Annotated in this window: 51 protein-coding genes and 1 pseudogene (1 of these 52 running past the window's edge); 17 read left to right on the top strand and 35 right to left on the bottom strand. The window is 72.9% G+C overall.

Going from position 1 to position 56482, the window contains the following annotated elements:
• Nucleotides 1-78 precede the first annotated feature (78 nt).
• Nucleotides 79-849 (top strand): 6-phosphogluconolactonase, encoded by a 771-nt coding sequence (pgl, locus tag GA0074696_RS12360; RefSeq protein WP_088961245.1) that lies wholly within the window; start codon nucleotides 79-81, stop codon nucleotides 847-849.
• Between the two features lie 53 nt (nucleotides 850-902).
• Here pgl and GA0074696_RS12355 read toward each other — a convergent pair whose 3' ends face one another.
• From GA0074696_RS12355 to rapZ, 8 genes are all read right to left on the bottom strand, one after another.
• Nucleotides 903-1247, bottom strand: coding sequence for an RNA polymerase-binding protein RbpA (locus tag GA0074696_RS12355; RefSeq protein WP_088961244.1), 345 nt, complete (start codon nucleotides 1245-1247; stop codon nucleotides 903-905).
• Nucleotides 1248-1377: 130 nt separating this feature from the next.
• The gene (gene secG / locus GA0074696_RS12350; protein WP_067304373.1) at nucleotides 1378-1638 is read right to left on the bottom strand and encodes a preprotein translocase subunit SecG; all 261 of its coding nucleotides are present in this window, start codon (nucleotides 1636-1638) and stop codon (nucleotides 1378-1380) included.
• Between the two features lie 95 nt (nucleotides 1639-1733).
• Nucleotides 1734-2525: a triose-phosphate isomerase gene (tpiA, locus tag GA0074696_RS12345; RefSeq protein WP_088961243.1), complete on the bottom strand. Its 792-nt coding sequence runs from the start codon at nucleotides 2523-2525 to the stop codon at nucleotides 1734-1736.
• A complete protein-coding gene (locus GA0074696_RS12340; RefSeq protein ID WP_088961242.1) occupies nucleotides 2525-3724 on the bottom strand; it encodes a phosphoglycerate kinase in 1200 nt (399 codons plus the stop codon). Before GA0074696_RS12340 ends, tpiA begins: the two co-directional genes overlap by 1 nt.
• Entirely contained in the window at nucleotides 3721-4725 is a 1005-nt protein-coding gene (gap, locus tag GA0074696_RS12335) for a type I glyceraldehyde-3-phosphate dehydrogenase (RefSeq protein ID WP_088961241.1), read from the bottom strand. The genes GA0074696_RS12340 and gap overlap by 4 nt, the downstream gene beginning before the upstream one ends.
• A gap of 264 nt (nucleotides 4726-4989) precedes the next feature.
• Nucleotides 4990-5970 carry a DNA-binding protein WhiA gene (gene whiA, locus GA0074696_RS12330; RefSeq protein WP_088961240.1) on the bottom strand — a complete coding sequence of 327 codons (981 nt, stop codon included), beginning with the start codon at nucleotides 5968-5970 and terminating at the stop codon, nucleotides 4990-4992.
• Nucleotides 5971-6024: 54 nt separating this feature from the next.
• Complete coding sequence (locus tag GA0074696_RS12325) at nucleotides 6025-6987, bottom strand: gluconeogenesis factor YvcK family protein (RefSeq protein ID WP_088961239.1); 963 nt, start codon at nucleotides 6985-6987, stop codon at nucleotides 6025-6027.
• Nucleotides 6984-7904 (bottom strand): RNase adapter RapZ, encoded by a 921-nt coding sequence (rapZ, locus tag GA0074696_RS12320; protein ID WP_407940578.1) that lies wholly within the window; start codon nucleotides 7902-7904, stop codon nucleotides 6984-6986. The genes GA0074696_RS12325 and rapZ overlap by 4 nt, the downstream gene beginning before the upstream one ends.
• Nucleotides 7905-8119: 215 nt before the next feature.
• On the opposite strand from rapZ, the gene recQ reads away from it, so the two are divergent.
• Entirely contained in the window at nucleotides 8120-9961 is a 1842-nt protein-coding gene (gene recQ / locus GA0074696_RS12315) for a DNA helicase RecQ (protein WP_088961238.1), read from the top strand.
• Nucleotides 9962-10020: 59 nt separating this feature from the next.
• Here the strand turns inward: recQ and GA0074696_RS12310 are convergent, their stop codons facing one another.
• From GA0074696_RS12310 to rsgA, 5 genes are all read right to left on the bottom strand, one after another.
• On the bottom strand, nucleotides 10021-10683 hold the full coding sequence (locus tag GA0074696_RS12310; RefSeq protein ID WP_088961237.1) for a C39 family peptidase: 663 nt from the start codon (nucleotides 10681-10683) through the stop codon (nucleotides 10021-10023).
• Between the two features lie 673 nt (nucleotides 10684-11356).
• Entirely contained in the window at nucleotides 11357-13291 is a 1935-nt protein-coding gene (gene uvrC, locus GA0074696_RS12305; RefSeq protein WP_088961236.1) for an excinuclease ABC subunit UvrC, read from the bottom strand.
• A 133-nt stretch (nucleotides 13292-13424) separates the two neighbouring features.
• Nucleotides 13425-13907, bottom strand: a complete 483-nt coding sequence (locus tag GA0074696_RS12300; protein WP_088961235.1) for a Rieske (2Fe-2S) protein — start codon at nucleotides 13905-13907, stop codon at nucleotides 13425-13427.
• A 160-nt stretch (nucleotides 13908-14067) separates the two neighbouring features.
• Entirely contained in the window at nucleotides 14068-17013 is a 2946-nt protein-coding gene (gene uvrA / locus GA0074696_RS12295) for an excinuclease ABC subunit UvrA (RefSeq protein ID WP_088961234.1), read from the bottom strand.
• Between the two features lie 185 nt (nucleotides 17014-17198).
• A complete protein-coding gene (gene rsgA, locus GA0074696_RS12290) occupies nucleotides 17199-18278 on the bottom strand; it encodes a ribosome small subunit-dependent GTPase A (protein ID WP_088961233.1) in 1080 nt (359 codons plus the stop codon).
• Nucleotides 18279-18457: 179 nt separating this feature from the next.
• Here rsgA and GA0074696_RS12285 point away from each other — a divergent pair, with 179 nt between their 5' ends.
• Both GA0074696_RS12285 and GA0074696_RS12280 read left to right on the top strand, forming a co-directional pair.
• On the top strand, nucleotides 18458-19174 hold the full coding sequence (locus GA0074696_RS12285; protein WP_088961232.1) for a maleylpyruvate isomerase family mycothiol-dependent enzyme: 717 nt from the start codon (nucleotides 18458-18460) through the stop codon (nucleotides 19172-19174).
• 7 nt (nucleotides 19175-19181) lie between these two features.
• Nucleotides 19182-19835 (top strand): MBL fold metallo-hydrolase, encoded by a 654-nt coding sequence (locus GA0074696_RS12280; protein WP_088961231.1) that lies wholly within the window; start codon nucleotides 19182-19184, stop codon nucleotides 19833-19835.
• A 15-nt stretch (nucleotides 19836-19850) separates the two neighbouring features.
• Here the strand turns inward: GA0074696_RS12280 and GA0074696_RS12275 are convergent, their stop codons facing one another.
• The 3 genes from GA0074696_RS12275 to GA0074696_RS31170 all read right to left on the bottom strand — a co-directional run bounded on the left by GA0074696_RS12275 (nucleotide 19851) and on the right by GA0074696_RS31170 (nucleotide 21398).
• A complete protein-coding gene (locus GA0074696_RS12275; protein WP_088964516.1) occupies nucleotides 19851-20474 on the bottom strand; it encodes a DedA family protein in 624 nt (207 codons plus the stop codon).
• 100 nt (nucleotides 20475-20574) lie between these two features.
• On the bottom strand, nucleotides 20575-21288 hold the full coding sequence (locus GA0074696_RS12270; protein ID WP_088961230.1) for a class I SAM-dependent methyltransferase: 714 nt from the start codon (nucleotides 21286-21288) through the stop codon (nucleotides 20575-20577).
• Nucleotides 21255-21398 (bottom strand): hypothetical protein, encoded by a 144-nt coding sequence (locus GA0074696_RS31170; protein WP_172894103.1) that lies wholly within the window; start codon nucleotides 21396-21398, stop codon nucleotides 21255-21257. The genes GA0074696_RS12270 and GA0074696_RS31170 overlap by 34 nt, the downstream gene beginning before the upstream one ends.
• A gap of 45 nt (nucleotides 21399-21443) precedes the next feature.
• On the opposite strand from GA0074696_RS31170, the gene GA0074696_RS12265 reads away from it, so the two are divergent.
• A complete protein-coding gene (locus GA0074696_RS12265; protein WP_088961229.1) occupies nucleotides 21444-21647 on the top strand; it encodes a cold-shock protein in 204 nt (67 codons plus the stop codon).
• A gap of 88 nt (nucleotides 21648-21735) precedes the next feature.
• Here GA0074696_RS12265 and GA0074696_RS12260 read toward each other — a convergent pair whose 3' ends face one another.
• Nucleotides 21736-22620 carry a hypothetical protein gene (locus tag GA0074696_RS12260; RefSeq protein WP_088961228.1) on the bottom strand — a complete coding sequence of 295 codons (885 nt, stop codon included), beginning with the start codon at nucleotides 22618-22620 and terminating at the stop codon, nucleotides 21736-21738.
• A gap of 319 nt (nucleotides 22621-22939) precedes the next feature.
• Nucleotides 22940-23447 (bottom strand): annotated as a pseudogene (locus GA0074696_RS12255) (MarR family winged helix-turn-helix transcriptional regulator); the annotation flags it as partial.
• Between the two features lie 172 nt (nucleotides 23448-23619).
• Here GA0074696_RS12255 and GA0074696_RS12250 point away from each other — a divergent pair.
• The gene (locus tag GA0074696_RS12250) at nucleotides 23620-25746 is read left to right on the top strand and encodes an MMPL family transporter (protein WP_088961226.1); all 2127 of its coding nucleotides are present in this window, start codon (nucleotides 23620-23622) and stop codon (nucleotides 25744-25746) included.
• A gap of 139 nt (nucleotides 25747-25885) precedes the next feature.
• On the opposite strand, the gene GA0074696_RS12245 is transcribed toward GA0074696_RS12250, so the two are convergent.
• Nucleotides 25886-27244 (bottom strand): DedA family protein, encoded by a 1359-nt coding sequence (locus GA0074696_RS12245; protein WP_088961225.1) that lies wholly within the window; start codon nucleotides 27242-27244, stop codon nucleotides 25886-25888.
• Nucleotides 27245-27378: 134 nt separating this feature from the next.
• On the opposite strand from GA0074696_RS12245, the gene typA reads away from it, so the two are divergent.
• Complete coding sequence (typA, locus tag GA0074696_RS12240) at nucleotides 27379-29247, top strand: translational GTPase TypA (RefSeq protein WP_088961224.1); 1869 nt, start codon at nucleotides 27379-27381, stop codon at nucleotides 29245-29247.
• A gap of 85 nt (nucleotides 29248-29332) precedes the next feature.
• Here typA and GA0074696_RS12235 read toward each other — a convergent pair whose 3' ends face one another.
• Nucleotides 29333-30004, bottom strand: a complete 672-nt coding sequence (locus tag GA0074696_RS12235) for a class I SAM-dependent methyltransferase (protein ID WP_088961223.1) — start codon at nucleotides 30002-30004, stop codon at nucleotides 29333-29335.
• A 71-nt stretch (nucleotides 30005-30075) separates the two neighbouring features.
• On the opposite strand from GA0074696_RS12235, the gene GA0074696_RS12230 reads away from it, so the two are divergent.
• Entirely contained in the window at nucleotides 30076-30942 is an 867-nt protein-coding gene (locus tag GA0074696_RS12230; RefSeq protein ID WP_088961222.1) for a serine hydrolase, read from the top strand.
• A gap of 6 nt (nucleotides 30943-30948) precedes the next feature.
• Here GA0074696_RS12230 and GA0074696_RS12225 read toward each other — a convergent pair whose 3' ends face one another.
• A complete protein-coding gene (locus tag GA0074696_RS12225; RefSeq protein ID WP_088961221.1) occupies nucleotides 30949-31746 on the bottom strand; it encodes a tyrosine-protein phosphatase in 798 nt (265 codons plus the stop codon).
• Between the two features lie 44 nt (nucleotides 31747-31790).
• On the opposite strand from GA0074696_RS12225, the gene GA0074696_RS12220 reads away from it, so the two are divergent.
• Nucleotides 31791-32888 (top strand): mandelate racemase/muconate lactonizing enzyme family protein, encoded by a 1098-nt coding sequence (locus GA0074696_RS12220; protein ID WP_088961220.1) that lies wholly within the window; start codon nucleotides 31791-31793, stop codon nucleotides 32886-32888.
• A gap of 58 nt (nucleotides 32889-32946) precedes the next feature.
• Complete coding sequence (locus tag GA0074696_RS12215; RefSeq protein WP_088961219.1) at nucleotides 32947-33861, top strand: C40 family peptidase; 915 nt, start codon at nucleotides 32947-32949, stop codon at nucleotides 33859-33861.
• Between the two features lie 63 nt (nucleotides 33862-33924).
• Here GA0074696_RS12215 and GA0074696_RS12210 read toward each other — a convergent pair whose 3' ends face one another.
• From GA0074696_RS12210 to pnuC, 3 genes are all read right to left on the bottom strand, one after another.
• On the bottom strand, nucleotides 33925-34923 hold the full coding sequence (locus GA0074696_RS12210; protein WP_088961218.1) for a TerC family protein: 999 nt from the start codon (nucleotides 34921-34923) through the stop codon (nucleotides 33925-33927).
• A 369-nt stretch (nucleotides 34924-35292) separates the two neighbouring features.
• Nucleotides 35293-36381 carry an AAA family ATPase gene (locus GA0074696_RS12205; RefSeq protein WP_231925339.1) on the bottom strand — a complete coding sequence of 363 codons (1089 nt, stop codon included), beginning with the start codon at nucleotides 36379-36381 and terminating at the stop codon, nucleotides 35293-35295.
• Nucleotides 36378-37031 carry a nicotinamide riboside transporter PnuC gene (gene pnuC / locus GA0074696_RS12200; protein ID WP_088961217.1) on the bottom strand — a complete coding sequence of 218 codons (654 nt, stop codon included), beginning with the start codon at nucleotides 37029-37031 and terminating at the stop codon, nucleotides 36378-36380. Before pnuC ends, GA0074696_RS12205 begins: the two co-directional genes overlap by 4 nt.
• Before the next feature lie 132 nt (nucleotides 37032-37163).
• On the opposite strand from pnuC, the gene GA0074696_RS12195 reads away from it, so the two are divergent.
• The 3 genes from GA0074696_RS12195 (at nucleotide 37164) to GA0074696_RS32260 (ending at nucleotide 38371) form a co-directional block, all read left to right on the top strand.
• Nucleotides 37164-37457, top strand: coding sequence for an antibiotic biosynthesis monooxygenase family protein (locus GA0074696_RS12195; protein ID WP_088961216.1), 294 nt, complete (start codon nucleotides 37164-37166; stop codon nucleotides 37455-37457).
• Between the two features lie 310 nt (nucleotides 37458-37767).
• The gene (locus GA0074696_RS32265; protein ID WP_269458721.1) at nucleotides 37768-38151 is read left to right on the top strand and encodes an SDR family NAD(P)-dependent oxidoreductase; all 384 of its coding nucleotides are present in this window, start codon (nucleotides 37768-37770) and stop codon (nucleotides 38149-38151) included.
• Between the two features lie 22 nt (nucleotides 38152-38173).
• Nucleotides 38174-38371 carry an SDR family oxidoreductase gene (locus GA0074696_RS32260; protein WP_269458728.1) on the top strand — a complete coding sequence of 66 codons (198 nt, stop codon included), beginning with the start codon at nucleotides 38174-38176 and terminating at the stop codon, nucleotides 38369-38371.
• Between the two features lie 7 nt (nucleotides 38372-38378).
• Here GA0074696_RS32260 and GA0074696_RS12185 read toward each other — a convergent pair whose 3' ends face one another.
• The 4 genes from GA0074696_RS12185 to uvrB form a co-directional block, all read right to left on the bottom strand.
• Nucleotides 38379-39302: a helix-turn-helix domain-containing protein gene (locus tag GA0074696_RS12185; RefSeq protein ID WP_088961215.1), complete on the bottom strand. Its 924-nt coding sequence runs from the start codon at nucleotides 39300-39302 to the stop codon at nucleotides 38379-38381.
• A 126-nt stretch (nucleotides 39303-39428) separates the two neighbouring features.
• A complete protein-coding gene (locus GA0074696_RS12180) occupies nucleotides 39429-39797 on the bottom strand; it encodes a VOC family protein (protein WP_088961214.1) in 369 nt (122 codons plus the stop codon).
• Between the two features lie 24 nt (nucleotides 39798-39821).
• A complete protein-coding gene (locus GA0074696_RS12175; protein WP_088961213.1) occupies nucleotides 39822-40667 on the bottom strand; it encodes a helix-turn-helix domain-containing protein in 846 nt (281 codons plus the stop codon).
• Nucleotides 40668-40679: 12 nt separating this feature from the next.
• Nucleotides 40680-42788 (bottom strand): excinuclease ABC subunit UvrB, encoded by a 2109-nt coding sequence (gene uvrB / locus GA0074696_RS12170; RefSeq protein WP_088961212.1) that lies wholly within the window; start codon nucleotides 42786-42788, stop codon nucleotides 40680-40682.
• A 317-nt stretch (nucleotides 42789-43105) separates the two neighbouring features.
• Between uvrB and GA0074696_RS12165 the strand changes: the two genes are divergently transcribed.
• On the top strand, nucleotides 43106-44779 hold the full coding sequence (locus GA0074696_RS12165) for a hypothetical protein (RefSeq protein ID WP_197700831.1): 1674 nt from the start codon (nucleotides 43106-43108) through the stop codon (nucleotides 44777-44779).
• A gap of 4 nt (nucleotides 44780-44783) precedes the next feature.
• Here GA0074696_RS12165 and coaE read toward each other — a convergent pair whose 3' ends face one another.
• Entirely contained in the window at nucleotides 44784-45965 is a 1182-nt protein-coding gene (gene coaE, locus GA0074696_RS12160) for a dephospho-CoA kinase (protein WP_088964514.1), read from the bottom strand.
• Nucleotides 45966-46330: 365 nt separating this feature from the next.
• Entirely contained in the window at nucleotides 46331-47821 is a 1491-nt protein-coding gene (gene rpsA / locus GA0074696_RS12155; protein WP_088961211.1) for a 30S ribosomal protein S1, read from the bottom strand.
• 456 nt (nucleotides 47822-48277) lie between these two features.
• Between rpsA and GA0074696_RS12150 the strand changes: the two genes are divergently transcribed.
• Genes GA0074696_RS12150 through GA0074696_RS12140 form a run of 3 tightly spaced genes read left to right on the top strand, consistent with a single transcriptional unit; the run spans nucleotide 48278 to nucleotide 49782 of the window.
• The gene (locus GA0074696_RS12150; RefSeq protein ID WP_088961210.1) at nucleotides 48278-49081 is read left to right on the top strand and encodes a class I SAM-dependent methyltransferase; all 804 of its coding nucleotides are present in this window, start codon (nucleotides 48278-48280) and stop codon (nucleotides 49079-49081) included.
• A gap of 58 nt (nucleotides 49082-49139) precedes the next feature.
• Nucleotides 49140-49361: a hypervirulence associated TUDOR domain-containing protein gene (locus GA0074696_RS12145; protein ID WP_088961209.1), complete on the top strand. Its 222-nt coding sequence runs from the start codon at nucleotides 49140-49142 to the stop codon at nucleotides 49359-49361.
• Entirely contained in the window at nucleotides 49348-49782 is a 435-nt protein-coding gene (locus GA0074696_RS12140) for a DUF3140 domain-containing protein (protein WP_088961208.1), read from the top strand. The genes GA0074696_RS12145 and GA0074696_RS12140 overlap by 14 nt, the downstream gene beginning before the upstream one ends.
• 97 nt (nucleotides 49783-49879) lie before the next feature.
• Here GA0074696_RS12140 and polA read toward each other — a convergent pair whose 3' ends face one another.
• The 5 genes from polA to GA0074696_RS12115 all read right to left on the bottom strand — a co-directional run.
• Nucleotides 49880-52579, bottom strand: a complete 2700-nt coding sequence (gene polA / locus GA0074696_RS12135; RefSeq protein ID WP_088961207.1) for a DNA polymerase I — start codon at nucleotides 52577-52579, stop codon at nucleotides 49880-49882.
• Nucleotides 52580-52717: 138 nt separating this feature from the next.
• Complete coding sequence (locus GA0074696_RS12130) at nucleotides 52718-53431, bottom strand: ABC transporter ATP-binding protein (protein WP_088961206.1); 714 nt, start codon at nucleotides 53429-53431, stop codon at nucleotides 52718-52720.
• The gene (locus GA0074696_RS12125) at nucleotides 53418-54359 is read right to left on the bottom strand and encodes an ABC transporter ATP-binding protein (RefSeq protein WP_088961205.1); all 942 of its coding nucleotides are present in this window, start codon (nucleotides 54357-54359) and stop codon (nucleotides 53418-53420) included. The genes GA0074696_RS12130 and GA0074696_RS12125 overlap by 14 nt, the downstream gene beginning before the upstream one ends.
• Entirely contained in the window at nucleotides 54352-55509 is a 1158-nt protein-coding gene (locus GA0074696_RS12120; protein WP_088961204.1) for a branched-chain amino acid ABC transporter permease, read from the bottom strand. Before GA0074696_RS12120 ends, GA0074696_RS12125 begins: the two co-directional genes overlap by 8 nt.
• Nucleotides 55506-56482: the 3' portion of a branched-chain amino acid ABC transporter permease gene (locus GA0074696_RS12115; protein ID WP_088961203.1), read on the bottom strand. The gene runs 7 nt beyond the window's last position; 977 of the gene's 984 nt are visible here — the last part of the coding sequence; its start codon lies off the right edge, out of view; its stop codon occupies nucleotides 55506-55508. The genes GA0074696_RS12120 and GA0074696_RS12115 overlap by 4 nt, the downstream gene beginning before the upstream one ends.

The raw sequence follows: 56482 nt of genomic DNA, 5'->3' as shown, positions 1-56482 counted from the left end.
GCGCGACGGACGGCCGACCGGCCCCCGGGCACGACGAACACGGACCGCGCGAGCGCGGTCGGGAGACGAAGGCACAACATGAGTGAGGCGAGTGTCGCCGTACACGCCGACGCCGACCTGCTGGCGCAGGCGGTGGCGGCCCGGCTGGTGGTGAAGCTGCTCGACGCGCAGGCGGACCGGGGTCAGGCGTCGGTGGTGCTGACCGGGGGGCGGATCGCCGCCGCGGTGTACCGGGCGGTGGGCGCGCTGCCGGCCCGGGACGCGGTCGACTGGTCGCGGGTGGACGTCTGGTGGGGCGACGAGCGGTTCCTGCCCGCCGGCGACCCGGAGCGCAACGAGACCCAGGCCCGGGCGGCGCTGCTGGACTCCGTGCCGCTGGACCCGGCCCGGGTGCACCCCATGCCGGCCTCCGACGGCCCGCTGGGCGCCGACCCGGAGGCCGGTGCCGCCGCGTACGCCGAGGAGCTGGCCCGGGCCGCGCGGCCCGGCCACGCCGCGCTCCCCCACTTCGACGTGCTGATGCTCGGCGTCGGCGAGGACGGGCACGTGGCGTCGGTCTTCCCCGAGCACCCGGTGCACTACGACAACCGGCCGGTCAGCGCGGTGCGGGGCAGCCCGAAGCCGCCGCCGCTGCGGACCACGCTCACCCTGCCGGCGATCAACACCGCCGAGGAGGTCTGGCTGGTGGCCAGCGGCGCCGACAAGGCCCGGGCGGTCGGCATGGCGCTGGCCGGGGCGGGCCCGGTGCAGCTGCCGGCGGCCGGCGTGCGGGGCGTGTCCCGTACCCTCTGGCTGCTGGACCGGTCGGCGGCGGCCGACGTGCCACCCCGGTCGCGCAGCCTGCGCTGAGCCGATTACGACGAGGAGCCCCGGCCCCGGTGGGGGTCGGGGCTCCGCCCGTGTCACTCCCGGCCGCGACGGCGGCGCAGCGCGGCGAGGGCCTCGGCCAGGATGGCCGCCCCCTCCTCCTCACTGCGCCGCTCCTTCACGTACGCCAGGTGGGTCTTGTAGGGCTCGGGACGGGCCCGCCCGGGCGGGTTCTCCGCGTCCCGGCCGGCGGGCAGCCCGCAGCGGGGGCAGTCCCACAGCGGGGGCGCCTCGGCGTCCACCGCCATCCTGATCTCGGTGCCGTGCCCGTTGCGGCACCAGTAGGTCACCGCCCGGCGGGGTGCGGGCTCGTAGCGCTCGGCGGGGCGTTCGGGGGCAGACCCGATCCGTGAGCCACGGATGACGTTGCCACTGGGCACGGCTGCTCGCTCCTGTCGTCGGAGGGACCGCCGCTGGGCAGGGGGTGGGCGGCGGCGACGCGCTGCACAACGAACTGCGCGCGGTCCGTAACGGACCGCGCGCAGATTGTACGCCGAGACTCCGACAGGCTCAGGCCCCGCTGTTGAGCTGGAGCCGGAGCCAGAGGCCGAGCCCGACGATGCAGGCGAACCAGACGATGCTCACCAGGACGGTGTAGCGGTCGAGGTTCTTCTCGGCCACCGACGAGCCGGCCAGGCTGGAGCTGACGCCGCCGCCGAACATGCTCGACAGCCCGCCGCCCTTACCCCGGTGCAGCAGGATCAGCATGGTGAGCAGAACGCTCGTGATGACCAGCAACACGATCAACGTGTATGCGAACCAGATCGGCATGGCTGGGGTCAGTCCTCTCGTTACGATCCTCGCCCGGACAGATCGGGCACGGTGGCACCGACCGGTGGACGGGCGGCCTCAAGGATAGCGAGCGATCAGCGGGCGGTGTGCTCCGGGAACCGGCAGATCTTCGCGAACTCCTCGGCGTCCAGGCTGGCACCGCCGATCAGGGCCCCGTCCACGTCCGGCTGGGCCATGATCGAGGCCACGTTCGAGGACTTGACCGACCCGCCGTAGAGGATCCGGACCTGGTCCGCCGTGCCCTGGTCGAAGGTCTCGACCAGCCGTTTGCGCACCTCGCCGCAGACCTCCTGGGCGTCCTCCGGCGTCGCCGTCTTGCCGGTGCCGATCGCCCAGACCGGCTCGTACGCCACGACGACCTTGGCCACCTGCTCGGCGGTGAGCCCGCGCAGGGCGCCGTCGAGCTGGTCGCAGCAGTGCGGCACGTGCCGCAACTGCTCCCGGATCTCCAGGCCCTCGCCGATGCAGAGGATCGGGGTGAGCCCGTTGGCCAGCGCCGCCGCCACCTTGGCGTTGACGATCGCGTCGTCCTCGTAGTGGTAGGCGCGCCGCTCGGAGTGCCCCACCACCACGTACGTGCAGCCCAGCTTGGCCAGCATCGGCCCGGCGACGTCCCCGGTGTAGGCGCCCGACTGGTACGGCGACAGGTCCTGCGCGCCGTAGCCGATCAGCAGCTTGTCGCCGTCCACCGCGGTCTGCACGGTGCGCAGGTCGGTGAAGGGCGGCAGGACCACCGTCTCGACCTCGGTCAGCTGCTTCTCGGTGAGGCTCGCGGCCAGCTTCTGCACCAGCAGGTTGGCCTCGAGGTGGTTCAGGTTCATCTTCCAGTTGCCGGCCATCAGCGGCCGGCGGGTGACGCTCGCCATCACTTCTCCAGGGCCGCGATGCCGGGGAGGGTCTTGCCCTCCAGGTACTCCAGGGAGGCGCCACCGCCGGTGGAGATGTGATCGAAACCGGACTCGTCCAGCCCAAGCGAGCGCACTGCCGCCGCCGAGTCACCGCCACCGACCACGCTGAACGCGTCGGCCTTGGTGATCGCCTCGGCCACCCCGCGGGTGCCGGCGGCGAACGGCGCCATCTCGAACACGCCCATCGGACCGTTCCAGAAGATGGTCTTCGCCTGGGACAGCGCGGCGGCGAAGCCGGCCACCGTCTCCGGGCCGATGTCCAGCCCGAGCCGGTGGCTCGGGATGCCGTCGGCGCGCACCGTGTCGTGCGCGGCGTCCGGGGCGAAGGCGTCCGCGGCCACCACGTCGACCGGGAGCAGGATCTTGCCGCCGGACCGCTCCAGGAGGTTGCGGCAGGTCTCGACCATCTCCTCCTCCAGCAGCGAGGTGCCCACCTCGTGGCCCTGGGCCTTGAGGAAGGTGAAGCACATCCCGCCGCCGATGAGCAGCCGGTCCACCGTCGGCAGCAGCGCCTCGATGACCGCCAGCTTGTCGGAGACCTTGGAGCCGCCGAGCACCACCACGTACGGGCGCTCCGGCTGACCGGTCAGCTTGGAGAGCACCTCCACCTCGCGCAGCACCAACCGGCCCGCGACGTGCGGCAGCCGGGCGGGCACGTCGTACACGCTGGCGTGCTTGCGGTGCACCGCGCCGAACGCGTCGTCGACGTACGCGTCGCCGAACGCGGCGAGCTGGTCGGCGAACGCGCCCCGCTCGGCGTCGTCCTTGCTGGTCTCCCCCTTGTTGAACCGGAGGTTCTCCAGCAGGGCGACCTGGCCGTCGGCCAGCGCGTCCACGGTGGAGCGGGCCGAGTCGCCGACGGTGTCCTCGGCGAAGTGCACCGGCGCGTCGAGCAGCTCGCCGAGGCGACCGGCGACCGGGCGGAGGCTGAACTGCGGGTCCGGCGCGCCCTTCGGGCGGCCCAGGTGCGAGCAGACGACCACCTTGGCGCCGGCGGAGACCAGCGCGCTCAGGGTCGGCAGGACCGCGCGGATGCGGCCGTCGTCGGTGATCTCACCGGTCTGCTTGTCGAGCGGGACGTTCAGGTCGGCGCGCACCAGCACGCGCCGACCCGACACCCCCTCGGCGAGCAGGTCGTCGAGGTTGCGGATGCTCACAGCGAGGAACCCACCAGCTTGACCAGGTCGACGAGGCGGTTGGAGTAGCCCCACTCGTTGTCGTACCAGCCGACGACCTTGACCTGGTTGCCGACGACCTTGGTCAGCGGCGCGTCGAAGATGCAGGACGCCGGATCGGTGACGATGTCCGAGGAGACGATCGGGTCCTCGTTGTAGACCAGGATGCCCTTGAGCGGACCGTCCGCGGCGGCCTTCAGCGCGGCGTTGACCTCGTCCACCGTGGTCTCCCGACCCACGTTGACGGTCAGGTCGGTGACCGAGCCGGTCGGGATCGGCACCCGCAGCGCGTAGCCGTCCAGCTTGCCCTTCAGCTCCGGCAGCACCAGGCCGATCGCCTTGGCGGCGCCGGTCGAGGTCGGAACGATGTTCAGCGCGGCGGCCCGGGCCCGACGCAGGTCCTTGTGCGGCGCGTCCTGCAGGTTCTGGTCCTGCGTGTACGCGTGGATGGTGGTCATCAGACCGTGCTGGATGCCGAACGTGTCGTGCAGGACCTTCGCCATCGGGGCGAGGCAGTTGGTGGTGCACGAGGCGTTGGAGATGATGGTGTGCTGGGCCGGGTCGTACTGGTCGTGGTTCACGCCCATGACGACCGTGACGTCCTCGTTCTTCGCCGGCGCGGAGATGATGACCTTCTTGGCCCCGCCGTCGATGTGCGCCTTGGCCTTGGTGCCGTCGGTGAAGAAGCCGGTGGACTCGATGACCACGTCCGCGCCGACCTCGCCCCACGGCAGCGCCGCCGGGTCCTTCTCGGCGTACGCCTTGATGGTCTTGCCGCCCACGGTGATCTCGTCGGCGGTCGCCTTCACCTCGTGCGGGAGGCGGCCCAGGATGCTGTCGTACTTGACAAGGTGGGCGAGCGTCGCGTTGTCGGTCAGGTCGTTGACCGCCACAACCTCGATGTCAGCGCCGGATGCCAGCACTGCCCGGAAGAAGTTACGGCCGATCCGGCCGAAGCCGTTGATGCCAACCCGGATGGTCACAGGTCCCATCTCCTCGCGTTCTGGTCCGCCGGCATAAGACCCGGGCCGGCGGAGGTGTGTGCGCCGACCGTTGGAGCCGGCCGTTGACGGTTCATCTCGGCCACCCCGCCGCGGTCCGTGAAGACCTGACCGCCCGAGGCGGTGAGCACGGCGAGGAGTGCCTGTGCCGGCCCCCTTGCCGTACGCAGCGACCTTATCCGAGCGTGGGGTTTCACGCTGCGGCGGGTGGTGATCCCGCTCGCATCGTGGAGCCCCACCGTCCTATCAGACCACGAGCATGTCGGGTGTGACGGCCGCTTCGGTATCCGGGATGCCCAGGTCGCGGGCCCGCTTGTCGGCCAACGCCAGCAGCCGGCGGATCCGGCCGGCGATGGCGTCCTTGGTCAGCGGCGGGTCGGCCAGCGCGCCCAGCTCCTCCAGCGAGGCCTGCCGGTGCTCCAGGCGCAGCCGCCCGGCGTCGGTGAGGTGGTTCGGGGCGTCCTCGGCCAGGATCTCCAGCGCCCGGGTCACCCGGGCGGCGGCGGCCACCGCGGCGCGGGCCGAGCGGCGCAGGTTGGCGTCGTCGAAGTTGGCCAGCCGGTTGGCGGTGGCCCGGACCTCGCGGCGGACCCGGCGCTCCTCCCAGGCCAGCACGCTGGAGTGCGCGCCGACCCGCGTGAGCAGCGCGGCGATCGCGTCACCGTCCTTGACCACCACCCGGTCCACCCCGCGCACCTCGCGGTTCTTGGCGGTGATGCCGATCCGGCGGGCCGCGCCGACCAGGGCCAGCGCGGACTCCGGCCCCGGGCAGGTGATCTCCAGCGCGCTGGAGCGGCCCGGCTCGGTCAGCGAGCCGTGCGCCATGAACGCGCCCCGCCAGGCGGAGACCGCGCAGCAGACGTTGGCCGCCACCACGTGCGGCGGCAGGCCGCGCACCGGGCGACCGCGCACGTCGAGCAGGCCGGTCTGCCGGGCCAGCGCCTCGCCGTCCTTGACCACCCGGACGATGAAGTGGCTGCCCTTGCGCAACCCGCCGGAGGCGAGCACGTGGATCTCGCTCGGATAGCCGTACACCTCGGCGATCTCCCGGCGCAGCCGCCGGGCCACCGCCCCGGTGTCCAGTTCGGCCTCCACCACCACGCGACCGGAGACGATGTGCAGCCCGCCGGCGAAGCGCAGCAGCGCGGCCATCTCCGCCCGCCGGCAGCAGGGCTTGGGCACGTCGACCCGACTCAGCTCGTCCTTGACCGCAGCCGTCATCGCCATTCTGCGCCCCTCCACGGACCGGTACCGGCGTGTCGCCGGTGATTACGTACGTGCTTAACGATCGGCGCCCAGGACAGGCACCAACGCGGCGCCCAGGGCGGCCGGATCATGACGGGGAGAGCCGTCGGTGACGGCGACCGGGGCGAGGACCAGCCGGGCACCCAGCGATTCTGCCGCACGTCCGGCCGGTTCGGGATCACCCACCGCCTTCGAATCGGCCAGCACGAAGTCCACGGTGAGCTGCGGAAGGTACGAGTGCAGGGCGGCCAGGTGGTCGGCAACGGAAAGCCCGAGGGTCTCCTTCTCGGCCGCCAGGTTGAGGGTGACCAGCCGTCGGGCCCGGCTCGCGACGATCGCGGCGGCCAGCCCCGGCACCAGCAGGTGCGGCAGCACGCTGGTGTACCAGCTGCCCGGCCCGAAGATCAGCCAGTCCGCCTCGCCCACCGCGGCGACCGCCTCGGCGCACGCGTCCGGCGCGGTCGGGGTGAGCCGCAACGACTCCACCCGGCCGGTGGTCACCGCCACCTGGTGCTGGCCGCGCACCGTGCGTACCTCGTCGGGGCGCGCCTGGTCGGCGCCGCGCACCCGGGCCTCGATGCCCACCGGTTGGCGGGACATCGGCAGCACCCGGCCCACCGCGCCGAGCATCGCCCCGGCGTGCTCCAGCGCGGCCACCGGGTCGCCGAGCTGCTCCATCAGGCCGCAGAGCACCAGGTTGCCCACCGCGTGCCCGGCCAGGCCGTCGCCGGAGTCGCCGGCGAAGCGGTGCTGGAAGAGCCCGGCGCTGCGCCGGGTGGCGGGGTGGTCGCCGGCCAGCGCGACGAGCGCCTGCCGCAGGTCGCCCGGGGGCAGCCCGCCGCGCTCGGCGCGCAGCCGACCGCTGGAGCCGCCGTCGTCGCCGACGGTGACCACGGCGGTGATGTCCAGGTCGAGGTCGCCGGCGCAGTGCCGCAGCGCGCGCAGCGAGGCGGAGAGCCCGTGCCCCCCGCCGAAGGCGACCACCTTCGCCGCCGTCATTCCCGCCCCAGGTCCCGGTGCTGAGCGTTGGCGGCCAGATCCGACTGGCGCAGCCGGCCGGCCAGTTCCTCGGCGATGGCCACGCTGCGGTGCTTGCCACCGGTGCAGCCGACGGCCACGGTCAGGTAGCGCTTGCCCTCCCGCTCGAAGCCGGCGGTGGTGGCGTTGACCAGGTCGGCGTACGCGGCGACGAAGGCGTCCGCGCCCTCCTGGCCCAGCACGTACGCGCTGACCGCCTCCTCCCGCCCGGTGTGCTCGCGCAGCTCCGGCACCCAGTAGGGGTTGGGCAGGAACCGGGCGTCGAGCACGAAGTCGGCGTCGGGCGGCAGGCCGTACTTGAAGCCGAAGGAGATCACGGTGACCCGTAGCCGGCGGGCGTCCTCGCCGCCGAAGAGCTCCTCGATGCGCCGCCGCAGCTGGTTGACGTTGAGGTGGCTGGTGTCGATGATCACGTCGGCCTGGTCGCGGGCCTCCTCCAGCAGGCCGCGCTCCACGGCGATGCCGTCGGCCAGCCGCCCCTCGCCCTGCAACGGGTGCGAGCGCCGGACGCTCTCGAACCGGCGGATCAGCACCTCGTCGTCGGCGTCGACGAAGACCACCCGGGGTGAGAAGCCCCGGTCCCGCAGCTCGCGGATCGCCCCGGCGAGATCGGTGGAGAAGGCGCGCGAGCGCACGTCGAGCACCATCGCGGTACGCCGGGCCGCGCCGCCGGCCTTGACCGCCAGCTCGGCCATGTCCAGCATCAGCGCCTGGGGCAGGTTGTCCACCACGTAGTAGCCGACGTTCTCCAGGGCCCGGGCGACCGTGCTGCGGCCGCCACCGGACAGCCCGGTGACCACCACCAGGGTGGTGTCCGCCTCCGCCGTCGCCGCGCCGCCGTCCGGGGCGTACCCGTCGGTCGTCCGCACCTCGCTCACCCACTACCCCCCAGCCGTGCCGCGTCCGGTTCGTCCCGGACACGCATGGTCGATCAGCGACTCTATCCTCCCGGGCGGCGTCGATCGGTTCCCGCCCGTCCGACCGGTGCCGGTGTCGGCACGGCGGCCTCTCCAGGAAGCGGCGACGGCGGGGCGGGTATTCCCGCCCGGGTCGGCGTCGGCGCGTTGTCGGCGTCGGCTCGTAGACTCCGCGGATGACCTCCCCCACCGACCTGCGCACCGAGGACGCGCTGCGGGTGCTCCGCCGGGTCTTCGGCTACGACGCCTTCCGCGGCTTCCAGCGCGAGGTCATCGACCACGTGGTGGCCGGCGGCGACGCGCTGGTGCTGATGCCCACCGGCGGCGGCAAGTCGCTGTGCTACCAGATCCCCGCCCTGGTCCGCGAGGGCGTCGCGGTGGTGGTCTCCCCGCTGATCGCGCTGATGCAGGACCAGGTCGACGCGCTGACCGCCGTCGGCGTGCGGGCCGGGTTCCTCAACTCGACGCAGGACCTGGAGGCTCGTCGCCGGGTGGAGAAGGCCTTCCTCGCCGGCGAGCTGGACCTGCTCTACCTCGCCCCGGAGGCGCTGGGCTCCCGGGCCACCCTCGGCCTGCTCGACCGGGGCCGGATCGCCCTGTTCGCCATCGACGAGGCGCACTGCGTCTCGCAGTGGGGGCACGACTTCCGCCCCGACTACCTGGCCCTGTCGATGCTGCACGAGCGGTGGCCGACGGTGCCCCGGATCGCGCTCACCGCCACCGCGACCAGCGCCACCCGCGCCGAGATCGCCAGCCGGCTCAAGCTGACCGACGCCCGGCACTTCGTGGCCAGCTTCGACCGGCCCAACATCCAGTACCGGATCGTGCCGAAGAAGGAGCCGCGCAAGCAGCTGCTGGCCCTGCTGCGCGACGAGCACCCCGGCGACGCCGGCATCGTCTACTGCCTGTCCCGGTCGTCGGTGGAGAAGACCGCCGAGTTCCTGGTCGCCAACGGGGTGGCCGCGCTGCCGTACCACGCCGGCCTGGACGCGGCCACCCGCGCCGCCAACCAGCAGCGTTTCCTGCGCGAGGACGGCCTGGTCATGGTGGCGACGATCGCGTTCGGGATGGGCATCGACAAGCCCGACGTCCGGTTCGTCGCCCACCTCGACCTGCCGAAGTCGGTCGAGGGCTACTACCAGGAGACCGGTCGCGCCGGGCGGGACGGCCTGCCGTCCACCGCCTGGCTGGCGTACGGCCTGCAGGACGTGGTGCAGCAGCGCAAGATGATCGAGACGTCGGAGGGCGACCTCGCGCACCGGCGCAACCTCGCCACCCACCTCGACGCGATGCTGGCCCTCTGCGAGACGGTCCGCTGCCGCCGGGTGCAGTTGCTCGAATACTTCGGTCAGAGCGGGGCGGCCGGCTGCGGCAACTGCGACACCTGCCTCACCCCGCCGGAGACCTGGGACGGCACGGTGCCGGCGCAGAAGCTGCTCTCCACCGTCTTCCGGCTGGACCGGGAGCGCAACCAGCGCTTCGGCGCCGGGCATTGCGTCGACATCCTGCTCGGCAAGCAGACCGACAAGATCACCCAGTACGGCCACGACTCGCTGAGCACCTTCGGCATCGGCACCGAACTGCGGGAGGCCGAGTGGCGCGGGGTGGTCCGGCAACTGCTCGCCGAGGGGCTGCTCGCCGTCGAGGGCGACTACGGCACCCTGGCCCTCACCGAGGCCAGCGCGGAGGTGCTCGGCCGCCGGCGCACGGTGACCATGCGCCGGGAGCCGGAACGGCCGACGTCCGGCCGATCCGCGAAGCCCCGGGGCGCGGCCACCGTCGTCGCCGACCTCGCCCCGGAGGCGGCGTCGGTCTTCGAGCGGCTGCGCGCCTGGCGAGCGGCCACCGCGAAGGAGCAGGGCGTCCCCGCGTACGTGATCTTCCACGACGCCACGCTGCGACAGATCGCCACCGAGGCGCCCAGCTCGCTGGCCGGGCTCGCCCAGATCAACGGCGTCGGCGAGAACAAGCTGGCCAAGTACGGCGAGGGCATCCTCGCCGTACTAGCGGAGGGCTGACCCCCGGGTACGACGCAAGGGCCGGCCCTGTGTGGGGCCGGCCCTTGTCGTCGGTTGGGTCAGGAGGCGGCGGAGTAGCCGCGGGTGGCGATCCAGTCGGCGAGGTTGTCGACGCTGATCCGGTAGGAGGCCTGCTCGGGGTTGGCGGAGTCGGCGATGGTGACGGTGTTGCCGCCGTCGCGGTAGCCGATGACGCTGATGTAGTGCCCGCCTTCGAAGGAGTGGGTGGTGCCGTCGGTGTCGGTGGTGGTGCCGGCGATGTTGGCGACCACGGCGCGGCCGTCGTCGATGGTGCGGACGATGTCGGTGCGCAGCTTGTCGGTCTGCTTGCGGTCGGCCTTGCTGTCGCGGATCTCCACCGAGCGGTAGGCGTTCTTCTTGCCGGTTTCCTTGTTCAGTACCGGGGTGATGTCGTTGATGCTGTTGGTGCCGTCTTCGGTGGTGCCCATCTCCTTGGCCATGGCGTCGACGTCGATGTCCTTGCCCTGTACGGAGAGGGCGTTGCGGGTGGCGGCGGGGCCGCAGTAGTAGAAGTTCGGCTGGGCCTGGTAGCGCACGTTGAGCTCCCGCTCACCGTGCTGCGACTTGCGGTCGGTCTGCACGGTGGTGGTGGCCTGGGTGGGGGCGGCGTGCGCGGCGAGGGCCGGGCCGGCGATCCCACCGGCGGTGGCGGCAACACCGGCGAAGGTCAGGGCGGTCTTGCGGATCAGATCGGTACGCATCAGGGGTGCACCTTTCGATCGGGGGACACACGCACACCGCCGGGGGACGGCAGGGCGCGTTGCAAGGAAGTCAAAGAAGAGGGATCCCGGCGGCCGCACGAAAGGGCTCTGCTCGGGTGTCCGGGGGGATGTAACCAACCGGGGTGGGCCGGCATTCCGCCGGGCCTGACTCTCCGGTTCACCGTCCGGGCCGGGGCCACCGCGGTCTGCCATGTACAACGACCCCGCCCCGCCGGCCATTCCGCCACGGGGTCGGCCCCGACCACCCGACGCCGCAGCCCAGACCGGACACCCGGGCGGCGACCGCCAGACCCGGAACCGGACATTCGGTCGTGAACCGGCTGGGCTGGTGACGACCTCGCTCGAGGTGTCGGCCGGTCGGCTACCCGCCCCCACATTCCGGTCGGTGACGCCTTCGCACCCCGCCGAGCCGGCGCAACGTCGCCGCGTGGGGCGTGTCGCGGCGCGGGGCATGACCGCGACGAGCGTGATACCTGTGAGGTATCAAAATGCCTCAGAGGTATCGCGCTCACCGGACAGCTTCCCTCCAACAGTCGCCTGTAGGAGGGGCCACCGGTGCCGCACGGCTGGACCCGACGACCACCGGGCCGCCAATCCGGGACCGCCGGTCGCGCCTCAGACGGCCATCGGCCGACAGGAAGCTGACGGAGGGTCAGCGACCCGCCTTGGTGCCCTCGTCCAGCGCGGCCAGGATCGCCTCGGCGGTCCGCTTCCCCACCCCGGGCACCTCGGTGATCTCCTCCACGCTCGCGGCGGAGAGCCGCTTGAGCGAGCCGAAGTGCCGCAGCAGCGCCTTGCGGCGTACCTCGCCGAGGCCGGGGACGTTGTCCAGCGCGGATTCGGTCATTCGCTTGGAGCGGCGCTGCCGGTGGAAGGTGATGGCGAAGCGGTGCGCCTCGTCGCGGACGCGTTGCAGCAGGTAGAGCCCCTCGGACGTGCGCGGGAGGATGACCGGGAACTCGTCGTCGGGCAGCCAGACCTCCTCCAGCCGCTTGGCCAGGCCGCAGAGCGCCACGTCGTCGATGCCCAGCTCGGCCAGCGCCTGGGCGGCCGCCGCCACCTGCGGTGCGCCGCCGTCGACCACCACCAGCTGCGGCGGGTACGCGAACCGGCGCGGCCGCCCGGTGGTCGGGTCGATGCCGGGCCGGTCCGGGTCGGCGGCGGTCTCCTCGCCGATCTCGCCGCTCTCGGCCCGGGCGTCGAGGTAGCGGGCGAAGCGGCGGCGCAGCACCTCGGACATCGCGGAGAGGTCGTCGGTGGCGCCCCGGACGATGAAGTGGCGGTACTCGCTCTTGCGGGGCAGCCCGTCCTCGAAGACGACCATGCTGGCCACCACGTCGGTGCCCTGGATCTGCGAGACGTCGAAGCACTCGATGCGCAGCGGGGACGTCCGCATGCCGAGCGCCTCGCTGATCTCGTCGAGCGCCTTGCCGCGGGTGGTCAGGTCGCCGGCCCGGCGCAGCTTGTGCCGGGCGAGCGCGTCCTTCGCGTTGCGCTCGACCGTCTCCATGAGCGACCTCTTGTCGCCGCGCTGGGGCACCCGCAGCGACACCCGGCTGCCCCGGTGGCTGGAGAGCCAGTCGGCCAGCGCATCGGCGTCGGCCGGCAGTTCCGGGACCAGCAACTCGCGGGGCACGTCCGCCTCGCCGTGCTCGCCGCCGTAGACCTGGGTGCAGAAGTGGTGCACCAGGTCGCCGGTGCTCAGCTCCTCGGTCTTCTCCACCACCCAGCCGCGCTGGCCGCGCACCCGCCCGTCGCGGACGTGGAAGACCTGCACGGCGGCTTCCAACGGGTCGTCGGCGAAGGCCACCACGTCGGCGTCGGTGCCGTCGCCGAGCACCACGGTCTGCTTCTCCATGGCCCGGCGCAGCGCGGCGACGTCGTCGCGCAGCCGCGCGGCCCGCTCGAACTCCAGCTGTTCGCTGGCCTCGGTCATCTCCCGTTCCAGCTTGCGGACCATGGTGTCGGTGCGGCCGGCCATGAAGTCGCAGAAGCCGTTGACGATGTCGCGGTGCTCGTCGGCGGAGACGCTGCCGACGCAGGGCGCGGAGCACTTGCCGATGTACCCCAGCAGGCACGGCCGGCCCACCTGGCCGGCCCGCTTGAACACCCCGGAGGAGCAGGTCCGCGCCGGGAAGACGCGCAGCAGCAGGTCGAGGGTCTCGCGGATCGCCCAGGCGTGCGAGTACGGCCCGAAGTAGCGCACCCCCTTGCGCTTGGCGCCGCGCATCACCTGCAGGCGGGGGTACTCCTCGTCGAGGGTGACCGCCAGATACGGGTACGACTTGTCGTCGCGGTAGCGGACGTTGAACCGGGGGTCGTACTGCTTGATCCAGGTGAACTCCTGCTGGAGCGCCTCGACCTCGGTGGCGACGGTGATCCAGTCCACCGACTCGGCGGTGAAGACCATCTGCCGGGTGCGCTGGTGCAGGTTGACCGGGTCGGCGAAGTACGAGTTGAGCCGGCTGCGCAGGTTCCTCGCCTTGCCGACGTAGATCACCCGGCCGGTGCCGTCCCGGAAGCGGTAGACCCCCGGCGACTCCGGGATGCTGCCGGGCGCGGGACGGTAGGTCGAGGGGTCAGCCACCCGTCAAGACTAATCCGCACCTCCGACACGCTCCCCCGACCCGCGGGGTGCTCCCCCGCCGCCCGGCCGGTGGATCATGAGGCCGACGTCGCCGGCCTCATGATCGAGCAGGCCCGGTGCCGGCGACGGCGGTTCAGGCCAGGCTGATCTGGTCGCCCTGGACCTTGAGCGTCTTCGGCGCGAGCGGCTTGGTCGCCGGGCCCTGCTTCACTGAGCCGTCGGTGATGGAGTACTTGCTGTTGTGGCAGGTGCAGTTGATGGTGCCGCCGTCGACGTTCGACACCGGGCAGCCCTGGTGGGTGCAGATCGGGTCGAAGCCCTTGAACTGCCCCGGCTCCGGCTGGGTGATCACCACGCCCTGGGCGGCGTAGACCTGGCCCCCACCGACCGGGATGTCGCCGGTCGTCGCCAGCGAGGACGAGCCCTCGCGGTCGCCGCCCTCCGCGTCGCCGGCGGTGGCGCCCGGTCCGCCGCTGGTCGGCGCGGTCGTCCCGGCCCCGGAGTCGTCGCCTCCACAGGCGGTCAGGAGGACCGACGCCCCTACCGCGCCGGCGCCCGCGAGCAGGGCTCGCCGCGTCTGCGTACCGGGTCCGGTCAACACCTGGTCGTCACTCATCTCCGGCCTTTCTCTCGACTGCCGCCGCCGGTCGTCGACCTCGCGGCCTCACCTCGGCACACGCAACACTGTGCCCGACGGTTCAATCTCCTCGGCCCGCGGCTCGCCGGGGAACGGAAGGGGCGGCCCGGTTCCCCGACCCGCCCCGCCGTACCGTCGTTCAGCGCGCCGCGGCCGGCACCTTCCGGGTACGCGACTTCGTAGCGCTGCCGTTGGCCTTGGCCGCCCGGCTGGTCGCCGCCTTGGCGCCCTTGGCCTCGCCGTCGAGCTTGAGCACCTGGCGCAGGAACTGGCCGGTGTGGCTCTCGGCCACCTCGGCGACCTCCTCCGGGGTGCCGGTGGCGAGCACCATGCCGCCCCGGTGGCCGCCCTCCGGACCCATGTCGATCAGCCAGTCCGCCGTCTTGATCACGTCGAGGTTGTGCTCGATGGTGATCACCGTGTTGCCCTTGTCGACCAGGCCCTCCAGCACCATCAGCAGCTTGCGGATGTCCTCGAAGTGCAAGCCGGTGGTCGGCTCGTCGAGCACGTAGACCGTCCGCCCGGTGGAGCGCTTCTGCAGCTCGGAGGCGAGCTTGACCCGCTGCGCCTCACCGCCGGAGAGCGTCGGCGCCGGCTGGCCGAGCCGGACGTAGCCCAGGCCGACGTCGACCAGCGTCTTGAGGTGCCGGTGGATGGCCGGAATCGCGGAGAAGAACTCCGCCGCCTCCTCGATCGGCATCTCCAGCACGTCGGAGACGGTCTTGCCCTTGTAGTGCACCTCCAGCGTCTCCCGGTTGTACCGGGCACCCTTGCAGACCTCGCAGGGGACGTAGACGTCCGGCAGGAAGTTCATCTCGATCTTGATGGTGCCGTCGCCGGAGCACGCCTCGCAGCGGCCGCCCTTGACGTTGAACGAGAACCGGCCCGGGCCGTACCCCCGGACCTTGGCCTCGGTGGTCTCGGCGAAGAGCTTGCGGACGTGGTCCCAGACGCCGGTGTAGGTGGCCGGGTTGGAGCGCGGCGTCCGGCCGATCGGGGACTGGTCGACGCCGACGACCTTGTCCACGTGCTCCAGGCCGCTGACCCGGGTGTGCCGGCCCGGCACCAGCCGGGCGCCGTTGATCTGGTTGGCCAGCACCGCGTAGAGAATGTCGTTGACCAGCGTCGACTTGCCGGAGCCGCTGACCCCGGTGACCGCGATGAGCTGGCCCAGTGGGAAGGAGACGGTGAGGTTGCGCAGGTTGTGCTCCCGCGCGCCGTGCACCACCAGCTCCCGCTCCGGGGTGTGCGGGCGGCGCTGCCGGGGCGTCGGGATCGACCTGCGCCCCGACAGGTACGCCCCGGTGACCGACTCCGGGTTCTCCAGCAGCGCCGGCACCGAGCCGCTGTGCACGATCTCGCCGCCGTGCTCGCCGGCGCCCGGACCGATGTCGACGATCCAGTCGGCGACCCGGATGGTGTCCTCGTCGTGCTCCACCACGATCAGCGTGTTGCCCAGGCCGCGCAGCCGCAGCAGCGTCTCGATCAGCCGGTGGTTGTCCCGCTGGTGCAGGCCGATGGAGGGCTCGTCGAGCACGTAGAGCACGCCGACCAGGCCGGAACCGATCTGGGTGGCGAGCCGGATGCGCTGCGCCTCGCCGCCGGAGAGCGTCCCGGCCGGGCGGTCCAGGGAGAGGTAGTCCAGACCGACGTCGAGCAGGAACTTCAGTCGGGCGTTGATCTCCTTGAGCACCCGCTCGGCGATCATCTTCTGCCGGTCGGTCAGCTCGATGCCGGCCAGCAGCTCGGCCGCCTCGCCGACGGACAGGTTGCAGACCTCGGCGATGCTCTTGCCGGCCAGGGTGACCGCGAGCACCTCGGGCTTGAGTCGGGCGCCGCCGCAGGCCGCGCAGGGCACGTCCCGCATGTAGCCCTCGTACTTGTCCCGCGACCACTCCGACTCGGTGTCGGTGTGCCGGCGCTCGATCCACTGCACCACGCCCTCGAAGCCGGTGTAGTAGGAGCGCTCGCGGCCGTACTTGTTGCGGTAGCGCACGTGCACCTGGTCGTCGGAGCCGTGCAGGATCGTCTTCTGCGCCCGCGCCGGCAGCGCCCGCCAGGGCGTGTCGATGTCGAAGTGCTGGCTCTCGCCGAGCGCCTCCAGCAGCCGGAGGAAGTATTCGAGGTTGTGCCCGGTGGCCCAGGGCTGGATCGCGCCCTCGCGCAGGGTGCGCTCCGGGTCGGGGACGACCAGCTCGGGGTCGACCTCCTTCTTGGTGCCCAGGCCGGTGCACTCCGGGCAGGCGCCGTACGGCGCGTTGAAGGAGAAGACCCGGGGCTCCAGGTCCTCGATCGCCAGCGGGTGGTCGTTCGGGCAGGCCAGGTGCTCGGAGTAGCGGCGCTCCCGGTCCGGGTCGTCCTCGGCCAGGTCGACGAAGTCGAGCAGCACCAGGCCGCCGGAGAGGCCCAGCGCGGCCTCGATCGAGTCGGTGAGCCGCTGCTTGGCGCCAGCCTTGACGCTGAGCCGGTCGATCACCACCTCGATGGTGTGCTTCTCCTGCTTCTTGAGCTTGGGCGGCTCGGTCAGCGGATGCACCACGCCGTCGACCCGGGCCCGGGCGTAGCCCTTGGCCTGGAGCTCGACGAAGAGGTCGACGTACTCGCCCTTGCGGCCGCGCACCACCGGCGCGAGCACCATGAAACGGGTGCCCTCGGCCATGCCGAGGACCCGGTCGACGATCTGCTGCGGGGTCTGCCGGGAGATCCGCTCCCCGCAGACCGGGCAGTGCGGCTCGCCGATGCGGGCGAAGAGCAGCCGGAGGTAGTCGTAGACCTCGGTGATGGTGCCGACGGTGGAGCGCGGGTTGCGCGAGGTCGACTTCTGGTCGATGGAGACCGCGGGGCTCAGGCCCTCGATGAAGTCGACGTCGGGCTTGTCCATCTGGCCGAGGAACTGCCGGGCGTACGACGACAGCGACTCGACGTACCGGCGCTGGCCCTCGGCGAAGATGGTGTCGAAGGCCAGGCTGGACTTGCCCGAGCCGGACAGCCCGGTGAAGACGATCAGGGCGTCCCGGGGCAGGTCGAGACTGACGTCACGCAGATTGTGCTCGCGCGCGCCACGGATGATCAGTCGGTCGGCCACTGTCCGTGTACTCCCGGGTGAAGAAAGTGAGGCGGATCTGTCCGCTCGGAGCGTGATCTGAGCGGTTTACGGGCGCAGAAATGACGCCTCGGCAACTCTAGCCCCGAGGTACGACAACTTTCCGCGCCCGCACATTCCCCCAGCTCACACCGGTCGAGCCGGGGTGGCCCACGCCGGTGCGGGGTTCAGAATCCGCCGGGTGACGCCGGGGGTGCCGGACGCGCCGTCCGCCGGCGGCCACCCCGCCACCCGCCGCGCCGCTCGGCCGCCAGCCGGGTCTCCCGGCGGCGGCTCTCGTACGCCACCTCCCGCTGCAACCGGCGCCAGTTCTCCCAGCGCCGCACGGGCAGCTCCCCGGTCTCCAGCGCCTCCCGCACCGCGCAGGCCGGCTCGGCCTCGTGCCCGCAGTCGGCGTACCGGCAACCGGTGGCCAGCTCGGCGATGTCGGAGAAGGCACGGTCCAGCCCGGCGGAGCCGTCCAGCAGGCCCACCGCCCGTACCCCCGGGGTGTCCAGCACCGCGCCGCCGCCCGGAACCGGCACCAGCGACCGCCAGGTGGTGGTGTGCCGGCCCTTGCCGTCCACCCGGCGGATCGCCTGGGTCGGCATGACCGCGGCCCCGGCCAGCGCGTTGACCAGGCTCGACTTGCCGGCCCCGGACGGACCGAGCAGGCCGAGCGTCAGCCCGGGGGCGACGAGCGGACGCAGCGGCTCCAGCCCGGTGCCCCGCTCGGCGCTGACCGGCAGCACCGGCACCCCCGGCGCCACCGCGGCGAGCTGCCGGGCCACGGCCGCCGGATCGGCGGCCAGGTCGACCTTGGTGAGCACGACCACGGGCCGCGCCCCGGACTCGTGGGCCAGGGAGAGCAACCGCTCGATGCGGGCGACGTCCGGTTCCGGGTGCACCGGCTCGACCACCGCGGCGGCGTCGAGGTTGGCGGCGAGCACCTGCCCGCTGGCGTCCTTGCCGGCGGTCCGGCGCACCAGCGCGGTACGGCGCGGCAGCACCGTCTCCACGGTGAGCGGGCCGTCCGGCCAGGTGGCCAGGAGCACCCAGTCGCCGGCGCAGGGCAGGGCGGTCAGGTCGCGGGCCGCGGCGGCGAGCACCGCCGGGCCGAGGCTGGCGCGGACGGGTCCGTCCGCGCAGAGCACGGTGCAGACCCCGCGGTCGACCCGGGCCACCCGGCCCGGTCGGCGGTCGGGGCGCCGTCGTGCGTACGCCGCCCGGTCGGCGTCGAAACCGAGGGCGGAAAGATCGATGGTCATGGCATCCTCATCGGAGTCGGAACTGGTCGTGGTGGTGCACGCGTGCTGCTACCGGCATGGCCACCACCTCTCCTCCGATGTCCGGGTGCCGCGTTCGATGCCGACGGTAGGTGCCGCGGCGACGCGCCGAAAGCGATTTCCCCGGCGACGGGCCCGCCCGGTACCGCTAGGGTCGGTGCGTGACCACCGATCCGCTTCTGCTGACCGGCGAGGTGGACGACGCCACGGCCCGGCTCCTGCGCGCCGCGGCCGCTCTCGACGACGCGGACATCGCGGCGCCCTCGCTGCTGCCCGGCTGGACCCGCGGGCACGTCCTGGCGCACCTCGCCCGCAACGCCGACGGCTTCGTCAACCTGCTGACCGCCGCCCGTACCGGCGAGCCCATCCCGATGTACGCCAGCCCGGAGGCCCGCGCCGCCGACATCGAGGCCGGCGCGGGCCGGCCGCCGGCGGCCCACCTGGACGACCTGCGCCACTCCGCCGAGCGGTTCGCCGAGGCGGTCGCGGCCATGCCCGTCGAGGCGTGGTCGGCCACGGTGCAGACCCGGCGCGGCCCGTGGAAGGCCGCGATGCTGGTCTGGGGGCGGCTGCGCGAGATCGAGGTGCACCACGTGGACCTCGACGTGGGTTACCGGTCGGCGGACTGGCCGGCGGCCTTCGCCCACCACCTGCTGCACGAGGTGGGCGCCGGTCTGGCCGCCCGCACCGACGTCCCGGCGATGGTGCTGCGCTTCGACGGCAGCCGACACGAGCTGGTCGTCGGTGAACGTGAGGCCGCGCCGCTGGTCAGCGGCCCGGTCGCCGAGCTGGCCGCCTGGTTGATCGGGCGCAGCCGCGGCGAGGCGCTGACCGTCGCCCCCGACGGACCCCTGCCGACTCCACCGGAATGGATATAGACACGTCATGAGCTACACCGGAGACGTCACCGCCGGCGGCCCGCCCGCCGTGCGGGAGCTGGACCGGCTCACCGTCACGAAGCTGTCGGTGGGCCCGATGGACAACAACGCGTACCTGCTGCGCTGCAAGGGCACCGGCGAGCAGGTGCTCGTCGACGCGGCGAACGAGGCCCCCCGGCTGCTCGACCTGGTCGGCGACGGCGGGTTGGCCGCGGTGGTCACCACGCACCGGCACATGGACCACTGGGTCGCCCTGGAGGAGGTCGTCGCGAAGACCGGCGCCCGCGCCCTCGTGCACGGCGACGACGCCGAGGGCCTGCCGATCGAGGCGGAGCGACTCGCCGACGGCGACACCGTGCCGGTCGGCGACTGCGCCCTGGAGGTGATCCACGTCCGGGGGCACACGCCGGGCTCCATCGCCCTGCTCTACCGCGACCCGGCCGGCACCCCGCACCTGTTCACCGGGGACAGCCTCTTCCCGGGCGGGGTCGGCAACACCGACCAGGACCCGCAGCGCTTCGGCCAGCTCGTCGACGACGTGGAGCAGAAGCTCTTCGACCGGCTGCCGGACGAGACCTGGTTCTACCCGGGGCACGGCAGGGACAGCACCCTCGGGGCGGAGCGCCCGTCGCTGCCGCAGTGGCGGGCCCGCGGCTGGTGAGGCGTCCGGCGCCGGTCAGCTCGGCTGGCCGGCGCCGGTCAGGGCGCGCAGCCGGCGCCGGGTGCCCAGCAGCACCACCCCGGCCAGCGCCAGGCCGACCGCCATGGTGACCAGCATCGGGCTGCTCTCCCCCGGCAGCAGCCCGGCCAGCGACCGGGACGCGGTGCCCAGCGCCAGGTAGAGGCCGGCCCAGAGCGCGGCGCCCGCCGTCGCGCAGGTCACGAACCTCCGGTACGACATCCGCAGCCCGCCCGCGGCCAGCGGCAGCAGCGCGTTGAACACCGGCAGGAAGGGCGCGATGAGCACCATCCGCCCGCCGCCGGAGCGCAGGATCCCCTCGGCCGCGGCCCAGCGGGCCTCGCCGATCCAGCCGCCGACCCGGCTGTGCCGCAGCCGCTCGCCGTACACCCGGCCGGCGAGGAAGCTCAGCGACCAGCCGGCGACGCAGCCCGCCACGACCGCGGCGACGGTGGCCGCGCCGGTCGCCGGGCTGCCCACCCCCACCGCCGCGAGCACCGCGACGTCGCCGGGGACCAGCACCCCGAGCAGCGGTACGGCGTCGGCGAGCATGACCAGCCCCAGCGCCCCCATCAGCAGTGTGGTGGGCAGCTCCCCGACCTGGGCCAACGTATCCAGCATGGCCATGACGCTATGGGCCGCGGGCGGCCGGCACATCGGGTCCGGTCCCCCACCCCGCCCTGAACCCCGGCTCGGGGTCACCCCTGAGCCGGCCGTCGGGTCAGCGCGGCCGGAGCACCTGCACCCGGCGTACCGGCGAGTCGACGAACGGCTCGGTGGTGGGCACCGGATAACTGGCCACGACCTCCAGGGCCTCGGCCGGCAGGTGCCCCCGGTCGGGGTCGCCGACCAGCACGACCGCCCCGGCGGCGGCGGCCCGGCGCAGGAACGGCAGCACCCGCCGGGCCAGCCCCGCGTCGTAGAGCACGTCGCCGGCGAGCAGCAGGTCCACCCCGGTGCCGTCGCCGTCCAGCAGGTCGCCCTCGGTGGCCGTGACCGCCACCTGGTTGGCCCGGGCGTTGACCGTCACCGCCGCCACCGCCCACGGGTCGACGTCGTTGGCGACGACCTCGGACGCGCCGGCCAGCGCGGCGGCGATGGCCACCAGACCGGAGCCGGCGGCCAGGTCGAGCACCCGACGTCCGGCGGCCAGTTCGGGGTGGTCCAGCAGGTACCGGGCGAGCCCCTGCCCGCCGGGCCAGGCCGATGCCCAGTACGGCGGCGGGAGGGTACGGCCGGCCGCCGCCTCCATCCGGGCCCACCAGACGATGGCGTCCTCGGCGAGGTGCAGCCACACCTCCGGCACGAACGGCGTGGGCACCAGTCGCAGCCGGTCCAGCCCGTCGCCCGGCGCGCCGATCTCGCGCGCCAGGACGCTCACCGCCGCCGTGCTGAGTCCGTTCACCGGTCGAGCATGCCGGAGCCGACCCGGCATCGCGCGGCTTTCGCGTCCGACTCGCGATTTTTCTCTTCGCCGCCTTGCGGCACTTCAGCCAGCGAACGAGCGTTCCGCCGGTTACCCTCGGGGAGATACAGGGCGATCATCCGTCGACACGCGGGTGCTCACCCGTCTTGAACAGGGAGAGATGCATGGCAACCGGCACGGTCAAGTGGTTCAACTCGGAAAAGGGCTTCGGCTTCATCGAGCAGGACGGCGGAGGCCCGGACGTCTTCGTCCACTACTCGGCCATCGCCTCCAGCGGCTACCGCGAACTGAACGAGGGCCAGAAGGTCGAGTTCGAGGTGACCCAGGGGCAGAAGGGTCCGCAGGCGGACAACGTCCGTCCGCTGTAGTCCGTGCCGGTGGCGGCGGTCGGGTCGGCCGCCGCCACTGCGCGTGCCCGGGACCGGTCCGACCACGGCCGGCCGGTGTCCGGCGTGATCAAGCGACCATGCGTCGGGCGAGTTCGTCGGCGACCTGTTTGGCGATGGTCGGCGGGATCGCCGCGGCGATCTTCTCCGGCGTGAGGCCGGCCAGCACACCCTGGACGATCGCCGCCTCGTCGGTGAAGTCCTTGTTGGCGAGCGCGGTCAGCGCCGTCTGCAGCGCGGTGAGTTGCGCGCCGAGCGACTTCAGGGTCGGGTGCTGGACGACGAACGCGGGGTCCGTGTGGTCCTCGCCCAGCGCAATCCGGGTGTAGATCTGGCCGACCGGGTTACGTCCGTCCAGGACGGTCAGGTTGCGGTGGACGGTCTGCAGCCAGGTGTGCTCTTCGGGGGTCATGTCGTCGTCCTCCAGGAGTCCGATGCTGGTGAGATAGCGCCGGAACAGCGGTCGCTGGTCCCGGTTCGCCTTCGTGGAGTCGCGGAAGTAGCTGAAGTGGGTGTGGTACAGGTGCGAGTCGTCGCCGCTGCTGCGCCTGCCCAGCCGGTCCCACCGGCGGACGACGCTCCCGTCCGGTGAGTAGATGATCTCGCGCACGTCGCGGCTGTCCGGCGTGTTCGCCACGCACTGCGCGACACACCAGGTCGAGAACGTGCGCAGGTTGTGCGTCCGACCGCCGGAGCGGACCTCGAAGATGCCGACGTCCAGCGCGGAGGCGTACAGGGTGAGCCCGGTCGAGTCCCGGGTGGACTCCACCACCGAGTAGTCGTTGGTCACCACCCGGTCGGAGCCGCAGTGGTAGCCGCCACGATGGGCGGGATCGCCGACGATGCCGACCTCGCCGGGTTCGAGGTCGTCGTCGCGAGCCGTGTCGGGGTCGATGTTGAGGTTGTCGAGCAACAGGCGGCGGGCGGCCAGCAGATTGGCCGGAGCCGTTGTCATGGGTTCCCCCTTCCGTAGGGTCAGGGGCCGGGCGCGACAGTGACACCGCGTGGCGGTGTACGGGTGCGGGAGCGAGCCCGACCACGAGCTGCACTTCGTCGGGCGTTGGCTGAACGATAACCGGACGAACGAACAAACGCCCAGCTCAAGTGGCTTCTCTTCAGATGGAACGAAGCTGTGAGCCGGCTGGGACACGCCGGCCGCAGCAGGCCGCGTCACCCCGCGCCGCCACCCAGCATCCACAACGGAAAGTCACCGATACGCCGGACGCGCGGGTGCGCGGAACCCTGGGCCGAAATACGCCTCGCCCGGGCGCCGGGTCAGCTCGTCGGGCGGCGGGCCGACTCGGCCCGGACGGCGTCGCGGTGCGCCCGCATCGAGTCGACCATCGTCGCCATGAAGCGGTGCACGACCTCCAGCTCCTCGTCGCTGAAGCGGGCCATCACCTCGTCGGTGCGTCGGCCGAGCGGGCCGAAGAAGCTCATCGCCAGCGCGGCGCCCTGGTCGGCGTAGTGCAGGAAGACCTTGCGCCGATCGGCCGTGTCCCGGTCGCGGCGGATGTGCCCGGCCCGCTCCAGCCGGTCGATCAGTGCGGTCACCGAGCCCGAGGAGAGGTTGAGCTGCTCTCCCAGCCGCCCGGGGGTGATCGGGTCACCGGTCAGTTCCGCGTCCATGACGGCGATCAGGGCGTGCAGGTCGGTGGGGTTGAGCCCGTGCAGGCCGGCGAAGGCGTGCCCGATGTGCTGCGCGTCCACCGAGTACCGCCGCAGGTCGCTGGTGATCTCGGCGACCAGCTGACTGCGTCGGTCGTCCCGCCGTCGATACATGCCGTGCGCTGCCACGTCTGGTCGTACCCCCTGTCGGACCACCCGGGGTGCAGCATAGAGCAGCCCACGGCAATCTCGCTTGTCAAGATACTCGACAACTTGCACCAATGCTCTCGCTCGGCAAGACTCTTGATAGCCGAGATTTCAAGTCGAAGGACCGTGAGGGCATCCGATGTCTGTGTTCACCCGCGTCGCCCGCGGCCGGCTGGCCGCCTGGCTCACCGTGGTAGCCGCGCTCGTCGTCGGCGCGGCGGTCTTCGGGCTGCCGAAGCCCGCCAATCCCGACCCGGTCTCCGCCACCGGCCTGTCGGTCGAGTGGCAGTCGACCCAGGTCGAGCGCCTCCAGGACGAACTGCCCTCCAGCGACACCCAGCCGGCGATCGTGGTGCTCAGCCGCGCCGACGGCGGGGCGCTCACCGAGGCCGACCGCGCCGCGCTGACCGCGCGCTCGGGCGAACTGGCCCGGTTGGCCGTCGGCGGGCGGGTCAGCCCGCCGCAGGTCGCCCCGGACGGCACGGTGGCGCTGGTCGCCGTACCGCTGTCCACCGCCGGTGGTCAGGAGCAGGTCGGGCAGACGGTCGACCAGCTCCGCGCCGCCCTGGCCGGCCTGCCCGACGGGCTCGCGGTGCAGGTGACCGGCGGGCCGGCCTTCACCGCCGACCTCACCAAGGTCTTCGAGGGCGCCGACACCACGCTGCTCCTGGTCACCGCCGCCGTGGTCGCGCTGCTGCTGCTGATCACCTACCGCAGCCCGTTCCTGTGGATCGTGCCGCTGGTCGTCGTCGCGGCGACCGAGCAGCTCACCCTGCGCGCCCTCGACACGATCGTCCCGGCGCTCGGCATCAACATGCCCGGCGGCGCCGTCACCGGCATCGCCAGCGTGCTGGTCTTCGGCGCCGCCACCGACTACGCGCTGCTGATCATCGCGCGCTACCGGGAGGAGCTGCGCCGCGAGGAGGACCGCTTCGTCGCCATGCGGGCCGCCCTGCGCCGCACCGCCGAGCCGATCCTGGCCAGCGGCATCACCGTGGTCCTGGGCGTGCTCACCCTGCTGCTGTCCGAGCGGGAGCTCAACCGGGCCCTCGCGGTGGCCTGCGCCACCGGTGTGGTCTTCGCCATGCTCTCCGCGCTCTTCGTCCTCCCCGCCGCGCTGGTGATCTTCGGCCGGGGCCTGTTCTGGCCGTTCGTCCCCCGGGCCGGCAGCGCGACGCGGGAGGGCCGGCTGTGGGGCCGCCTCGGCGCCGCCGTCGTCCGTCGGCCGGCCCCGGTCGCCGTCCTCGCCACGCTGCTGCTCGCCGGCCTGGCGCTCGGTGGGCTCGGCATCCGCACCGGACTGTCCGAGACCGAGCAGTTCCGGGTGAAGCCCGAGGCCGTCGCCGGCGCCGAGACGCTGGCGAAGGCGTTCCCGGCCGGAACCACCCAGCCGGTCGCCGTGCTCACCACCCCCGCGGCGGCACCGGCCGTCACGGCCGCCGCGGCGGCCGTCCCCGGCGTCGCGTCCGCCCGGCCCGGCGAGGCGGGCGCCGGCATCGCCCAGGTCGACGTCGTGCTGGCGGCCGAGCCGGGCACCGCCGCCTCCGACCGGGCGATCGAGGCGCTGCGGGACGCGGTCGCCGCGGTCCCCGGCTCCGCCCCGGCCGCGGTCGACGGCGCGGACGAGTTCGCCGGGGCGGTGGTCGGCGGCCCGGTGGCCGCCACGTACGACTCGACCGAGGCCGACGGGAAGGACCTGCGGATGATCCTGCCGATCATCCTGCTGCTCGTCGGCGCAGTGCTGGTGCTGCTGCTGCGGGGCCTGGTCGCCCCGGTGCTGCTGGTGCTCACCGTCATCGCGTCGTTCTTCGCCAGCCTCGGCGCGGCGTGGCTGCTCTTCGACCACGTCCTCGGGTTCCCGGCGCTGGACAGCGGCGTCCTGCTGATCGCGTTCGTGTTCCTGGTGGCGCTCGGCGTGGACTACAACATCTTCCTGGTCACCCGGGCCCGGGAGGACGCCCGCAGCGCGGGCACCCGGGACGGCCTGCTCTCCGCGCTCCGGGTCACCGGCGGGGTCATCACCAGCGCCGGCATCCTGCTCGCCGCGGTCTTCGCCGTCCTCGGCGTGCTGCCGCTGATCACGCTGACCCAGGTCGGGATCATCGTCTGCATCGGTGTGCTGCTCGACACCCTGCTGGTGCGCACGGTCCTCGTCCCGGCGCTGGCCTTCCTGCTGGGTGACCGATTCTGGGCGCCGGGCCGCATCCACCGCGTTCCCGCGCCCGACGCGCCGGTGCAGCCGGAGCCCGTCGCCGCGCGGCACTGACCGTTCCCGGGGCCGGGCCGCGCGTCGCGTCCCGGCCCGGCGCGGCACTCACGTCACGAGGCCCCGGGGCGCCCGTCGCGTCCCGGCCCGGCGCGGCACTGACGTCACGAGGCGCCGGTCCAGCGGGGCCGGGACGCGGCTACCGGGGCGGTGGGGCGCCGGTGGCGCGTACCGCCCGGTCCCGGGTGGCCCAGGCGACCACGAACACCGCCGTCCAGGCCACCCCGAGCAGCACCGAGGTGACCGTTCCGCTGGCCGTGCTCCAGCCCAGGTAGAGACGGGCCCCGCCGAGCACGGCGATGCCGGCCGCCGCCGCCGTCCAGGCGGCCACCGCCACCGGCCAGCGGGCGTCGCGGGAGACCAGCCAGGCGAGCGTGCAGAGGCTCGCGGCGACCACCGCGTTCTGCGTCGGGAACATGACCGCCGCCCGGGCCGACGGGGTGGCGTCGGCGACCACCGCCAGCACCACCAGCGGCAGGAAGGCCCCAACCGTGCCGAAGACGCTGAGCAGGTCCGCCCGCCAGGGCCGGTGCCGCCAGGCGAGCACCCCGGCCACCACCGCCACCAGCACGATCAGGAACGACCCCCGCAGCACCGAGACCGTGGTCAGGGCGGCCTGCACCGCGCCCGGGGTACGGCGGTGGGCGAACCAGTCCGCGATCGCGCCGTCGACCACGGCCAGCCCGCTGAAGCGCACCACCGCCTCCAGCAGCCAGGCGACGGCGAACCCGGCCGCCGACAGCAGCAGCAGGCCGGCGCCGAGGTTGAGCAGCAGCGCCCAGCCCGGCCCGAGGTGCATGGCGATCAGGAAGAAGAGGATGCCGTAGCGGCCGGTGACCCAGCGCACAGGCGGCAGGGCGGCGGCCCGGGTCAGCAGCGCCCGCGCCGGGTCGGGATGGCGTCCCAGCCACCGCCCGGCCAGCACGATCGCGGCCAGCACGGCCAGCAGCACCAGCACCACCCCGGTGGCCCGACCCAGCAGCCGGGAGACCGTCTCGTACGACTCGCCGGCCAGGTAGCCGAGCAGCACCGAGCCGCCCACCCAGGTCGCCACCCCGGCCAGGTTCCACGGCGCGAACCGCCGGTACGGCAGGCCGGCCGCGCCGGCCAGCCGGGGCACCAGGGTGCGGGCGAAGGCGATCCACCGGGCCGCGAACACCCCCCGCCCGCCCAGCCGGCCGAGCAGCGCGTCGGCCCGGGCCCACCGCTCGGGCCCCACCCGGTTACCCAGCCCGCTGGCGCGCAGCCGGGGGCCGTACCGGCGGCCGGAGCGGAAGGCGAGTGTGTCTCCGATCACCGCCGCACCTGTCATGACGAACAGCGCGGGAACAAGCCGGAGCGTCCCCGCGTAGGCTAAGAAGCCGACCAGCAACAGGGTCGCCTCGCCCGGCACCAGCAGACCGAAGATCACCGCGGTCTCCCCCGCGACGACTGTCGCGGCGATCACATAGATCAGCAGGGACGGTAGGCCCTGCAGCGAGGTCAGCAGGTCATGCATCCGGTCCCCATGAACACGGGGGCCAGCATGCCAGCCGCGCGAACGGTCGGAACAGGAGTTCCGACACAGATCCGGGCCATCTGGGGGTGACCCCGACACGTGCCCCGGCAACCGTAGACAGGAGTATGGAGGGTATGCAGCTTCGCACCGACCTCCGCAACGTCGCCATCATCGCCCACGTCGACCACGGCAAGACGACCTTGGTCGACGCCATGTTGCGGCAGGCCGGCGCCTACGGCGCCCGCGGCGAGGTAACCGAGCGGGTCATGGACTCGATGGACCTCGAACGGGAAAAGGGCATCACCATCCTCGCCAAGAACACCGGCGTGCGGTACATGCCGGCGGACGGCTCCGACCCGGTCACCATCAACATCATCGACACCCCCGGCCACGCCGACTTCGGCGGCGAGGTCGAGCGCGGCCTCACCATGGTCGACGGGGTCGTCCTGCTGGTCGACGCCAGCGAGGGTCCGCTGCCGCAGACCCGGTTCGTGCTCCGCAAGGCGCTCAAGGCCCGCATGCCGATCATCCTGGTGATCAACAAGGTGGACCGCCCGGACGCCCGGATCAAGGAGGTCGTGGACGACACCTACGAGCTCTTCCTGGACCTGGACGCCGACGAGGAGCAGATCGACTTCCCGATCGTCTACGCCTGCGCCCGCGACGGCATCGCCTCGCTGACCCAGCCGGCCGACGGTTCGGTGCCGGACGACAGCAGCTCCCTGGAGCCGCTGTTCCGCACCCTGCTGGACACCATCCCGGCGCCCGCGTACGAGGACGGGGCGCCGCTGCAGGCACACGTCACCAACCTCGACGCCTCCCCGTTCCTCGGCCGGCTGGCGCTGTGCCGGGTCCGGCAGGGCACCATCAGCAAGGGCCAGTCGGTCTCCTGGTGCCGCACCGACGGCAGCACCCAGCGGGTGCGCATCTCCGAGCTGCTGATGACCGAGGGCCTGGAGCGCAAGCCGGCCGACTCGGCGGGCCCGGGCGACATCATCGCGGTCGCCGGCATCCCGGAGATCATGATCGGTGAGACCCTGGCCGACGCGGAGAACCCGATCCCGCTGCCGCTGATCACCGTCGACGAGCCGGCCATCTCGATGACCATCGGCACCAACACCTCGCCGCTGGTCGGCCGGGTCAAGGGCGCCAAGGTCACCGCCCGGATGGTCAAGGACCGGCTCGACAAGGAGCTGGTCGGCAACGTCTCGCTGCGGATCCTGCCGACCGAGCGGCCGGACGCCTGGGAGGTGCAGGGCCGTGGTGAGCTGGCGCTGGCCATCCTGGTCGAGCAGATGCGCCGGGAGAACTACGAGCTGACCGTCGGCAAGCCGCAGGTGGTCACCCGGGAGATCGACGGCAAGATCTGCGAGCCGGTCGAGCGCCTGACCATCGACGCCCCGGAGGAGTACCTGGGTGCGATCACCCAGCTGCTGGCCACCCGCAAGGGTCGGATGGAGCAGCTGGTCAACCACGGCACCGGCTGGATCCGGATGGAGTGGCTGGTTCCGGCGCGCGGCCTGATCGGCTTCCGCACCGAGTTCCTCACCGACACCCGGGGCACCGGCATCCTGCACCACGTGTTCGAGTCGTACGAGCCGTGGTTCGGCGAGCTGCGGACCCGGCAGAACGGTTCGCTGGTCGCGGACCGGGCCGGCGCCGTCACCGCCTTCGCGATGATCAACCTGCAGGAGCGCGGACAGCTCTTCATCGAGCCGACCACCGAGGTGTACGAGGGCATGATCGTCGGGGAGAACTCCCGCTCCGACGACATGGACGTCAACATCACCAAGGAGAAGAAGCTCACGAACATGCGGGCCTCGACCTCCGACGAGACCGAGAAGCTGATCCCGCCGCGCAAGCTCTCCCTGGAGCAGGCGCTGGAGTTCTGCCGCGAGGACGAGTGCGTCGAGGTCACTCCGAGCGCGGTCCGGATCCGCAAGGTGGTGCTGGACCAGGCGCTGCGCGGCCGGGCCGCCGCCCGTCGCAAGCACGCCGGCTGACCCACCGCCCGGCACACCACCGGAGCCCGGACCGCCCCTGCGGTCCGGGCTCCGCCCGTTCCCGCTCCCTCACACCGCCCGTCGGTCACCCTCGGCCCGGTTTGACGGCCAGCAGGGCGAAGAGGTCCGGCACCGGGCCGGACCCGGACTCGGTGGTCCGGGTCAGCGTGAGGCCGGCGGCGGTGACCGCGTTGAGCAGGTCGGCCAGGGGTACGTGCCAGGCGCCGACCCGGGCCCGCACCCCGTGCGTCGACCAGACCCGGAAGCTGCGTTCCCGCTCGGCGTAGCCGCCGTCGACCACGATCCGCCCGGGGTCGGACCGGTCGGCGAACGGGCCGATGAAGCACGGGTGCATCCCGACGTGGACGAAGCGCCCGCCGGGCGCCAGCACCCGGGCCGCCTCGGCGATCACCGCCGGGTAGTCGGGCACGTCGGTGTGGGCGAGCACGCAGGCCACCGCCGGCAGCGCCGAGTCGGCGACCGGCAGCGCGGCGGCGTCGCCCCGGGTCACCGGCAGCCGGGCGCGGGCGTGCCGGAGCTGCCCGCCGGAAAGGTCGACGCCGACCGGCTCCCAGCCCAGTCGACGCAGCTCGGCGGCGTGCGCCCCGGTGCCGCAGCATAGGTCGAGGCAGCGGCCGTGGCCGGGGCCGAGCAGGTCGGCGAGCTGCCGGCGGACCCGGGTCATGTAGTCGGCGGCGGTGTCGGAGGCGAACTCTTCGTACCAGTCGGCGTGGGCGTCGTAGGCGGCAACCGTCATGTCGGCACGGTAGGCGCCCGGACCAGGGTCGCGCTGTCCCGCGCCGGGAATGATCGGCTACGGTCTCCGGCATGAGCTGGGATGATCTCGACGCGCGGCTGGACCGGGTGCCCGGCACCGTCTCGGCGTACGTGGGGCGGCTGGGCGCGGCACCGACCTGGACCCGCCGGCCCGACGCCACCCACTACGCGGCCAGCACGATGAAGGTCGCGGTGCTGCTCGCGCTGCACCGGGCCGCCGAGGCGGGCGAGCTGGACCTGGACGCGCCGATCCCGGTGGTCAACGAGTTCGACTCGGCGCAGCCCGGGACGCCCCGCTTCTCCTGCGCCCAGCACTACGACAACGACGACGCGGTGTGGGCGCGGGTGGGCGGGAGCGCCCCGCTGCGGTGGCTCGCCGACCGGATGATCACCCGGTCCAGCAACCTGGCCACGAACATCGTGCTGGGCCGGGTGGGCCTGCCGGCGGTGGCCCGCGCCTGGGCGCTGGCCGGGGCCCGGCACAGCGTCACCGGCCGGGGCATCGAGGACTTCGCCGCCCGGGACGCCGGCATCACCAACCTGGTCACCGCCGCCGACCTCGCGGCGGTGTTGGGCGGGCTGGTCACCGGGGCCGCCCGCCCGGGGCCGCTGGCCTCCCCGGCCGCCTGCGCGGCGATGAGGGACGTGCTGCTGGCCCAGGAACACCGCGAGGACCTGGCCGCCGGGCTGCCGGAGGGCACCCGGATCGCGCACAAGAACGGCTGGGTACGGGGGGTCCGGCACGGCGCCGGCGTGGTCCTGCCGGACGACGCCCCGCCGTACGTGATCGCCGTCTGCACCACCACCGACCTCGCCGACGGCGGCCCGACCGGCGAGGAGATCGAGGACGACGCCTGCCGGCTGATCGCCGACGTCTCGGCGCGGGTCTGGGCGGCCCGGCACGACCTGGCCGGCTGACCCGGGTCACTCCAGCAGGTTGTCCCGCAGCGCCTCGCGCACCTCGTCGGTGACGCCCAGCCCGTCGCGCAGGTACGCGTCGAACGAGCCGTGCACCCGGCGCACCTCGTCGTAGGCGGCGTCGAGGTACTCCGGGCGCACCTCCAGCACCGGGCGCACCGTCTCCGGGTCCAGCGCCGGCTGCCGCCCCACCATCGCCTCCAGCAGCACCTCGCGCAGGCTCACGGTCAGCTCGTTGTGGCACAGGTAGTCGGCGCGGATCGCCGCGGGGTCCACGTCCAACGCGGTGAGCAGCAGCACCGCCAGCCAGCCGGTGCGGTCCTTGCCGGCCGAGCAGTGGAACAGCAGCGGCAGGTTGTCCGCGTCCGCCGCCAGCCGCAGCGCCGTGCCGAACCCCGCCCGCGCCGACTCCCCGGTAACGAACCAGCGGTAGATCGCCGCCATCGCCGCCGGCGTGCCCTCCCGGGCCAGCTCGTCGTACGCCTCCAGGTCGTGGCCGAGCAGCAGCGCCGAGACGTACGTGAAGACCGGGTGCGCCGGGTCGAGGACCGGCAGGTGCACCACCCGGGGCTCCCCCACCAGCCGGTCCGCCGGGGCGACCACCATCTCGGAGGCGTCCCGCAGGTCCACCACGCAGGCCGGGGCGAGCTTGCCCAGCACCGGCAGGTCGGCGTCGGTGAGCCGGCCCAGCGCCGGGGTGCGGATCAGCCTCCCGGCACGCACCCGGCGCCCGTCGGCGGCCGGCAGCCCGCCCAGATCACGCGCGTTCGGCGCGCCCACCAGCTCCCAGTCCCGCCTGCCCATTCGGCCTCCCCCTGCGCTGCCCGTCTCCGTATAGGGTGCCGCACATGACGATCGCCGCGGTACGCACCCACCGGCTTTCCGCGCCCCTGCACACTCCGTTCGTCACCGCGCTGCGCCGCACCACCACCGTGGACACCCTGGTGGTCGAGGTGATCGACTCCGACGGGCGGTCCGGCTTCGGCGAGGCACCCCAGGTCTGGAAGGTGACCGGCGCCTCGGTCGCCGGCGCCGAGGCCTGCGTACGCGACATGCTGGCCCCTGCGGTCGCCGGCCGGGACGCCGACGACCTGGTGGCCCGCTGCGCCGAGGTGCGCACGGCGGTGACCGGGAACGAGTCGGCCAAGGCGGCGCTCGACGTCGCGCTGCACGACCTGGCGGCCCGACGGCTCGGCGTACCCCTGGCGCGGCTGCTCGGCGGCACCACGCTGCGCGTCCCGACGGACGTCACGCTGGCCGCCGGCGACGCGGTGGAGCTGGCGGCGGCGGCCAAGCAGCGCCGCGCCGAGGGTTTCGACGTGCTCAAGCTCAAGGTCGGCACGGACGCGGCGACCGACCTGGACCGGGTCCGCGCGGTGCGGGCGGCGGTCGGCCCCGGGATGCGGATCCGGCTGGACGCCAACCAGGGCTGGACCCCGCGCGAGGCGGTGCGGGTGATCCGGGGCATCGTCGACGCCGGGCTCGACGTCGAGCTGGTCGAGCAGCCCGTGTCCCGGTGGGACCTGGACGGCCTGGCCTGGGTCAGCGACCGGGTGGAGGTGCCGATCCTGGCCGACGAGTCGGTCTTCGGCGTCCGCGACCTGGTCGAGGTGATCCGCCGTCGGGCGGCCGACATGGTCAACGTCAAGCTGGCCAAGTGCGGCGGCCTGCACACCGCCCGCACCCTGCTCGACCTGGCCCGCGCCCACGACATGGGCACCATTGTCGGTTCCATGATGGAGAGCGCGGTCGGCATCGGGGCGGCCGCCAGCCTGGTCGCCGCGTACCGCACGACGGCCGTGTCTGACCTGGACGCCGCCTGGTGGCTGGCCTGGTCGCCGGTGCGGGGCGGGATCCGGTACGACGGCGCCACCGTCGTGTTGCCGGACGCGCCCGGGCTGGGCATCTCCTCCGTCACTGAAGCAAAAGTGCAGCACCGGAGTTGATGATCGTTGTTTTCTTTCATAGGGTCCGGATAGGCGCCCGCCCGAACCGGAGGTCGACGTGAAGCTGCAACCGGGCCGCGAGGCCGTCGTCCGGGTCGCCGTCGCGACGCTCTGGGCCACCCCCGAGGCGGTACGCCCCGTCGACCGCCCCGCCCTCGCCCCCCGCACCGACATCCCGGCCTGGGTCGCCGGGATGGACACCGACCAGCGGGTCGGCGAGTGCGTGCTGAGCCAGCTGCTGCTCGGCGAGCGGGTGCTGGTCACCGAGCTGCGCCCGGACGGCTGGGCCCGCGTGGTCGCCGTCGAGCAGCCCGCGGCGGACCTCGACCCGCGCGGCTACCCCGGCTGGCTGCCCACCGCCCACCTGGCCCCCGAGGAGCCGGTCACCCCCGCCGGTGAGCCGCTGGTGGTCGACGCGGGCGTCACCGCCCTGCACGGAGCGCCGGACGGCCCGGTGGTCGTGCCCGGCGTCGTCCTCGGCACCCGACTGACCCCGGCCGGCGGCCCGGTCGACGGGTGGCGTCCGGTGCACGCCCCCGGCCAACCGGAGCCGCTGTGGATCCCCGAGGCGGACGTGGTGCCGCTGCCCACCGGCCGACCGGAGCCCGGCGAGGTGCTGGCCGTCGCCGAGCGCCTGCGCGACGTGGTCTACATCTGGGGCGGCGTCTCCAGCCACGGCATCGACTGCTCCGGCCTGGTGCACCTGGCCTGGCGCCGGTTCGGGGTGACCCTGCCCCGCGACGCCGACGACCAGGCCGAGGCCACCGCGCCGGTGCCGCTGGGCGAGGAGCACCCCGGCGACCTGTACTTCTTCGCCCGCCCCGGACGCCCGATCCACCACGTCGGCATCGTCACCGCCGAGCCCGCCGGCGACCGCCGGATGCTGCACGCCTGCTACCGGCAACGCCGGGTGCTGGAGGAGCAGCTCCCCGCCGACCGGACCGCCACCCTGGTCGCCGTCCGCCGGGTCTGACCCGTACGCGAAAGGGGCACCCCGGCGAACGGGGTGCCCCTGCTCCGCGTAGGCGGGTGCGGCTCAGCGCCGGACGTCGGCCAGCTCGCGGCGCCGGTCCCGGGACGACTTGACCAGGCTGGCGGCGGTGGCCACGGCGAGGGTGCCAAGGATGATCGTCAGGGAGAGCCAGATCGGGATGTGCGGAGCCCACGCGACGTGCTCACCGCCGTTGATGAACGGCAGGGTGTTGTCGGCCAGGGCCTCCAGCACCAGCTTGACGCCGATGAAGCCGAGCACCACCGCCAGGCCGTAGCTGAGGTAGATCAGCCGGTCCAGCAGGCCGCCGAGGAGGAAGTAGAGCTGCCGCAGCCCCATCAGCGCGAAGACGTTCGCGGTGAAGACCAGGTACGGCTCCTGGGTGATGCCGAAGATCGCCGGGATCGAGTCCAGCGCGAAGATCAGGTCGGTGGTGCCGATGGCGATCATCACGATCAGCATCGGGGTGAACAGCCGCCGCCCGGCCTGGTGCGTGGTCAGCTTCGCGCCGTCGTAGTTCTTGGAGATCGGCAACGCCTTGCGGCTCCACCGGATCAGCAGGTTCTCGCTGAACTCGTCCTCGTCCGGCTCGCCCTGCCGGGCGAGGTTCACCGCGGTGTAGATCAGGAACGCGCCGAAGATGTAGAAGACCCAGGAGAACTGGGAGATCAACGCCGCGCCGGCGGCGATGAACCCGCCCCGCATGACCAGGGCCAGCACGATGCCGATGAGCAGCACCTTCTGCTGGTACTGCCGGGGCACCCCGAACCGGGCCATGATGATCACGAAGACGAAGAGGTTGTCCACCGAGAGGCTGTACTCGGTGAGCCAACCGGTGTAGAACTGGCCGGCCACGCTCGGGCCGGAGGTGAGCCAGAGCCCGGCGCCGAAGATCAGGGCCAGGGCCACGTAGAAGCCGACCCACAGGCTCGACTCGCGGACGCTGGGTTCGTGCGGCCGTCGACCGACGATGAAGAGGTCGATGAGCAGGACCGCCGTCATCACGACGAGGGTTCCGGCCCACACCAATCCGGACACGTTCAAATCCATTCCTCCGGCAGACACGCGGCGTCGGGCACACCGTACGCCGGGTGACGGCGGGGTGGGCGGTGACGCGGACTCTGGTGACTGTCGGAGGTCTCTTCCGCCAGCGACCCGCGGGCGGGGCGATGACCGACGGCGCCGGGTCGGGCCGCCGGGTTCGGCGGTCGACCGTGCTGACGACTCCGTCGCGAGGGAATACTCCCCTCCTCGTGGGCCATTGTTCACCATCCCGGCCGGCCACCGCATCTCCAGGTACCTGGATTGCCGGCAGTATCACCTTCCGACACGATCCGTGGCACGTCCCCTACGCCGTCCTAGGAGGCTAGGTGCAATCCCGGTACCGGCGCGGCCGAGTGGTGGACGCGCTGCTCAGGCGGGTGGCAGCAGCGGATCGGCGAGCGACCAACCGGCGGCCAGCAGCGCGTCGCAGGCTGCCACCGCCCGGGCCAGCCGCTCCGGGTGCGGCCCGGTGAGCTCCATCACCGGCACCCCGCAGCCGGCCAGCTCGGCCCGGAACCGCTCGGTCATCCAGGCCCGCAGGTGCGCGCCGTCGCGCAGCCCGTCGTCGGTGAACGGCACCCCGACGTGGTCGGTCAGCAGGTAGAGCGCGGGTCGGCGGGCCGCCGCCAGGACCGGCTCCGACGCCGAGCCCAGGTACCGCTCCTCCCACACCGCGGTCGCCCGGGCGTCGGTGTCGCAGACCAGCAGCGGGCCGCTGGACCGGGCGGCGGCGTCCTCCGCCGCCTGCTGGGCGCGGACCACCTCGACGAAGTCGTCCCGGTCCCAGGTGACGTCGAAGACCGTCGCCGCCGGCCGCCCGGCGCGCAGCCGGGCCAGCTTGCGGGCGGTCAACTCCCGGCCGTACTCCGGCACCCAGGCCGTGCCGTAGTGCGCGGCCAGGGCGGCGGCCATCGTGGTGGTCCCGGTGGACTCCGCCCCGACCACCACCACCCGCCGGACGAACCAGGCCCGCACCGCCGGGCTCAGCCGGTCCCAGTGCGCGGCCGGGTCCGCCCGCACCGCCGTGCCGGAGACCGGCACGACCCGCCGGTCCGGGTCCACGCAGACCGCCGTGGCGTCGAACCGCCGGGCCAGTTCCCCGCCGTACGCCTCCGAGGAGAACACCGCGTCCACCGGGCGCCCGCCGAGCGCGGCGGAGAAGACCGCGCAGTGCGCGTCCCAGGCCGCCGGGTCGGCGTAGTCCACCGGGTGGTCGTCGTAGCGGCCGACGAACCGGACCCAGGGGGTGTGCGCGTGCGCCTCGCGCAGCCAGTCCAGCCGCAGCTCGAGCCGGATGGACTCCCGGCGCGACGGCGCGACCACCACGGTCACCGCCGCGCAGCGGGCGGCGGCGGCCTCGATCAGGGCGTGGTGCCCGGCGTGCGGCGGGTAGAACTTGCCGACCACCAGGCCGTGCCGGAACTCCGGCCGGGCCGGGCCGGCCGGCGGCCCGCTCACGCGGTCGCCGGGGCCGGACCCGGCGGCACCACGGTCAGGGCGCCGGCCACGCGCAGGTCGGCCCGCCAGGCCCGCAACCCGAGTACGCAGAGCGCCAGGAAGACCAGGTAGAGCGCGCCGGTGAGCCAGAGACCCTTGTACGCGTAGAGCGGGACGTAGACCAGGTCGGCCACGATCCAGAGCCACCAGCTCTCCACCAGCTTGCGGGTCTGCCCGTAGGTGGCCAGCAGCGACAGCGCGGTGGTGAACGCGTCGGCCAGCGGCACGGTGGAGTCGGTGGCCCGGTCCAGCAGGGCCCAGAGCCCGCCGGTGAGCAGCACCCCGGCGACCGCCAGCCCGGCCCACTCCCGGCCGCTCGTCCGGCTGACCGCGAGCCGGCTGCGCCGCTCGCCGCCGAAGAGCCAGTGGTACCAGCCGTAGAGGCCGAGCAGCACGTAGACGACCTGGAGGCCGGCGTCGGCGTACAGGCCGGCGGTCCAGAACAGCACCATCAGCAGCAGCACGTTGGCGATGCCCACCGGCCAGTTCACGATGTGCTGCCGAGCGACCAGCCAGACGTTGAGCACGCCGGTGGCGAAGCCGAGCAGCTCCGCCCAGGTCGTCCCGACGCCCCCGACGGTGAACGCCACCGTGGTCAACCAGTCCAACATGATCCGCCCCTCCCCTGGCCCGAGCGATCACCCTAGGGCCTGTGTCAAAGTCCCTGGCCGAGCCGAGGCGGAGTCCAGGCGGCGATGACCCCTCCCGCCGGTCTGACCGCCGCGCGTGCGAGGCTTTCGGTCATGGTGCTTGAGGTCGCGCTCATCGACGTACTGCCCGGACACGAGGACGAGTTCGCCGCCGCCTACGCGCAGGCGCAGGGCATCCTGACGGCCGTCGAGGGCTGCCGGTCGGCCCGGATGACCCGGGGCATCGAGACCCCGACCCGGTTCGTGCTGCTGGTCGAGTGGGACTCGGTCGAGGCGCACGAGCAGAACTTCCGGGCCAGCGAGGCGTTCGGCAAGTGGCGGGCGCTGATCGGCCCGCACTTCGCCGGCCCGCCCCGGGTCGAGCACTTCGTCGACGTCCCGGCCTGATCCAGCGGATCCACACCCGTCATTGTCGTACCCGCCGGTTACCGTGCGACGCACGTGCGGCACACCGGCCCCGACGCGTTCGGGGGTGCCGGGTCCGGTGGCCGCGCGGCGACAATCTGCTGGCGCCGACCGGGGCGGCGGGTTGACTGTCGATCATGAGTGATCGGGTCTTCCTGGTGACCGGCGTGAGCCGTCGGATCGGCATCGGCGCGGCGGTGGCCCGGCTGCTCGCCGCCGACGGGCACCGGTTGCTGCTCAGCGGCCTGCCGGCCTACGACGACGCCCAGCCCTACGGCGGCGACCCCGACGCGTGCCCGCGCTGCTCGCCGAGCTCGGCGCCGCCGCCGGGTACGTCCCGGCCGACCTGCTCGACCCGGCCGCGCCCGGTGCGCTGGTCGCCGAGGCGGTACGCCGGCACGGCCGGCTCGACGCGGTGGTGGCCGTGCACGCGTACTCCACCCACACCCCGCTCGGCACGCTCGACGCCACCGAGATCGACCGGCACCTGCTGGTCAACGTCCGGGCGACGCTGCTGCTCGCCGAGGCGTTCGCCGCCGCGTTCACCGCCGGCTCGGGCGGCCGGCTGGTGCTCTTCTCCAGCGGGCAGCGGCTCGGCCCGATGCCCGGTGAGCTGGCGTACGCCGCCAGCAAGGCCGGCGTGGAGAACCTGACCGCCCAGCTCGCCCGCTGCTGATGCCCCGCGGCATCACGGTCAACTGCGTCAACCCCGGGCCGACCGACACCGGCTACGCCCCGCCGGACGTGCACGCCGCGGTGGCCGGGCTCTTCCCGGCGGGCGGTGGGGCACCCCGGACGACGCCGCCCGGCTGGTCCGCTTCCTCTGCTCCCCCGAGGCCGACTGGATCACCGGACAGGTGATCGACTCGGAGGGCGGCTTCCAGCAGCACCGCTGAGCGGCGCTCACCCGCCGGCCGGTTGACCCGCCGGCTCTCCCTCGGCGCCGCCGGGGCGCGCGCCGTTGGCGACCTCGCCGGCCCGGTCGCGCAGCAGCGCGGCGGTCTCCTCCGCACTCAACGCCACCGCCGACAGCCAGCCGGTCATCCGGTCGTAGCGGGCGACGTCGACGTCGGTCACCAGCCGCACGTCGTTGGCGAGCGTCTCCAGCATCACCGTGCGCGGGTCGGCCGGGTCGGGGAAGGAGTAGCAGGAGTAGGCGGTCAGCGCGTGCACCGCCCCGGGCGGGGCGGCCGTGCGGGGCACCACCCGGATCGTCACGTTCGGCAGGTCGGCCAGGGCCAGCAGATGCGCCAACTGCTCCTGCCAGATCTCGACCGGCACGCCGGCCGGCTCGCAGACCCGTTCGTCCAGCAGGCCGGTGTAGTGCGGCGGGTCGGGGCGACGCAGCACCTCCTGGCGGGCCAGCCGCGCCCGCACGTCGGCGTCCACGTCGACGTCCGGGTGCACCAGCCGGCCGGCGAGGACCCGCAGGCGGGCGTACCGGGGGGCCTGGAGCAGACCGGGTACGACGGCCGGCTGGTACTCCACGATGGCCGCCGCCCCCGCCTCCAGCTCGGCGTACGTGCGCTGCCGCTCGTGCATCTCGCCGAGCGCCTTCCACCAGCCCCGGCTGGTCGCGGCGTCCCGGGCGATGACGATCAGCGCCTCCCGCTGCGGCGACGGCACCTGGTAGACGTCCAGCAGGTCGAGCACGTCGGCGAGGTCGGGCCGGCTCTGCCCCAGCTCGATGCGGGACAGCTTCGACGTGGAGGCCCAGCCCAGCAGCCCACACACCTGTTCCAGGGTGAGCGCCTCCCGTCTGCGCAGCTGGCGCAACTCGGCGCCGAGGCGCGCACGGCGAATGACAGGACTCGATGACAACGGCATCCCGGCCTCCCCACGACGGAGGGTACGCAGGACCGTCACCCAGGGCAATACCTTGCTCGCGCACCGCAACCGCCCGGCGACGCCCCCGTCGGGCGCGACCGCTCGCCGCCGGGCGGAGCGCACCGCTCAGGGCCGGTACGTGCCGAAAGACCAGACGTTGCCGGCGAGATCGCGGGCGGTGTAGTCGCGGGAGCCGTAGTCGGTGTCGAAGGGCTCCCGGACGATCTCCGCGCCGGCCGCCTTCGCCCGGCCGTGATGGGCGTCGACATCGTCGACCGCCACGTAGACGACGTAGTCGTCGTCGGCCGGCCGGACAAGGGGACCGCTGCCGGTGGCCAGCATGATCAGATCGCCGCCGTAGCCGAGTTGGGCGTGCGCGACGGACCCGTCGGGCGCGTCGTGCACCTCGTGGACCTGGAAGTCGAACGCGGCGCAGAGCCAGTCGATGGCGGCACGGGCGTCGGGATACCGGAAGACCGGGTAGATGCTTCGCATGCCCCGAGTCTGCCGCCGGCCCGGTCAGCCGGGATTGGACGAAAGCGATCCGGAGCGCGCCAGCGCGGCCGGCGTCGTACCGGCGAACTCCCGGAAGTCCCGGATCAGGTGCGACTGGTCGTAGTACCCGCAGCGGGCGGCCAGCTCCGCCCAGCCACCCGGATCGCCGGGGGCGTCGGCGCCCGGCCGGGGAACGAGGTCGCGGGCCAGCGTCGCGTACGCCCGCTGGAAGCGCAGCAGCCGGGCGGTCGCCTTCGGCGTCAGCCCCAGCTCCCCACGGAACCGGACGGCGAGGTGCCGGCTGCTCCAGCCCAGCTCGTCGGCGAGCTCACCGACGCCGATCCGCCCGCCGGTGCCGGCGAGCCGGCGCCACGCCCGGCCCAGCGTCGCATCGAGCGGGGCGGAGCCGGCCAGCCGCGCGCCGAGCGCCGCGTCGAGCAGGGCGAACCGGCGCGTCCAGTCCGGCGCGTCGGCCAGCCGGCGGCGCAGCCTGTCCAGCCACCGGTCCGGCAGGTCGCCGACCGGCACGGCCCGGTTGGCCAGCTCACCCAGCGGCAGGCCGAGGACCCGGCGGGCCGCCGGTGGGGTGAGCACCAGCTGCACGCCGAGCCCCACGCCCAGGGTCGAGGTGATGCAGTGGCCGTCGAAGGGACCGGCGACGAACGAGTCCACCCCGTACGCCCCGCGCCCGGCCCGCGGGTTGACCACGTCGAGCGGGGCGCCCCAGCCCAGCACCAGCACCACGAAGGCGCCGGCCACCTCGCGGCGGACCAGCGGCAGCGAGGCGGGCTCGCGGTAGCCGAGGTACCGGTCGACGAACGGGCGCAGGCGGGGGTCGGGCAGACCGACCACGGCCTCGATCCCGCCCATCCCCCGCTCCCCCTACTTCACGCCCGCGGCGTCCATCCCGCGCAGTTCCTTCTTGAGGTCGGCGACCTCGTCCCGGATCCGGGCAGCCAGCTCGAACTGCAGCTCCCGGGCGGCGGCCAGCATCTGGTCGTTGAGCTCCTGGATGAGCTGCGCCAGATCGGCGCGGGCCATCCCCTCCCGGGACGGGCCGGCCGCGCCAACCCGACTGCGGCTGCGGGTCTCCTTGACCGGGGCCTTGCCCCGGGACAGCTGGCGCACCGCCCCGCCGACCCGGCTGTTCTCGGTGTCCTCCGCCTCGCGGTAGATGTCGTCGAGGATGTCGTGGATCTTCTTGCGCAGCGGCTCCGGGCTGATGCCGTGCGCCTCGTTGTGCGCGATCTGCTTGGCCCGGCGCCGGTCGGTCTCGTCGATCGCGGCCGCCATCGACGGAGTGATCTTGTCGGCGTACATGTGCACCTGGCCGGAGACGTTACGGGCGGCGCGGCCGATGGTCTGGATCAGCGACCGGCCGCTGCGCAGGAAGCCCTCCTTGTCGGCGTCGAGGATCGCGACCAGGGACACCTCGGGCAGGTCGAGGCCCTCCCGGAGCAGGTTGATGCCGACCAGTACGTCGTACTCGCCCTTGCGCAGCTCGCGCAGCAGCTCGACCCGGCGCAGCGTGTCGACCTCGGAGTGCAGGTAGCGCACCCGGATGCCGTTCTCCAGCAGGTAGTCGGAGAGATCCTCGGCCATCTTCTTGGTCAGCGTGGTGACCAGCACCCGCTCGTCGCGCTCGGTGCGCAGCTTGATCTCGTGCATCAGGTCGTCGATCTGGCCCTTGGTCGGCTTGATCACGACCTCCGGGTCGACCAGCCCGGTCGGGCGGATCACCTGCTCGACGAACTCACCCTGCGCCTGCTCCAGCTCCCACGGACCGGGGGTGGCGGAGAGGTAGACCATCTGGCCGACCCGCTCCAGGAACTCGTCGAAGCGCAGCGGCCGGTTGTCGGCGGCGCTGGGCAGCCGGAAACCGTGGTCGATCAGCATCCGCTTGCGGGACGCGTCGCCCTCGTACATGCCGCCGATCTGCGGGATGGTCACGTGCGACTCGTCGACGACGGTGAGGAAGTCGTCGGGGAAGTAGTCGAGCAGGCAGTGCGGCGGGCTGCCGGGCAGCCGCCCGTCCATGTGCATGGAGTAGTTCTCGATGCCGGAGCAGAAGCCGACCTGGCGCATCATCTCGATGTCGTAGGTGGTGCGCATCCGCAGCCGCTGCGCCTCCAGCAGCTTGCCCTGCCGCTCCAGCTCGGCCAGCCGCTCGCCCAGCTCGGTCTCGATGTCGCGGATCGCCCGCTCCATCCGCTCCGGGCCGGCCGCGTAGTGGGTGGCCGGGAAGATGACCAGCTGGTCGACCTCGCGGACCACGTCGCCGGTGAGCGGGTTGAGGTAGTAGAGCTTCTCCACCTCGTCACCGAACAGCTCGATCCGGACCGCCAGCTCCTCGTACGCCGGGATGATCTCCAGCGTGTCGCCGCGGACCCGGAAGGTGCCCCGCTGGAAGGCCATGTCGTTGCGGGTGTACTGGATGTCGACCAGGCGACGCAGCAGCTGGTCCCGGTCGAGCTCCTGCCCCACGGCGACCCGGACCGCGCGGTCCAGGTATTCCTCCGGGGTGCCCAGGCCGTAGATGGCGGAGACCGTGGCGACCACGATCACGTCCCGGCGGGTGAGCAGCGACATGGTGGCCGAGTGGCGCAGCCGCTCGACCTCCTCGTTGATCGAGGAGTCCTTCTCGATGTAGGTGTCGGTCTGCGGGATGTACGCCTCGGGCTGGTAGTAGTCGTAGTAGGAGACGAAGTACTCGACCGCGTTGTGCGGGAGCAGCTCGCTGAACTCCTTGGCCAGCTGGGCGCAGAGCGTCTTGTTGGGCGCGAGCACCAGGGTGGGGCGTTGCAGCCGCTCGACGAGCCACGCCGTGCTGGCGCTCTTGCCGGTGCCGGTCGCGCCGAGCAGCACGGTGTTGCGGTCGCCGCGCCGGACCCGACGCTCAAGGTCGTCGATGGCAGCCGGCTGGTCGCCGGCCGGCTGGAACTCGCTGACGACCTGGAAGCGGCCGTCGAGCCGGGGAATGTCGAGCGCCATGACATCAACGGTACGCCGAGGGTCCGACACTCCGTCGCGACTACGGGGGGTCCGTGATCGGCTTCAATATTCCCATTGTGGGCCACATCCCACCGCGCTAGCCTGAACACCGTAGGCCGCTCGCGGCGGCCGACCGGGCAGGTGGCCGGGCCCTCACGGGGCTCCCGCCCCCGGCACAGGAGGGTCGCAGCACCCGGACATCGCCGGCGTGCGCACCCGACGTGGTCGCGCCCATGGCGCAGACCGGCCGCCGCGAGCGCCCCTGCTCGGCACCGGCTTCCTCGTCACCCTCGCCGCCGCCGGGCGTTCAACCACTCGTGGAGACCTCCCCCGACCGGCCGCCCCCGTCCACCCCCACGGGCCCGCCCCCCGACATCCCCGTCGCCGCACGGCCGCCCATCCGTACCCCCGGCGGCAACGGCGGACGCGGCTCGGCCGGCCACGGTGCCGGCCGCCGACGGCCGGGCCGGCGCCGGCGCGACGCCGCCCGGCACGCGCTGCGTACCCCGCCGGTCCTGGCCGCCGTGGCGGGCTCCCCGGAGGAGCCCGCCCGCCGGCGGACCACCCTGGTCGCCCTCGGCGTGGTCGCCGCCGCCTCGGCCGCGGCGCTGGTCGCCGGGCTGCTGAGCTGGGCCCCCGCCCCCGGGGAGCCGGCCCGGGCGCTGACCGCGGCCGAGGCCGAGCGGCTCGCCGCGACCCGGGTCACCAACCTCCGCGACGTGCGGGCCGGGGTCCGGATGACGGTCGGGACCGGGGCCGCCCGCACCGACCTGGTCGGCTGGATCGACTGGGCACGGCCGCTGGCCTACCTCGACGTGGGCGGCCCGGGCGCGGGCGCCGACCGGGGGCTGGTGCAGGCGACGCCCTCGGTCGTCGTGCTCCGCCCCGACCCCGCCGCGGTCCCCACGCCGGCGTCCCCTCCGCTGGTGCCGCCGACGGACCGCTGGCGACTGCGCGACCTGCCCGCCGGCCGGCCCCTCGCCGGGGCGCTCGAGGTGCTCTTCGGGCTGAGCGCGGACCGGGCTGAGCCGGCCGACCCGCTGCGCCACGGCGCGGGGCGGTGGGTGGGACGGGAGACCCTCGCCGGCGAGCCGGTGGACGTCCTCCAGGCCCCGCTGCCCAGGCCCACCGCCGCCGCCGACCCGACCGCCCGTCCACCCGCCCCGCCGGCGGCCGGCGACGGCGACCCCCGCTGGTGGGTCGACGGGGATTCCCGACTGCACCGGTGGAAGGGCCGGCTGCCCGGCGGACAGCCGGCCGCCGTCGAGCTGGAACGCAACGACCGGCCCACGATCTGGCCGGTCGACGCGCTGGGCGGCCGACCCGGGCTGCCCCGCGCGCTCACCGACACCGAGGCCGAACGGCTGGCCCGGCTGCCCGCCCGGCTGCGGGCCCAGCCCGGTGCCGCGGTCACCATCGCCGTTCCGCTCGGCACCGCCGCGAACCTACGCGGCTCGGGATGGTTGAGCTGGTCCGGCGGGGTGGCCTACCTGTCGGTGGCCGAGCTGGACACCCTCGGCCGGCGCACCCTGCTGCGGCGCGACCGGGACGGCTTCGCCCGCGCGGAGGTGCCGGTCGGGCCGGGCGCCGGCGCCACCGGGGCCGCCAACGGCCCGCCGCTGCCACCACCGGCCGGGGCCGGCTGGCGGACCGGCGCCCGCCCGTTGGACGATCTCGACCTGCTCATCGACGCGGCGCTGCGGGCGGACACCGCGCCCGGTCGGCCCGCGGCCGCCGTGCGGCTGCGCGCCGACCGGGTCGCCGGCCGGGTGGTGGACGTGGTCGAGCTGCGCGTCCAGGGGCTGCGACTGCGCTATTGGCTGGACCGGACCGGCCTGCCCCGCCGGCTGGAGCTGCGCACCCGGGCGGGCGCCTGGGCCCAGCTCGACCTCACCCCGGCGCCGGTGCCGGCCGGGATCGTGCCGCCCCGGCCCGGACCGACCGCCGCCAAGGCCCCGGCGGCGCGGGCCGGCACGGCGGGCCGCCGGTGACCGGTCAGGGCCGCCAGCCGGTCTGCGCGGCCCACTCCTCGGCCCGCAGGTGCTCCTCGTCGAACCACGGGTCCTTGACGGTCGCGTACCCGCCGCTGTCCGGCGCCGAGGCCGCCAGCTCCCGCTTCAGCAGCAGGTAGGCGGACCGCTGGTCCGGGTCGGCGCGCAGGTGGTCCCGCATCAGCAGGGCGTACCGCCAGCCGGGCGAGTCGGCCACCCGCAGGTGCAGGTAGGCCGGGCGCCCCGGATCGGCACTGCCGTGGAACCGCTTGGCCCACCGCCCGCTGCCGGCCGGGCGGGGGCTGTCCCACCAGTCCCCGGGCAGCCGCGGAAAGCCGGCCCGGGCGAGCCGCTCGGCGAGCGGCCCGTCCGCCTCGTCGAGCGACGACACGGTCACCTGGATGTCGATCACGTCCTTGGCGGCCAGGCCGGGCACGGCGGTCGAGCCGATGTGGTCCACCCGCAGGTCCGCCGGGGCGACGGCGTGCCGGATCCGGGCGGCCAGCCGGGCGTACTGCTGGGGCCAGGTCGGGTCCGGCTCGGTCAGCACGACCCGCTCCGGGCGGGCCACCCGGCCCTCGCGGACGTTGCGCTCGTAGGGCAGCAGCCGGTCCCGCCAGAGGGCGTCCACGGCGGCGTGCAGCTCATCGAGGGTGCCGTCGTTGCTGAGCACCACGTCCGCCGCCGCGCGCCGGCGGGCGTCGTCGGCCTGCGCGGCGATCCGCCGCTCCGCCTCCGCGCGGGGCATCCCCCGGTCGCGTTCCAGGCGCTCCAGCCGGGTGGCGACGGCCGTCTGCACCACGACCACCAGGTGGTACGTCGGCGCGAGCCCCACCTCCACCAGCAGTGGCACGTCGTTGACCACCACCGCGTCCGAGGGCGCCACGGCGGCCAGTTCGGCGGTACGCGTCCGCACCCGCGGATGGGTGATCGCCTCCAGCCGGCGGCGGGCCACCTCGTCGCCGAAGACCACCGCGCCCAGCGCCGCCCGGTCCAGCGCGCCGCCGGCGTCGAGAACCCGGTCGCCGAAGGCGGCGACGATCTCCGCCAGCCCCTCGGAGCCCGGGGCGACCACCTCACGGGCGATCTGGTCCGCGTCGATGACCACCGCACCCCGCTCGGCCAGCCGGGCCGACACGGCGCTCTTGCCGGAGCCGATCCCTCCGGTCAGTCCCACCATCAGCACCGGACCAGTCAACCGGATCACCGCCCCCACCACAAAACAGCGTGAGGGGGGCGGAAATCTCGCCGTTTGCGGTATGTGGCGGTTGTCCGGGCCTCGGGACACCACCACACGCCGCAAACGGGGATGGATCAAGTCGCCCTGGCGGCAACCGCCGGCCACGGCGTGGCCGGGAGCGGCCGAGCTGCGCCGGGCACGGCCAGGGGTGGCTGCGCGTGCGCGGCGAGGGGGACGGCCCGAGACGCGCGAGGGCCCCGCCCCCGACGACCCGGTGGTTACCGGATCGCGGGAACGGGGCCCGTCGTCGTCAGTGACGGCTCCAGGTCGCTGCGCGGCGTCAGCCGCGCCGAGCTGGAGTTGTCACCGGGTCACTTGCCGCCGGCGAGCTTCTCCCGCAGAGCGGCGAGCGCCTCGTCGGTGGCCAGGGTGCCGGCCGGCTCCTCGGCCTGACGGCTCGGGGCCGTCGTGGTCGTGGTGGTGGTGCCACCGGTGACGGCCGGAGCCGGGTTGGCAGCGGCCTCGGCGTCGGCCGCGCGAGAGGTCTGCACCTGCTTGGTGTGGGCCTCCCAACGCTGACGCGCCTCGGCGTACTGGTTCTCCCAGGTCTCGCGCTGCTTGTCGTACCCCTCGAGCCACTCGCCCGTCTCCGGGTCGAAGCCCTCCGGGTAGATGTAGTTGCCCTCGGCGTCGTACGTCGCGGCCATGCCGTAGAGGGTCGGGTCGAAGTGCTCCTCGCCCTCGACGAAGCCCTCGTTGGCCTGCTTGAGCGACAGCGAGATCCGGCGGCGCTCCAGGTCGATGTCGATGACCTTGACCATGACCTCGGAGCCGACCTGCACGACCTGCTCCGGGATCTCCACGTGGCGCTCGGCCAGCTCGGAGATGTGGACCAGGCCCTCGATGCCGTCGTCCACCCGGACGAAGGCGCCGAACGGCACCAGCTTGGTGACCTTACCCGGCACGATCTGCTGGATCGCGTGGGTGCGGGCGAACTGCCGCCACGGGTCCTCCTGGGTCGCCTTCAGCGACAGCGAGACCCGCTCGCGGTCCAGGTCGACGTCCAAGACCTCGACCTCGACCTCCTGGCCCACCTCGACGACCTCGGACGGGTGGTCGATGTGCTTCCAGGACAGCTCGGAGACGTGCACCAGGCCGTCCACGCCGCCCAGGTCGACGAACGCGCCGAAGTTGACGATCGAAGAGACGACGCCCTTGCGGACCTGGCCCTTCTGCAGCTTGTTGAGGAACTCGGTGCGCACCTCGGACTGCGTCTGCTCCAGCCAGGCACGGCGGGACAGGACCACGTTGTTGCGGTTCTTGTCCAGCTCGATGATCTTGGCTTCGAGCTCGCGGCCGACGTACGGCTGCAGGTCGCGCACCCGCCGCATCTCGACCAGGGAGGCCGGCAGGAAGCCGCGCAGCCCGATGTCGAGGATGAGGCCACCCTTGACCACCTCGATGACCGAACCGCGGACGACCCCGTCCTCATCCTTGATCTTCTCGATCGTGCCCCAGGCCCGCTCGTACTGCGCCCGCTTCTTGGAGAGGATCAGACGACCCTCCTTGTCCTCCTTCTGGAGGACCAGGGCCTCGATGTGGTCACCGACCGAGACGACCTCGGCGGGGTCCACGTCGTGCTTGATCGACAACTCCCGAGAGGGAATGACGCCCTCGGTCTTGTAGCCGATGTCGAGCAGGACCTCGTCCCGATCGACCTTGACGACGGTGCCTTCGACAATGTCGCCGTCGTTGAAGTACTTGATGGTCTCGTCGATCGCGGCGAGGAAAGCCTCCTCGGAACCGAGATCGTCGTGGGTGACCCGGGTGGCGCTCGAGGGGGCCTCGATGCTGCTCGTCATGTGGGCGGTTGCTCCGGTCGGATGGGTTGTCACAGCAGGCGTGGTGTCGCGGTGACCATTTCGCGCCAGCGGATCCGCCATCGGGCACACCGAACGATCGCCAAGTGAAGATCATTAGTGGCTCCGGTGACCGCGCACCTGCTCCCTGCCGAGGCACACGATCCGCGAGCGCATCGTCTAGCCTACCCGCTGCATTACCACAGCGTGCAAGGCCTCCCATGTCCTCGCGACCTCATCAGCTGCGAAAGCGGAGATTTCGGGGGAAAAGCGTCTCGACTGTCTCCTCCGTCACAGCCGTCCCACCAAGCAGAGAAGGTAGCGCACCGCCGCGGCGCCCGCAGACCGCCCTCGCCCGCCACCGCCCCCCGGCACCGATCGCGCTGCCGTACCGATCGCGGCCGTCTCCGCCGGCCGGTCGCCCTCGGCCTCGACCGGGCCAGGGCCTAGCGTGAGCGGGTGGACGACGACAGGGTGACCCGACGGCGGGTCGGCGACGCGGAGACCCGCCGGGCCAACCGGGGCTGGTGGGACACCGACGCCGACGACTACCAGGCCGAGCACGGCGCCTTCCTCGGCGACACGGACTTCGTCTGGTGCCCGGAGGGCCTGCGCGAGGCCGACGCCCGGCTCCTCGGGGACGTCGCCGGACGCCGGGTGCTGGAGGTGGGCTGCGGCGGCGCGGCCTGCGCCCGCTGGCTGGCCACCCAGGGCGCCCGGCCGGTCGCCTTCGACCTCTCCGCCGGCATGTTGCGGCACGCCGCGCAGGCGGCCGAGCGCACCGGGGTACGCGTGCCGCTGGTGCAGGCCGACGCGTTGGCGCTGCCCTTCGCCGACGGGGCGTTCGACATCGCCTGCACCGCCTTCGGCGCGATCCCCTTCGTCGACGACTCGGCCGCGCTGATGGCCGAGGTGGCCCGGGTGCTGCGCCCGGGCGGCCGGTGGGTGTTCTCGGTGACCCACCCGATGCGCTGGATCTTCCTCGACGACCCCGGCGAGGGCGGGCTCACCGCCGTGCACTCGTACTTCGACCGCTCCCCCTACGTCGAGCAGGACGAGTCGGGCGTGGCCACCTACGTCGAGCAGCACCGCACCCTCGGCGACCGGATCCGCGAGCTGGTCGGCGCCGGGTTCCGGCTGCTGGATCTGGTGGAGCCGGAGTGGCCGGCGGGGCATGAGGGAATCTGGGGGCAGTGGAGCCCCCTGCGCGGGCGGATCTTCCCCGGCACCGCCATCTTCGTCACCGACAAGCCCGCCGGCTGACCACGCCGCACGCGAGGGGGCGTCGTTTCGGGGCATCGACGGCGGGTACCCGCGCGGCATGGCCGAGCAGAGGGAATTCCGCGCGGGTGACCACGTCTCCTGGGCCAGTCACAGCGGCCGGGCGTACGGCGTGGTCAAGGAGAAGCTGATCGACCGGACGCACGTACGCGGGCACGCGGTCAACGCGACGGAGGAGGACCCGCAGTACCGGATCCGCAACGACGACTCGGGCCGCGACGTCGCCCACCGGCCGGAGGCGTTGCGTCATGAGCAGCCGTGACGACGGCCGGGACACGTACCAGGAGTTCACCGAGGCGGTGAACATGAAGCCCGGCGAGATCTCCTCCTGGCTGGAGACCGACCAGTCGAAGCAGGTCGGCTGGCACAAGGGCGGCCGCTCCGGGGGCGGCGAGTCGGTGGGGCACGAATCCGGGCGGAAGATCATCGACCTGTTGCGACGCAAGCGCGGCGACCTGTCCGAGGGCGACTACAAGCACATGCGCAAGGTGGTCGGCTACGTCCGCCGGCACATGGCCCAGCGCCCCTCCGGCGACGTGCGCGACACCAAGTGGCGCTGGTCCCTGATGAACTGGGGTCACGACCCCCTCAAGGGTCCGCTTCCGCCCCCGGGCGGCCCGTCCCGGCGGGCCCTCGATCGGCACGGCACTCCCCCGAAGGAGCGCCGGGGACCCGGACGCTGACCCGCGCCCTCCCGCCGGACCCGGCGACCGGAGCGGGGTCCCCGAGGCCGCGAGGCACTGCCTCGCGGCCCGGCGGTCCCGGTCCGGCCAAGCCCGGTCAGTGGTCGGCGCTGTTCCAGTCCCGCCCCTCGCCGACCGACACCTCCAGCGGCACCGACAGCGGGTACGCCGCACCCATCTCCCGGCGCACCAGCGCCTCCAGGGTGTCCCGCTCACCCGGCGCCACCTCGAAGACCAGCTCGTCGTGCACCTGGAGCAGCATCCGCGAGCCCAGCCCGGCGTCGCGCAGCGCGGTGTCGACGCGCAGCATGGCGACCTTGATGATGTCGGCCGCGGAGCCCTGGATCGGCGCGTTGAGCGCCATCCGCTCGGCCATGTCCCGGCGCTGCCGGTTGTCGCTGACCAGGTCGGGGAGATAACGGCGGCGACCGAGGATGGTGGAGGTGTAGCCGTCCTGCCGGGCCCGGGCCACCACCTCGTGCAGGTAGTCCCGGACCCCGCCGAACCCGGCGAAGTAGTTCTCCATCAGCCCGCGCGCCTCCTCGGCGCTGATCCCGAGCTGCTGGGAGAGACCGAACGCGCTCAGCCCGTACGCCAGGCCGTAGTTCATGGCCTTGATCTTGCGGCGCTGGTCGGGGGTGACCTCGCCGATCGGCACCCCGAAGACCGACGAGGCGGTGGCGGCGTGGAAGTCGTGACCGGAGTTGAACGCCTCGATCAGCGCGTCGTCCGACGACAGGTGCGCCATGATCCGCATCTCGATCTGGCTGTAGTCGGCGGTGAGCAGGCACTCGTAGCCCTCCCCCACCACGAAGGCCCGGCGGATCCGCCGCCCCTCCTCGGTGCGGATGGGGATGTTCTGCAGGTTGGGCTCGGTGGACGAGAGCCGACCGGTCGCCGCCACCGTCTGGTTGAAGGTGGTGTGGATCCGCCCGTCGTCGGAGACCGACTTGAGCAGGCCGTCCACGGTCGACTTGAGCTTGGCGACGTCCCGGTGGCGCAGCAGGTGCTCCAGCACCGGGTGCGGGTTCTGCGCGTAGAGCCACTGCAGCGCGTCGGCATCCGTGGTGTAGCCGGTCTTGATCTTCTTGGTCTTGGGCAGGCCCAGCTCGCCGAAGAGGATCTCCTGCAACTGCTTGGGCGAGCCGAGGTTGAACTCCCGGCCGACCGCCTCGTACGCGCCCTGCGCCGCGGCCTTCACCTCGGCGGCGAAGTGCGCCTCCAGCTCCGACAGGTACTGCGTGTCGGCGGCGATGCCGATCCGCTCCATGCCGGCGAGCACCCGCATCAGCGGCAGCTCCACCCCGGCCATCAGCCGGTTGGGCTGCTCGCCGTCGCGGGACAGCTCCGCGTCGATCGCGTCGGCCAGGTCGAGGGTGGCCCGGGCCTGGAGCATGAGGTTCTGCTCGACGACGCCCTCGTCGCCCAGCCCGTCGAGGGTGAGCTGGCCGGTCTCCGGGGCGTCGACCCGCAGCTCGCGGTGCAGGTAGCGCAGGGCCAGGTCGGTCAGGTCGTAGGAACGCTGGTCGGGGCGGGCCAGGTAGGCGGCGATCTGAGTGTCCCGCGCGATGCCCTCCAGCGACCAGCCGTGCGCGGCCAGCGCCAGCACCGCCGGCTTGCTGTCGTGCAGCACCTTCGGGCGCTCCGGGTCGGCCAGCCAGCCGGCCAGCGCCGACTCGTCGCCCGGCTCCAGCCCGGCCGGGTCGAACCAGGCCGCCGCGCCGCCGGCCGTGGCGAGCGCCATGCCGGTGACCGAGGCGATGTGCCGGCGGTTCGGGCCGGTGACGAGCTTGACCGCCAGCCCCACCGGGGTGCCGGCCGGGGCGTGCGTCTCCAGCCAGCCGGCCAGCGCGCCCGGCTCGGTCAGCACCTCGCCGGCCAGGTCGAACCCGGCCTCGGCCTCCGGCTCGACGGCCTCCAGGTACTGGTAGAGGCGGTCGCGCAGGATGCGGAACTGGAGGGTGTCGAAGACCTGGTGCACGGCCTCCCGGTCCCAGCCGGTCCAGCGGGCGTCCTCGGGGCGCAGCGGCAGGTCGAGGTCGGAGACCAGACAGTTGATCTCGTAGTTGCGGATCACCCGGGACAGCTGGGCCCGCAGGTTGTCGCCGGCCTTGCCCTTGATCGCGTCGGCGCTGGCGACCACGCCGTCGACGCCGCCGTACTGGTTGATCCACTTGGCGGCGGTCTTCGGGCCGACGCCGTCGACGCCGGTGAGGTTGTCGCTGTCCTCGCCGACCAACGCGGCCAGGTCGCGGTAGCGCTCGGGGCCGACGCCGTACTTCGCCTCGACGGCGGCCGGGTCCATCCGGGCCAGGTCGGAGACGCCCTTGCGCGGGTAGAGCAGGGTGACCCGCTCGCCGACGAGCTGGAGGGCGTCCCGGTCGCCGCTGCTGATCAGCACCTGCATGCCCTGGTCGCGGGCCTGGCAGGCGAGGGTGGCGATGACGTCGTCGGCCTCGTACCCCTCCTTCTCGACCACCGGGACGCGCAGCGCGTCGAGGACCTCCTTGATCAGGCTGACCTGGCCCTTGAAGTCGGTCGGGGTCTCCTTGCGGCCGGCCTTGTACTCGGCGTACTTCTCGGTGCGGAAGGAGCGGCGGGAGACGTCGAAGGCGACGACGATGTGCGTCGGCTGCTCGTCGCGGAGCACGTTGATCAGCATGGAGGTGAAGCCGTAGACCGCGTTGGTCGGCTGCCCGGTCGTGGTGGAGAAGTTCTCCACCGGCAGGGCGTGGAAAGCCCGGTATGCCATCGAGTGTCCGTCGACGAGGAGCAGGCGCGGGGTCGTAGCTGTCACGGCAGCGACTCTAGTCGCAACGCCCGACATCTCCGGCCGGCGGCACCGCGCTCGTCGGAGGGAAACCGACCTCCGGGCAGACGCCGGACGGCCGCCCGCCCCCTGGGGGACGGACGGCCGCCGACGCTACGACGCGGCTCAGGCCACGCCGAGGTACGCCTCCTTGACCGCCGGGTCGGTGAGCAGGTCCTGACCGGATCCCTCCTTCACGATCCGACCGGTCTCCAGCACGTACCCCCGGTGCGCCCGGGAGAGCGCCTGCTGGGCGTTCTGCTCCACCAGCAGGATCGTGGTGCCCTGCTGGTTGATCTCCGTGATGATGTCGAAGATCTGCCGGATGACCATCGGGGCCAGACCCATCGACGGCTCGTCCAGCAGCAGCAGCTTCGGACGGCTCATCAGCGCCCGGCCGACGGCGAGCATCTGCTGCTCACCGCCGGAGAGCGTGCCGCCGGCCTGCTTGCGCCGCTCGCGCAGCCGGGGGAAGAGCTCCAGCACCCGCTCCAGGTCGGCGGCGATGCCGGCGGAGTCCCGCCGGGTGTACGCCCCCATGTCCAGGTTCTCCATGACGGTCATGCCGGGGAAGATCTGCCGACCCTCGGGCGACTGGCACAGCCCCCGGACGACCCGCAGGTCGGCCCGGAGCTTGCTGATGTCCTCGCCGTTGAAGGTGACCCGACCACCGGACAGCGCCCGGATCCCGGAGATGGCCCGCATGGTCGTGGTCTTGCCGGCGCCGTTCGCGCCGATCAGGGCCACCACCTCGCCCTCGTTGACGGTCAGGCTGATGCCGTGCAGGGCCTCGATGCGGCCGTACGCGACGCTCACGTTCTCCAGCTCAAGCAGCGTCATCGGCGGACTCCCCCAGGTATGCGGCGATCACCTTCGGGTCCCGACTGACCTCGGCGGGCGCCCCTTCGGCGATCTTGCGGCCGAACTCCAGCACCACGATCCGGTCGGTGACCCCCATGACCAGGCGCATGTCGTGCTCGATGAGCAGCACGGTCAGCCCCATGTCGCGGATCTTCCGGATCAGGGCGAGCAGTTCCTCCTTCTCCGCCGGGTTGAAGCCGGCAGCCGGCTCGTCCAGGCAGATCAGCTTCGCCTCGGTGGCCAGCGCCCGGGCGATCTCCAGCCGGCGCTGGTAGCCGTAGGGCAGGTTGCGGGCCTCGTCGTTGGCCCGGTCGGCGATCCCGACGAAGCGCAGCAACTCCATCGCCTTGGCCTCGGCGGCCCGCTCCTCCAGGATGTGCCGGGACAGCCCGAAGGTCTGCGCGCACGACCGACGCACCTGCTGCCAGGTCCGCTTGATGCCGTCCGGGGCGGTGACCTGCGGTACCTCGTGCGGCTTCGGCTTGAACCGGGGCAGCCGGAACAGCGCACCGGGCACGCTGGTCTTGTGCCGGGAGTCGGTCCCGACCATGACGTTCTCCAGCGCGGTCATCTCGGGGAACAGGCGGATGTTCTGGAACGTCCGCGAGATGCCCATTCGGCTGATCTGGTGCGGCTTGCGCCCGGTGACCCGCTCGCCGCGGAACCGGACCGCCCCGGAAGTGGGCCGGTAGACCCCGGTCATCACGTTGAAGCAGGTGGTCTTGCCGGCACCGTTCGGGCCGATCAGACCGAGGATCTCCCCCTCGTGGATCTGGAAGTTGATCCCGTCGAGGGCAACCACGCCGCCGAACCGGAGCGTGACATTGTCGATCTCGAGCAGCACCGGCCGCGGACCCGGCTGGGCCGGGATCTTCGGCGTCGCGGTGCTGGTGGTCTCGTCAGACATGAGCGGGCGCCTCCTCTGCCGCCGCCGCGCGGTCCTTCAGCTCACGGGCCCGCCGCCGGCTGGGGATGAGGCCCTGCGGACGCAGGATCATCACCAGCACCATGGCCAGGCCGAAGGCCAGCCACCGGTAGTCGGCGATCTCCCGGAACCGCTCCGGGAGGTAGGCCAGCAGCACCGCACCGAGCGAAACCCCGACCATGTTCCCCGAGCCGCCGACCACGACCATGGCGACGAAGAGGATGGAGAGGTTCGCGTTGAACTGGGTCGGGTCGATGAACGCGTTCCGGCTGGCGAAGAGGAACCCGGACAGGCCGCCGAGCGCCGCGCCGATGGCGAACGCCCACAGCTTGAACTTGAACGGGTAGACCCCCATCACCGCGGCGGCGTCCTCGTCCTCGCGGACGGCCAGCCAGGCGCGGCCGACCCGGCTGTGCTCCAGCCGGCGCACCGCGAAGACCATCAGCAGCACCATGGTGATCGCCAGCCAGTACCAGGGCTTCGCGTCGATCAGGCCGAACCACTCGTTCTCCGCCGCCGGCGGACCCTCCGGGCCCGGGATCGCGGAGATGCCCTGCGGGCCGTTGGTCACCCCGTTGGCGTTGCGGGCCACGATCCGGATGATCTCGCCGAAGCCCAGCGTGACGATCGCCAGGTAGTCACCGCGCAGCCGCAGCGTCGGCCAGCCCAGCAGCACCCCGAAGATCATGGTGAGCACGATCGCCAGGAGCAGGCAGATCGACCAGGTGACCGCCCAGGTCGGCGGCAGGTCGAACTCGTTCTGGATCCACTTCACCACCGGCGAGTTCACCGAGCCGAACAGCGCGACGCTGTACGCACCGACGGCGAAGAAGCCGATGTAGCCGAGGTCGAGCAGGCCGGCCAGGCCGACCACCACGTTCAGTCCGATCGCGACCAGCACGTAGATGGCGCAGACGAAGAGCACGCCGGCCCAGTTGTTGCCACCCGCGATCGAGTCGGTGCGCAGCCAGGTCAGGCCGGGGATGCCGAGGTACGGCAGGTAGTACAGGAACGCCACCAGGGCCACGATCGCCGCGATCCGCTGCCACTTCGGCAGCGCGCTGAACCGGTCAGCGACGGAGGTCAGCAGGCCGACCCGACGGCGGTCTGCGGTCCGAATCTTGTCGATCATGCGCGGGCCCTCCCGAGCGACTCACCCAACAGGCCGGTCGGGCGGAACATCAGCACCACGATGAGGACGATGAAGGCGATGACGTCCTCCCAGTTCGAGGCGAAGAGCGTGGCGCCGTAGACCTCGACGACCCCGAGGAACAGACCACCCACCAGCGCGCCCCGCAGGTTGCCGATACCGCCCAGCACCGCGGCCGTGAATGCCTTGAGGCCGAGCACGAAGCCGATGCTGTTCTGGGTGAAGCCGAACCGCATGCTCCACAGCAGCGCGGCCGCGCCGGCCATGATCCCGCCCAGCACGAAGATCAGCATGATCACGCGCTCCTGGTTGACGCCCATCAGCGCGGCCGTCTCCGGGTTCTGCGCCACCGCCCGCACGCCCCGGCCGTAGCGGGTGCGGTTGATGAACCAGTCGAGGATGGCCATAATCACCACGGCGGAGACGAAGACGATCACCTGGATGTTGGTGATCGACGTACCGCCGATCTGGAACAGGGTCTCCTGCTTGATGATCGTCGGCATGCCGACGATCTGCCGGGCCCGGCCGAACAGCGACGGCAGCGCGCCGCCCGCCACGTCGGGCAGGAGCAGACCGAAGACCTCGACCAGCACCAGGGAGAGGCCGATCGCGGTGATCAGGAAGATCAGCGGCGGCGCGTTCTTGCGCCGCAGCGGGCGGTACGCGATCCGCTCGATCGCCAGGGCCGTGCCGCCCGAGGCGACCGCCGCGGCGATCAGGCCGAGCACCAGGAAGAGGATGGCCTGGCCGGCCGGCGGGTTATTTTCCACGCCGAAGGCGGTCCACACGCCCAGCACCGCGAAGGTGCCGACCATGAAGACCTCGGAGTGGGCGAAGTTGATCAGTCGCAGTACACCGTAGACGAGGGTGTAGCCCAGGGCGATCAGGGCGTAGATCGCCCCCTTGGACAACCCGTCGACGGTGTGCTGGCCGAGGTGGCCGAAGAGTTCGTCGA

This window comes from Micromonospora purpureochromogenes (assembly GCF_900091515.1).
Taxonomy (GTDB): Bacteria; Actinomycetota; Actinomycetes; order Mycobacteriales; family Micromonosporaceae; genus Micromonospora; species Micromonospora purpureochromogenes.
The sequence above is the reverse complement of the archived record's forward strand: the minus strand, read 5'-3'. Positions and strand labels throughout refer to the sequence as shown.

Bases quoted from the DNA above. Each gene is read 5' to 3' on its own strand.
- pgl (WP_088961245.1), top strand. From the start codon at position 79: ATGAGTGAGGCGAGTGTCGCCGTACACGCCGACGCCGACCTGCTGGCG.
- secG (WP_067304373.1), bottom strand. From the start codon at position 1,638: ATGCCGATCTGGTTCGCATACACGTTGATCGTGTTGCTGGTCATCACG.
- tpiA (WP_088961243.1), bottom strand. From the start codon at position 2,525: ATGGCGAGCGTCACCCGCCGGCCGCTGATGGCCGGCAACTGGAAGATG.
- whiA (WP_088961240.1), bottom strand. From the start codon at position 5,970: ATGGCGATGACGGCTGCGGTCAAGGACGAGCTGAGTCGGGTCGACGTG.
- GA0074696_RS12325 (WP_088961239.1), bottom strand. From the start codon at position 6,987: ATGACGGCGGCGAAGGTGGTCGCCTTCGGCGGGGGGCACGGGCTCTCC.
- recQ (WP_088961238.1), top strand. From the start codon at position 8,120: ATGACCTCCCCCACCGACCTGCGCACCGAGGACGCGCTGCGGGTGCTC.
- GA0074696_RS12310 (WP_088961237.1), bottom strand. From the start codon at position 10,683: ATGCGTACCGATCTGATCCGCAAGACCGCCCTGACCTTCGCCGGTGTT.
- GA0074696_RS12300 (WP_088961235.1), bottom strand. From the start codon at position 13,907: ATGAGTGACGACCAGGTGTTGACCGGACCCGGTACGCAGACGCGGCGA.
- rsgA (WP_088961233.1), bottom strand. From the start codon at position 18,278: ATGACCATCGATCTTTCCGCCCTCGGTTTCGACGCCGACCGGGCGGCG.
- GA0074696_RS12280 (WP_088961231.1), top strand. From the start codon at position 19,182: ATGAGCTACACCGGAGACGTCACCGCCGGCGGCCCGCCCGCCGTGCGG.
- GA0074696_RS12275 (WP_088964516.1), bottom strand. From the start codon at position 20,474: ATGCTGGATACGTTGGCCCAGGTCGGGGAGCTGCCCACCACACTGCTG.
- GA0074696_RS12270 (WP_088961230.1), bottom strand. From the start codon at position 21,288: ATGCCGGGTCGGCTCCGGCATGCTCGACCGGTGAACGGACTCAGCACG.
- GA0074696_RS31170 (WP_172894103.1), bottom strand. From the start codon at position 21,398: ATGATCGCCCTGTATCTCCCCGAGGGTAACCGGCGGAACGCTCGTTCG.
- GA0074696_RS12265 (WP_088961229.1), top strand. From the start codon at position 21,444: ATGGCAACCGGCACGGTCAAGTGGTTCAACTCGGAAAAGGGCTTCGGC.
- GA0074696_RS12260 (WP_088961228.1), bottom strand. From the start codon at position 22,620: ATGACAACGGCTCCGGCCAATCTGCTGGCCGCCCGCCGCCTGTTGCTC.
- GA0074696_RS12250 (WP_088961226.1), top strand. From the start codon at position 23,620: ATGTCTGTGTTCACCCGCGTCGCCCGCGGCCGGCTGGCCGCCTGGCTC.
- GA0074696_RS12245 (WP_088961225.1), bottom strand. From the start codon at position 27,244: ATGCATGACCTGCTGACCTCGCTGCAGGGCCTACCGTCCCTGCTGATC.
- typA (WP_088961224.1), top strand. From the start codon at position 27,379: ATGCAGCTTCGCACCGACCTCCGCAACGTCGCCATCATCGCCCACGTC.
- GA0074696_RS12235 (WP_088961223.1), bottom strand. From the start codon at position 30,004: ATGACGGTTGCCGCCTACGACGCCCACGCCGACTGGTACGAAGAGTTC.
- GA0074696_RS12230 (WP_088961222.1), top strand. From the start codon at position 30,076: ATGAGCTGGGATGATCTCGACGCGCGGCTGGACCGGGTGCCCGGCACC.
- GA0074696_RS12225 (WP_088961221.1), bottom strand. From the start codon at position 31,746: ATGGGCAGGCGGGACTGGGAGCTGGTGGGCGCGCCGAACGCGCGTGAT.
- GA0074696_RS12220 (WP_088961220.1), top strand. From the start codon at position 31,791: ATGACGATCGCCGCGGTACGCACCCACCGGCTTTCCGCGCCCCTGCAC.
- pnuC (WP_088961217.1), bottom strand. From the start codon at position 37,031: ATGTTGGACTGGTTGACCACGGTGGCGTTCACCGTCGGGGGCGTCGGG.
- GA0074696_RS12195 (WP_088961216.1), top strand. From the start codon at position 37,164: ATGGTGCTTGAGGTCGCGCTCATCGACGTACTGCCCGGACACGAGGAC.
- GA0074696_RS12185 (WP_088961215.1), bottom strand. From the start codon at position 39,302: ATGCCGTTGTCATCGAGTCCTGTCATTCGCCGTGCGCGCCTCGGCGCC.
- GA0074696_RS12180 (WP_088961214.1), bottom strand. From the start codon at position 39,797: ATGCGAAGCATCTACCCGGTCTTCCGGTATCCCGACGCCCGTGCCGCC.
- GA0074696_RS12175 (WP_088961213.1), bottom strand. From the start codon at position 40,667: ATGGGCGGGATCGAGGCCGTGGTCGGTCTGCCCGACCCCCGCCTGCGC.
- uvrB (WP_088961212.1), bottom strand. From the start codon at position 42,788: ATGGCGCTCGACATTCCCCGGCTCGACGGCCGCTTCCAGGTCGTCAGC.
- rpsA (WP_088961211.1), bottom strand. From the start codon at position 47,821: ATGACGAGCAGCATCGAGGCCCCCTCGAGCGCCACCCGGGTCACCCAC.
- GA0074696_RS12145 (WP_088961209.1), top strand. From the start codon at position 49,140: ATGGCCGAGCAGAGGGAATTCCGCGCGGGTGACCACGTCTCCTGGGCC.
- GA0074696_RS12140 (WP_088961208.1), top strand. From the start codon at position 49,348: ATGAGCAGCCGTGACGACGGCCGGGACACGTACCAGGAGTTCACCGAG.
- GA0074696_RS12130 (WP_088961206.1), bottom strand. From the start codon at position 53,431: ATGACGCTGCTTGAGCTGGAGAACGTGAGCGTCGCGTACGGCCGCATC.
- GA0074696_RS12125 (WP_088961205.1), bottom strand. From the start codon at position 54,359: ATGTCTGACGAGACCACCAGCACCGCGACGCCGAAGATCCCGGCCCAG.
- GA0074696_RS12120 (WP_088961204.1), bottom strand. From the start codon at position 55,509: ATGATCGACAAGATTCGGACCGCAGACCGCCGTCGGGTCGGCCTGCTG.